Annotated in this window: 55 protein-coding genes and 3 pseudogenes (2 of these 58 running past the window's edge); 30 read left to right on the forward strand and 28 right to left on the reverse strand. The window is 46.0% G+C overall.

What is annotated here, in order from left to right; genetic code table 11:
* Positions 1-408 carry the 3' end of a ribonuclease E gene (gene rne / locus XZ46_RS20680; RefSeq protein WP_006623914.1) on the forward strand. The gene continues 1,839 nt to the left of window position 1, outside the view, so only the last 408 of its 2,247 coding nucleotides appear in the window; its start codon lies off the left edge, out of view; the stop codon is at positions 406-408.
* Positions 405-1,076 carry a ribonuclease HII gene (locus XZ46_RS20685; RefSeq protein ID WP_006623913.1) on the forward strand — a complete coding sequence of 224 codons (672 nt, stop codon included), beginning with the start codon at positions 405-407 and terminating at the stop codon, positions 1,074-1,076. Before rne ends, XZ46_RS20685 begins: the two co-directional genes overlap by 4 nt.
* A gap of 115 nt (positions 1,077-1,191) precedes the next feature.
* On the opposite strand, the gene XZ46_RS20690 is transcribed toward XZ46_RS20685, so the two are convergent.
* Positions 1,192-1,809 (reverse strand): DUF1997 domain-containing protein, encoded by a 618-nt coding sequence (locus XZ46_RS20690; RefSeq protein ID WP_008053494.1) that lies wholly within the window; start codon positions 1,807-1,809, stop codon positions 1,192-1,194.
* Positions 1,810-2,134: 325 nt separating this feature from the next.
* Here XZ46_RS20690 and pheA point away from each other — a divergent pair, with 325 nt between their 5' ends.
* Positions 2,135-2,989, forward strand: coding sequence for a prephenate dehydratase (gene pheA / locus XZ46_RS20695; protein ID WP_006623911.1), 855 nt, complete (start codon positions 2,135-2,137; stop codon positions 2,987-2,989).
* Between the two features lie 967 nt (positions 2,990-3,956).
* Here pheA and XZ46_RS20705 read toward each other — a convergent pair.
* The 9 genes from XZ46_RS20705 to XZ46_RS20740 form a co-directional block, all read right to left on the reverse strand.
* Complete coding sequence (locus tag XZ46_RS20705) at positions 3,957-4,598, reverse strand: LON peptidase substrate-binding domain-containing protein (RefSeq protein WP_006623907.1); 642 nt, start codon at positions 4,596-4,598, stop codon at positions 3,957-3,959.
* A gap of 105 nt (positions 4,599-4,703) precedes the next feature.
* Positions 4,704-5,021: a 30S ribosomal protein S10 gene (rpsJ, locus tag XZ46_RS20710; RefSeq protein ID WP_006619096.1), complete on the reverse strand. Its 318-nt coding sequence runs from the start codon at positions 5,019-5,021 to the stop codon at positions 4,704-4,706.
* A 137-nt stretch (positions 5,022-5,158) separates the two neighbouring features.
* Positions 5,159-6,388 (reverse strand): elongation factor Tu, encoded by a 1,230-nt coding sequence (gene tuf / locus XZ46_RS20715; RefSeq protein WP_006623906.1) that lies wholly within the window; start codon positions 6,386-6,388, stop codon positions 5,159-5,161.
* Between the two features lie 111 nt (positions 6,389-6,499).
* Positions 6,500-8,593: an elongation factor G gene (gene fusA, locus XZ46_RS20720; RefSeq protein ID WP_035759237.1), complete on the reverse strand. Its 2,094-nt coding sequence runs from the start codon at positions 8,591-8,593 to the stop codon at positions 6,500-6,502.
* Between the two features lie 69 nt (positions 8,594-8,662).
* Positions 8,663-9,133 (reverse strand): 30S ribosomal protein S7, encoded by a 471-nt coding sequence (gene rpsG, locus XZ46_RS20725; protein WP_006623904.1) that lies wholly within the window; start codon positions 9,131-9,133, stop codon positions 8,663-8,665.
* A 125-nt stretch (positions 9,134-9,258) separates the two neighbouring features.
* Positions 9,259-9,633 (reverse strand): 30S ribosomal protein S12, encoded by a 375-nt coding sequence (gene rpsL, locus XZ46_RS30575; RefSeq protein ID WP_006619092.1) that lies wholly within the window; start codon positions 9,631-9,633, stop codon positions 9,259-9,261.
* 204 nt (positions 9,634-9,837) lie between these two features.
* On the reverse strand, positions 9,838-10,167 hold the full coding sequence (locus XZ46_RS20730) for a HesB/IscA family protein (RefSeq protein WP_006623903.1): 330 nt from the start codon (positions 10,165-10,167) through the stop codon (positions 9,838-9,840).
* A 149-nt stretch (positions 10,168-10,316) separates the two neighbouring features.
* Positions 10,317-10,727 (reverse strand): phosphomannose isomerase type II C-terminal cupin domain, encoded by a 411-nt coding sequence (locus XZ46_RS20735; RefSeq protein WP_006623902.1) that lies wholly within the window; start codon positions 10,725-10,727, stop codon positions 10,317-10,319.
* Between the two features lie 222 nt (positions 10,728-10,949).
* Positions 10,950-13,388, reverse strand: coding sequence for a phosphodiester glycosidase family protein (locus XZ46_RS20740; protein WP_006623901.1), 2,439 nt, complete (start codon positions 13,386-13,388; stop codon positions 10,950-10,952).
* 339 nt (positions 13,389-13,727) lie between these two features.
* On the opposite strand from XZ46_RS20740, the gene gltB reads away from it, so the two are divergent.
* The 7 genes from gltB to XZ46_RS20770 all read left to right on the forward strand — a co-directional run bounded on the left by gltB (position 13,728) and on the right by XZ46_RS20770 (position 20,538).
* Positions 13,728-18,431: a glutamate synthase large subunit gene (gltB, locus tag XZ46_RS20745; RefSeq protein WP_008053551.1), complete on the forward strand. Its 4,704-nt coding sequence runs from the start codon at positions 13,728-13,730 to the stop codon at positions 18,429-18,431.
* 368 nt (positions 18,432-18,799) lie between these two features.
* Positions 18,800-18,979: a hypothetical protein gene (locus XZ46_RS30580; RefSeq protein WP_162198546.1), complete on the forward strand. Its 180-nt coding sequence runs from the start codon at positions 18,800-18,802 to the stop codon at positions 18,977-18,979.
* A gap of 12 nt (positions 18,980-18,991) precedes the next feature.
* The gene (locus XZ46_RS20750) at positions 18,992-19,267 is read left to right on the forward strand and encodes a DUF6972 family protein (RefSeq protein ID WP_008053553.1); all 276 of its coding nucleotides are present in this window, start codon (positions 18,992-18,994) and stop codon (positions 19,265-19,267) included.
* The gene (locus XZ46_RS38425) at positions 19,215-19,331 is read left to right on the forward strand and encodes a DUF6972 family protein (protein WP_396442592.1); all 117 of its coding nucleotides are present in this window, start codon (positions 19,215-19,217) and stop codon (positions 19,329-19,331) included. The genes XZ46_RS20750 and XZ46_RS38425 overlap by 53 nt, the downstream gene beginning before the upstream one ends.
* A complete protein-coding gene (locus tag XZ46_RS20755) occupies positions 19,279-19,557 on the forward strand; it encodes a hypothetical protein (RefSeq protein ID WP_006669791.1) in 279 nt (92 codons plus the stop codon). Before XZ46_RS38425 ends, XZ46_RS20755 begins: the two co-directional genes overlap by 53 nt.
* Before the next feature lie 76 nt (positions 19,558-19,633).
* Complete coding sequence (locus tag XZ46_RS20760; protein WP_162198547.1) at positions 19,634-19,915, forward strand: hypothetical protein; 282 nt, start codon at positions 19,634-19,636, stop codon at positions 19,913-19,915.
* 461 nt (positions 19,916-20,376) lie between these two features.
* Entirely contained in the window at positions 20,377-20,538 is a 162-nt protein-coding gene (locus XZ46_RS20770; RefSeq protein ID WP_228116389.1) for a hypothetical protein, read from the forward strand.
* Here the strand turns inward: XZ46_RS20770 and XZ46_RS20775 are convergent.
* Positions 20,531-21,073 carry a J domain-containing protein gene (locus XZ46_RS20775; protein WP_008053559.1) on the reverse strand — a complete coding sequence of 181 codons (543 nt, stop codon included), beginning with the start codon at positions 21,071-21,073 and terminating at the stop codon, positions 20,531-20,533. The genes XZ46_RS20770 and XZ46_RS20775 overlap by 8 nt on opposite strands.
* A 110-nt stretch (positions 21,074-21,183) precedes the next feature.
* Between XZ46_RS20775 and XZ46_RS30585 the strand changes: the two genes are divergently transcribed.
* Positions 21,184-21,405, forward strand: coding sequence for a hypothetical protein (locus tag XZ46_RS30585; RefSeq protein WP_162198548.1), 222 nt, complete (start codon positions 21,184-21,186; stop codon positions 21,403-21,405).
* Positions 21,406-21,688: 283 nt separating this feature from the next.
* On the opposite strand, the gene XZ46_RS20780 is transcribed toward XZ46_RS30585, so the two are convergent.
* Complete coding sequence (locus XZ46_RS20780) at positions 21,689-21,955, reverse strand: TM2 domain-containing protein (protein WP_008053560.1); 267 nt, start codon at positions 21,953-21,955, stop codon at positions 21,689-21,691.
* Between the two features lie 130 nt (positions 21,956-22,085).
* Positions 22,086-22,550, reverse strand: a complete 465-nt coding sequence (locus tag XZ46_RS20785) for a DUF2752 domain-containing protein (RefSeq protein ID WP_008053561.1) — start codon at positions 22,548-22,550, stop codon at positions 22,086-22,088.
* A gap of 536 nt (positions 22,551-23,086) precedes the next feature.
* On the opposite strand from XZ46_RS20785, the gene XZ46_RS20795 reads away from it, so the two are divergent.
* Entirely contained in the window at positions 23,087-23,389 is a 303-nt protein-coding gene (locus XZ46_RS20795) for a hypothetical protein (protein ID WP_035759228.1), read from the forward strand.
* Between the two features lie 18 nt (positions 23,390-23,407).
* Here the strand turns inward: XZ46_RS20795 and XZ46_RS20800 are convergent, their stop codons facing one another.
* Complete coding sequence (locus XZ46_RS20800) at positions 23,408-24,184, reverse strand: hypothetical protein (protein WP_006623891.1); 777 nt, start codon at positions 24,182-24,184, stop codon at positions 23,408-23,410.
* Here XZ46_RS20800 and XZ46_RS35525 point away from each other — a divergent pair.
* The 4 genes from XZ46_RS35525 (at position 24,172) to XZ46_RS20815 (ending at position 29,162) form a co-directional block, all read left to right on the forward strand.
* Complete coding sequence (locus XZ46_RS35525) at positions 24,172-24,321, forward strand: hypothetical protein (protein WP_006623890.1); 150 nt, start codon at positions 24,172-24,174, stop codon at positions 24,319-24,321. The genes XZ46_RS20800 and XZ46_RS35525 overlap by 13 nt on opposite strands.
* A gap of 90 nt (positions 24,322-24,411) precedes the next feature.
* Positions 24,412-25,947: a uroporphyrinogen-III C-methyltransferase gene (cobA, locus tag XZ46_RS20805; protein WP_006669794.1), complete on the forward strand. Its 1,536-nt coding sequence runs from the start codon at positions 24,412-24,414 to the stop codon at positions 25,945-25,947.
* Between the two features lie 138 nt (positions 25,948-26,085).
* On the forward strand, positions 26,086-27,282 hold the full coding sequence (locus tag XZ46_RS20810) for a S1 family peptidase (RefSeq protein ID WP_006623888.1): 1,197 nt from the start codon (positions 26,086-26,088) through the stop codon (positions 27,280-27,282).
* A 137-nt stretch (positions 27,283-27,419) separates the two neighbouring features.
* On the forward strand, positions 27,420-29,162 hold the full coding sequence (locus tag XZ46_RS20815) for a PAS domain S-box protein (RefSeq protein WP_008053565.1): 1,743 nt from the start codon (positions 27,420-27,422) through the stop codon (positions 29,160-29,162).
* Positions 29,163-29,220: 58 nt separating this feature from the next.
* Here XZ46_RS20815 and psbV2 read toward each other — a convergent pair whose 3' ends face one another.
* The 7 genes from psbV2 to XZ46_RS20850 form a co-directional block, all read right to left on the reverse strand.
* Positions 29,221-29,709 (reverse strand): photosystem II cytochrome PsbV2, encoded by a 489-nt coding sequence (psbV2, locus tag XZ46_RS20820; RefSeq protein WP_006623885.1) that lies wholly within the window; start codon positions 29,707-29,709, stop codon positions 29,221-29,223.
* A 190-nt stretch (positions 29,710-29,899) separates the two neighbouring features.
* Positions 29,900-30,391, reverse strand: coding sequence for a photosystem II cytochrome c-550 (psbV, locus tag XZ46_RS20825; RefSeq protein ID WP_006623884.1), 492 nt, complete (start codon positions 30,389-30,391; stop codon positions 29,900-29,902).
* Positions 30,392-30,544: 153 nt separating this feature from the next.
* A complete protein-coding gene (locus XZ46_RS35530; protein ID WP_006669797.1) occupies positions 30,545-30,694 on the reverse strand; it encodes a hypothetical protein in 150 nt (49 codons plus the stop codon).
* Positions 30,695-30,799: 105 nt separating this feature from the next.
* Positions 30,800-31,747 carry an acetyl-CoA carboxylase, carboxyltransferase subunit beta gene (gene accD / locus XZ46_RS20835; protein ID WP_006623881.1) on the reverse strand — a complete coding sequence of 316 codons (948 nt, stop codon included), beginning with the start codon at positions 31,745-31,747 and terminating at the stop codon, positions 30,800-30,802.
* A 39-nt stretch (positions 31,748-31,786) separates the two neighbouring features.
* The gene (locus XZ46_RS20840) at positions 31,787-32,014 is read right to left on the reverse strand and encodes a hypothetical protein (RefSeq protein ID WP_006669798.1); all 228 of its coding nucleotides are present in this window, start codon (positions 32,012-32,014) and stop codon (positions 31,787-31,789) included.
* A gap of 42 nt (positions 32,015-32,056) precedes the next feature.
* Positions 32,057-32,872 carry a prepilin peptidase gene (locus XZ46_RS20845; RefSeq protein WP_006623879.1) on the reverse strand — a complete coding sequence of 272 codons (816 nt, stop codon included), beginning with the start codon at positions 32,870-32,872 and terminating at the stop codon, positions 32,057-32,059.
* A 50-nt stretch (positions 32,873-32,922) separates the two neighbouring features.
* On the reverse strand, positions 32,923-33,210 hold the full coding sequence (locus XZ46_RS20850) for a hypothetical protein (protein ID WP_235677597.1): 288 nt from the start codon (positions 33,208-33,210) through the stop codon (positions 32,923-32,925).
* Positions 33,211-33,318: 108 nt separating this feature from the next.
* On the opposite strand from XZ46_RS20850, the gene XZ46_RS20855 reads away from it, so the two are divergent.
* The 3 genes from XZ46_RS20855 (at position 33,319) to XZ46_RS20865 (ending at position 38,439) form a co-directional block, all read left to right on the forward strand.
* Entirely contained in the window at positions 33,319-34,101 is a 783-nt protein-coding gene (locus XZ46_RS20855) for an HAD family hydrolase (RefSeq protein ID WP_008053570.1), read from the forward strand.
* Between the two features lie 237 nt (positions 34,102-34,338).
* Positions 34,339-36,528, forward strand: coding sequence for an FkbM family methyltransferase (locus XZ46_RS20860; RefSeq protein WP_008053571.1), 2,190 nt, complete (start codon positions 34,339-34,341; stop codon positions 36,526-36,528).
* Positions 36,529-36,657: 129 nt separating this feature from the next.
* Positions 36,658-38,439 (forward strand): glycosyltransferase, encoded by a 1,782-nt coding sequence (locus XZ46_RS20865; RefSeq protein ID WP_008053572.1) that lies wholly within the window; start codon positions 36,658-36,660, stop codon positions 38,437-38,439.
* A gap of 973 nt (positions 38,440-39,412) precedes the next feature.
* On the opposite strand, the gene acs is transcribed toward XZ46_RS20865, so the two are convergent.
* Complete coding sequence (gene acs / locus XZ46_RS20870) at positions 39,413-41,380, reverse strand: acetate--CoA ligase (RefSeq protein ID WP_006669802.1); 1,968 nt, start codon at positions 41,378-41,380, stop codon at positions 39,413-39,415.
* Positions 41,381-41,538: 158 nt separating this feature from the next.
* On the opposite strand from acs, the gene XZ46_RS20875 reads away from it, so the two are divergent.
* The gene (locus XZ46_RS20875; protein WP_006623871.1) at positions 41,539-42,018 is read left to right on the forward strand and encodes a GNAT family N-acetyltransferase; all 480 of its coding nucleotides are present in this window, start codon (positions 41,539-41,541) and stop codon (positions 42,016-42,018) included.
* 222 nt (positions 42,019-42,240) lie between these two features.
* On the opposite strand, the gene XZ46_RS36965 is transcribed toward XZ46_RS20875, so the two are convergent.
* Both XZ46_RS36965 and XZ46_RS36970 read right to left on the reverse strand, forming a co-directional pair.
* Positions 42,241-43,248, reverse strand: a complete 1,008-nt coding sequence (locus tag XZ46_RS36965) for a GAF domain-containing sensor histidine kinase (protein ID WP_006623870.1) — start codon at positions 43,246-43,248, stop codon at positions 42,241-42,243.
* Entirely contained in the window at positions 43,233-44,009 is a 777-nt protein-coding gene (locus tag XZ46_RS36970) for a hypothetical protein (RefSeq protein ID WP_006623869.1), read from the reverse strand. Before XZ46_RS36970 ends, XZ46_RS36965 begins: the two co-directional genes overlap by 16 nt.
* A gap of 174 nt (positions 44,010-44,183) precedes the next feature.
* On the opposite strand from XZ46_RS36970, the pseudogene XZ46_RS20885 reads away from it, so the two are divergent.
* The 3 genes and pseudogenes from XZ46_RS20885 to XZ46_RS20890 all read left to right on the forward strand — a co-directional run bounded on the left by XZ46_RS20885 (position 44,184) and on the right by XZ46_RS20890 (position 45,862).
* Positions 44,184-44,789, forward strand: a pseudogene (locus XZ46_RS20885) (IS607 family transposase).
* Positions 44,752-44,895, forward strand: a complete 144-nt coding sequence (locus XZ46_RS36975; RefSeq protein ID WP_230428119.1) for a hypothetical protein — start codon at positions 44,752-44,754, stop codon at positions 44,893-44,895. Before XZ46_RS20885 ends, XZ46_RS36975 begins: the two are co-directional and overlap by 38 nt.
* Complete coding sequence (locus XZ46_RS20890) at positions 44,885-45,862, forward strand: RNA-guided endonuclease InsQ/TnpB family protein (RefSeq protein WP_048895221.1); 978 nt, start codon at positions 44,885-44,887, stop codon at positions 45,860-45,862. Before XZ46_RS36975 ends, XZ46_RS20890 begins: the two co-directional genes overlap by 11 nt.
* A 688-nt stretch (positions 45,863-46,550) precedes the next feature.
* On the opposite strand, the gene XZ46_RS20895 is transcribed toward XZ46_RS20890, so the two are convergent.
* From XZ46_RS20895 to ltrA, 3 genes are all read right to left on the reverse strand, one after another.
* The gene (locus XZ46_RS20895; protein ID WP_006617421.1) at positions 46,551-46,778 is read right to left on the reverse strand and encodes a type II toxin-antitoxin system CcdA family antitoxin; all 228 of its coding nucleotides are present in this window, start codon (positions 46,776-46,778) and stop codon (positions 46,551-46,553) included.
* Positions 46,779-46,907: 129 nt separating this feature from the next.
* A complete protein-coding gene (locus XZ46_RS20900; RefSeq protein WP_048895222.1) occupies positions 46,908-48,842 on the reverse strand; it encodes a transglycosylase domain-containing protein in 1,935 nt (644 codons plus the stop codon).
* Positions 48,843-49,002: 160 nt separating this feature from the next.
* Positions 49,003-50,784, reverse strand: a complete 1,782-nt coding sequence (gene ltrA, locus XZ46_RS20905; RefSeq protein WP_008052606.1) for a group II intron reverse transcriptase/maturase — start codon at positions 50,782-50,784, stop codon at positions 49,003-49,005.
* Positions 50,785-51,512: 728 nt separating this feature from the next.
* Here ltrA and XZ46_RS20910 point away from each other — a divergent pair.
* From XZ46_RS20910 to XZ46_RS20935, 5 genes and pseudogenes are all read left to right on the forward strand, one after another.
* Positions 51,513-51,731 (forward strand): hypothetical protein, encoded by a 219-nt coding sequence (locus XZ46_RS20910; RefSeq protein ID WP_006623865.1) that lies wholly within the window; start codon positions 51,513-51,515, stop codon positions 51,729-51,731.
* On the forward strand, positions 51,698-52,879 hold the full coding sequence (locus tag XZ46_RS20915; protein WP_006623864.1) for a DUF58 domain-containing protein: 1,182 nt from the start codon (positions 51,698-51,700) through the stop codon (positions 52,877-52,879). The genes XZ46_RS20910 and XZ46_RS20915 overlap by 34 nt, the downstream gene beginning before the upstream one ends.
* Positions 52,880-53,201: 322 nt before the next feature.
* The gene (locus XZ46_RS20920) at positions 53,202-53,807 is read left to right on the forward strand and encodes a superoxide dismutase (RefSeq protein ID WP_006615995.1); all 606 of its coding nucleotides are present in this window, start codon (positions 53,202-53,204) and stop codon (positions 53,805-53,807) included.
* 183 nt (positions 53,808-53,990) lie between these two features.
* Positions 53,991-54,868 (forward strand): annotated as a pseudogene (locus XZ46_RS33140) (IS630-like element ISAtsp1 family transposase).
* 153 nt (positions 54,869-55,021) lie between these two features.
* Positions 55,022-55,228: a hypothetical protein gene (locus tag XZ46_RS20935; protein ID WP_006669809.1), complete on the forward strand. Its 207-nt coding sequence runs from the start codon at positions 55,022-55,024 to the stop codon at positions 55,226-55,228.
* Positions 55,229-56,384: 1,156 nt separating this feature from the next.
* On the opposite strand, the gene XZ46_RS20940 is transcribed toward XZ46_RS20935, so the two are convergent.
* A complete protein-coding gene (locus XZ46_RS20940) occupies positions 56,385-57,260 on the reverse strand; it encodes an IS630 family transposase (RefSeq protein ID WP_006669810.1) in 876 nt (291 codons plus the stop codon).
* Between the two features lie 113 nt (positions 57,261-57,373).
* On the opposite strand from XZ46_RS20940, the gene XZ46_RS36980 reads away from it, so the two are divergent.
* Positions 57,374-57,658: a hypothetical protein gene (locus XZ46_RS36980; RefSeq protein ID WP_006669811.1), complete on the forward strand. Its 285-nt coding sequence runs from the start codon at positions 57,374-57,376 to the stop codon at positions 57,656-57,658.
* Positions 57,565-57,671: pseudogene (locus XZ46_RS20945) on the forward strand (site-specific integrase) (its annotated part continues 388 nt past the right edge of the window); the annotation flags it as partial. The gene XZ46_RS36980 and the pseudogene XZ46_RS20945, both read left to right, overlap by 94 nt.

Below are 57,671 nucleotides of genomic sequence, written 5' to 3' on the forward strand. Positions count from 1 at the left end.
GTTCGTTTACCAGGTGATACGCCTTTACCTCTGTCTACTATTTTGGAGGAGGAAACTGACACTACCCTCTCCTCCTCCTCTGCGCCGACTATCTCAATTCCTCAAAGCGTACAAGTCCCTCCGACTGCAAATCTGATCTCTCAAGATGACCAAAACCTGGTTTCTGATGATGTAGAAGATACCACTGACGATTCTCAAGAGTCCCCGGAAATCCCAGAGCCTGGGGAACTACTAGATGTTAGTGATTTAACAGATAACAGCCAACTACCAGATCCTAATGATGAACTCGAAGATTCTGATTATATTTATGTCTCGGAAGATTCCGAAAACTTGGACCTAGAGACATCGCCTGAAGACACACCCGTTATTCGCCGCCGCCGTCGCCGTTCTTCGGCGGTTCCTGAGTGAGTATCCCTTATCCCTACCTATCCGCTTCCCTACCCCTGTTTATTCAGGGGGAAAATAACCCCATTGAACAACTTTCCTGGACTGCTGTGGCTGGTATAGATGAGGTGGGAAGAGGAGCTTGGTTTGGCCCGGTGGTAGCGGCGGCTGTACAACTGTCAGAAACAACTATCTTAGAACTTGCTGCGGCTGGGGTTAAAGATAGTAAAAAATTGACCCACAACGATCGCCTCAGTTTATCTACTTTAATTAGATCTAAGGCGATCGCTTGTCAAATTGGTTGGGCTTCGGCACGGGAAATAGACCGCCTAAATATTTTACAAGCTACCCAACTCGCTATGCGGCGATCGATTCTTAAATTGCAACCGCCACCACAATTTTGTTTGGTTGATGGGAACAGACTTATCCCCAATCTGTCTATCCCACAACAGGCGATCGTCAAAGGGGATAGCCATTGTGTTGTCATCGCCGCCTCTAGTATTGTCGCTAAGGTATGGCGTGATGAACTTATGACCCGCTTAGATCGCACTTACCCACAATATGGTTTCGCTCAACACAAGGGATACGGCACTAAACAACATAAACAAGCCTTACAATCTTATGGTCCTTGTTTTCACCATCGCTTCTCCTTTGCTCCCGTCCGTCAATATTTCGAGTCGGGGGCGGGTTAACTCAGTGACGCACCCACCCGCCTGCCCCGCAGTCCCTAGTGTCCGGGTTTTCCATGCCATCATACAAATCTCACGCACCCTACAACCCCCTACCGTTAAGGCGGGGGCGGGTTAACTAAGTGGGCTGGTGAGAATCATGACTGACTGCGGAACTCCCCCCGACAACCACTTGACTATTGGGTTGGGTGGCAATTTCTTGCTCCTGTACCTCACAAGTCCATCGCTCATAGTCCGATAATAAATTGTGCATTAATCGCTGTTTTATCGTTAATAAAACGCTTTTAAGCAAACCGTTTCCAGTGGCTTCAATTATCGCTTTAGGAGTTAGCGACAACGGGTAGGGGACCTCCACCTGTACCTCAAGATCCGCTTGACCCCTCAGATAGGTGATACCATTGATTTTGTACGGCGCTAATCTGCCATATAGGTTCAGCGAAAACCTCTGGTTAATGTATTCAATACCCCGAATTTCACAACCCCGCGATCGCAACCTTACCGTTCCATTCGCCAAAGCTGATACTTTCATATCTACTGTCGGTTGAATGGTCAGCATCATAAATGACAGGGGACGCATTTTTAAGCGAAAGCAGTCCGCCTCCAACCTCTGTAGCCTATTTGGATCAACTAAGGCGTTCACCAAACGTTGGGGCTGACGTAAATAGTGCTGGATCGGAATACTTTGCTCACCTACCGCAATTTCCACCGATTGGGAAGCTGTAAATCTATTAAGCATGGGAGACGGTATAAATCAACAGTTGTTAACCTACATTAACAAAAATTAACTTTTTTGAACGTGACTGCCATCACCCCAAGTCCTCAAGTAGTCTTAGATTATTCTTAGATTGGGGTTTTGGCGTTTAGTCTTTCCATCATAACCATCATATTGATGAGAACCTTGTAAAGAATTACAACAACCTCAATTGGGGAGAGTCCATTTATCCCTACCCTACTGGTCCTAAATAAGCCAAGTTCAACTCAATAGACCGCCTTCGACCCCTGTTCACACTCCCCCAAACCTCACACCATACCAACCTAAATTTAATTGATTAGTGGTTACAATGACTGTCTCTATTGCTCATTTAGGCCCCCCAGGTACTTATGCTGAGGCGGCGACTCTGGTTTATGCCGACTATCTAACCCAAACTACAGGACATAGGCCTTTACTATGTCCTTATCCTAGTATCACCCAAACTCTACAAGCCGTCGCTAACGGTGATGTCGCTCTCGGAGTCGTTCCCGTCGAAAATTCTATTGAGGGTAGTGTTACTATTACCCTTGATGCTATCTGGAAGCTAGATCTAATTCGCATTCAAAAGGGCCTGGTTTTACCTATTTCCCACGCTTTACTATCTAACGCTCAGGGATTAGCAGACATTAAAACTGTCTACTCCCACCCGCAAGCCTTGGCTCAGTGTCAGGGATGGCTCGAAAAATTTCTCCCTAATGTTCAGGCTATCCCTACTAATTCCACTACAGAAGCACTACAATATTTGCAGGAAACTACTACCGCTGCGATCGCATCTGGACGCGCTGCTGAACTTTATCAGTTACCTATTTTGGCTCATCCAATTAATGATTATCCTGACAATTGTACCCGATTCTGGGTCGTCAGTTTACAGCCTTGGCCTGGGGGTAATTATACTTCCTTAGCTTTTAGTGTTCCCGCTAATGTTCCTGGTGCTTTGGTTAAACCATTACAGATTTTTGCCCAACGCAATATTAATCTAAGTCGCATTGAGTCCCGTCCTACTAAGCGATCGCTTGGCGATTATTTGTTCTTTATTGATATTGAGGCTAACACTGATCATCAATCCGTGCGATCGGCTTTGCAAGAACTCAAAACTCACACCGAAACTCTCAAAATTTTTGGCAGTTATAGCATTCTTAACCATCAACCACAATCCCCATGTTGATTTTTTTTTCAACAAAAATTAATGTCGCCACCCGTGGAGGGGTTGACAGGTGGCGGGAAATTATGGTAGGCTGGGAGGTAATTCCTTATAATGGGAGGTTTGACCAAAATATTTTTTAAGCACAGATTTCCATTATATAAATATACTACCCCAACTCGCTCACTAAGTCAAGCCCCTTTTTCTGGTGAGGCTGGGCGCGAGGGGTGTTGATTTTTTTTTCAACAAAAATTAATGTCGCCACCCGTGGAGGGGTTGACAGGTGGCGGGAAATTATGGTAGGCTGGGAGGTAATTCCTTATAATGGGAGGTTTGACCAAAATATTTTTTAAGCACAGATTTCCATTATATAAATATACTACCCCAACTCGCTCACTAAGTCAAGCCCCTTTTCCGGGTGAGGCTGGGCGCGAGGGGGTGTTGATTTTTTTTTCAACAAAAATTAATGTCGCCACCCGTGGAGGGGTTGACAGGTGGCGGGAAATTATGGTAGGCTGGGAGGTAATTCCTTATAATGGGAGGCTTGACCAAAATATTTTTTAAGCACAGATTTCCATTGTATAAACATACTACCCCAACTCGCTCACTAAGTCAAGCCCCTTTTCCGGGTGAGGCTGGGCGCGAGGGGTGTTGATTTTTTTTTCAACAAAAATTAATTGCGCCGCCCGTGGAGGGGTTGACAGGTGGCGGGAAATTATGGTAAGCTGGGAGGTAATTCCTTATAATGGGAGGCTTGACCAAAATATTTTTTAAGCACAGATTTCCATTATATAAATATACTACCCCAACTCGCTCACTAAGTCAAGCCCCTTTTCCGGGTGAGGCTGGGCGCGAGGGGTGTTGATTTTTTTTTCAACATTTAATCTGGATAAATAAGCCCAGGCGCAGAATATTAACGAAAAAATCCCGCCGCCGTAGAGACAAGGGCTGCCTTGTCTCATGAGGCAGGCTTGGTCTGTCAACTACTGCCCTAATTTAGGGCATCCTTTAACACAGTTCTAGCAGCTAAATGATTGCGAGTTGAAGTCAGAATTTCAGCTTCCCTTTCCAAACGAGCTACAGTATCCTGCATTTCTAAAAGCATCTGTTGTTCCGCTGCCACCCCATAGAGGTTACTAGCAACCCAGTAGGATAACTCTGTGGGTAAATCAGGAATATCATCGGGTAATTCGATGGGCTGATCCATTAACTTACTGGAAAGATGAACCACATCTCGCAGTAAATTAGCCACATCCTTAGCCAAAGGTCTAAGATCGGTAGTTGGTGGCTCATCTTCGATCCATTCCACCAAACCAACCAGATAAGGCTTTTCCCGGACAGCTTCGAGGACGCGAAATCGTTGTTGTCCCAAGGTCACAATTTTCATGCGATCATCAGGTAAACGCTGATACTGAATGACCTCAGCACAGCAGCCTACCGAAGCCACTTGTCCTTGAGTAGGATCGAACATCAAAACCCCAAAGCGACGATCGCCGTCTAGGATAGTGTTCATCATAATTCGATAACGGAACTCGAAAATATGTAAAGGTAGGGGTCGATGTGGAAACAGAACCACTTCCGGTAGAGGAAACAGGGGAAGTTCTCGAACAGCAAGAGAGGAAGATGATGCCATTGTCCCTTAGTACAGTGTGCGCTTCTTTCTTTATACTTTAGCCGATTTCGGACGACCCCTGTTTCGATCACCAAATATATTGAAGAGCGATCGCCCCTAGTGATCCTACAATTTCACCTCAATATCCACCCCAGCGGGTAAATCGAGTTTCATGAGAGCATCAATTGTTTTTGAGGAAGGTTGATAAATATCAATAATGCGGCGGTGAGTCCGGGTTTCAAAATGTTCTCGTGAATCCTTATCAACGTGGGGAGAACGTAGGACACAGTAAATGCGTCTTTTAGTTGGTAAAGGAATCGGACCGAGGGCCGTAGCTCCGGTGCGGTTAGCCGTATCGACGATCTTCTCGCAGGAGGTATCAAGTAAGCGGCGATCGAAGGCTTTAAGACGGATGCGAATTTTTTGCTGCTGAATGGTAGCCATGGTCTAAATTGTTTAGTTTTCGAGGTTCAGTTGAATTGAATAAGCAAGGGTAGAGAGAGCAGAAAAGTGTCCTCAACTCGGATCACTTTCCTGCCACTTAATTGATCAGTTCAGAATCTAGCGATCGGATTCTAGTTCTAAGCCAGAATCTTAGCAACTACACCCGCACCAACAGTACGACCACCCTCACGGATAGCGAAACGCATCCCTTGCTCAATAGCGATCGGGCAGATGAGTTGTACAGTCATATTAATCCGGTCACCAGGGATAACCATTTCCGGAGTGCTGCCATCATCAGCAGTAAACTCATCAATAGTCCCGGTTACATCAGTAGTCCGTACATAGAACTGAGGACGATAACCTTTAAAGAAAGGAGTGTGCCGTCCGCCTTCTTCTTTCTTGAGGATATAAACTTCCGCCTCAAACTTAGTGTGGGGAGTAATTGATTTGGGTTTAGCAATTACCATACCCCGTTGAACATCATTTTTCTGAATACCCCGCAGCAGTAGACCGACGTTATCTCCCGCCATCCCCTCCTCAAGAGTTTTCTGGAACATTTCCGCCCCAGTTACAGTAGTGGTGCGGGTATCCTTAATTCCAATCAGTTCAACAGTGTCACCCACCTTGACTTTACCCCGTTCGATCCGGCCTGTAGACACCGTACCCCGACCAGTAATCGAGAAAACATCTTCCACAGCCATCAAGAAAGGCTTATCGATATCGCGCTCAGGAGTGGGGATATAAGCATCTACTTCATCCATCAGAGCATGAATCTTGTCAACCCAATCATTCTCACCGCGAGTAGTTTTGGGGTTTTCTGTCAGAAAGTCCAATGCTTTCAAAGCAGAACCAGAAACAATGGGAATATCATCACCGGGGAAATCGTATGAACTTAGCAGTTCGCGAACTTCCAATTCCACCAGTTCCAGTAGTTCCTCATCATCTACCATATCGGCTTTGTTCAGGAAAACCACGATACTAGGAACCCCTACCTGTTTCGCCAGCAGGATATGTTCACGGGTTTGAGGCATAGGACCATCAGCCGCTGAAACCACCAGAATTGCACCATCCATTTGGGCAGCACCAGTGATCATATTTTTCACATAGTCAGCGTGTCCCGGACAGTCAACGTGAGCATAGTGGCGTTGTTCAGTTTCATACTCTACGTGAGCGGTATTGATGGTAATACCCCGCTGCTTTTCTTCAGGAGCCGCATCAATATCATCATACTTACGAGCTTTAGCACCACCAGAGGCAGCCAATGTCATGGTGATAGCAGCAGTCAGCGTGGTTTTACCGTGGTCAACGTGACCGATCGTACCAATGTTAACGTGAGGTTTGTTCCGTTCAAATTTTGCGCGTGCCATATTATTGTTTCGTTTGTTCTTCTAGTAATGAATGATCAAGTTCGAGACCGCATAGTTGGTGCGATCGCAGCAGTTTACACCACCACCGCGCTCGCGCCACCATCCTAATCTCTAGTTACCTTTGCTCTTCGCAATGATAGTTTCTGCCACACTCCGAGGCACCTCTTCATAATGGCTAAACTCCATCGAGAAGACCCCCCGGCCTTGAGTTTTCGAGCGGATATCCGTCGCATAGCCAAACATTGTAGCCAGAGGAACTTTAGCCACTACCTTGGCAATGGATTGACTCTGATCAGTTTCCTGACCCTCAATCTGACCACGGCGGGAGTTTAGATCCCCGATGACATTCCCAATGAAATCTTCGGGAACTTCCACTTCAACTTTCATCATCGGCTCCAACAGCACAGGTGAAGCCTTGGTGACACCATTTTTAATCGCCATGGAACCGGCAATCTTAAAGGCCATTTCCGAGGAGTCAACCTCATGGTAGGAACCATCCACCAGAGTAGCTTTGACATCGATGAGTGGATAACCAGCAATCACACCGGACTCGCAGGCTTCCTTCATCCCCTGTTCCGCCGGATTAATATATTCCTTGGGAACAGAACCCCCAACAATCTTGGAGACAAATTCAAATCCACTTCCCGGCTCACCCGGTTCCAATTCAATCACAACGTGGCCATACTGACCCTTACCACCACTCTGACGGATGAACTTTCCTTCGGTGCGAATTGACTTACGGATAGTCTCACGGTAAGCCACCTGGGGAGCGCCAATGTTAGCTTCCACCTTGAACTCTCGTAACATCCGGTCTACCAGAATTTCCAGGTGTAGTTCACCCATTCCAGCAATTACCGTTTGGTTAGTCTCCGAGTCAATTGATACCCGGAAAGTCGGATCTTCCTCAGATAAGGACTGCAAAGCCTTGGAGAGTTTCTCCATATCCTGTTTGGTTTTGGGTTCTACCGCCACCGAAATCACCGGCTCTGGGATATATAAGGACTCCAGGATAATCGAGTTGGCTTCATCACAGATTGTATCCCCAGTCAGGGTATCCTTGAGACCTAAAGCCGCTCCCAAGTCCCCGGCTCGGAGTTCTTCTACCTCAATGCGTTCATCAGACTTGAGAACGATCAAGCGAGAAATCCGCTCTTTCTTGTTCTTAGTGGCATTGTAGATGTAACTTCCTTTCTGGAGAACACCGGAATAGACCCGCACAAAAGTTAAACGTCCATAAGGATCAGCCATCACTTTGAACGCCAAGGCTGATAGCGGTGCATCATCATCCGCATAGCGAACCCCCTCTTCTCCGTCCGGTAGTACCCCTTTAATGGGAGGCACTTCTGTGGGAGCCGGAAGATAGTCTACCACAGCATCCAGAAGCCTTTGAACCCCTCGGTTTTTGAAAGAAGAACCGCAAATTACCGGAACAATCAAGCCTTTAATTGTCCCTTGACGTAAGCTATGACGAATTTCTTCTTCTGTGAGAGCTTCCCCACCTTCGAGCTGTTCGAGATATTTCTCCATCAAAGCCTCATCCGTTTCGGCTACAGCTTCTAGGAGTTTTTCCCGATACTCTGCTACCAAATCTTGGACTTCCTCTGGAATCTCATCACTGACTTGGATATCAGTTCCCAGGTCATTGGTGTACAGATAAGTCTTCATCGCGACTAGATCTACCAAGCCGTGAAAGTCACTCTCACGACCTACGGGAACCTGGATCGGTACTGCATTAGCTCGCAAGCGATCGCGGATTTGACCATAGACCTTAAAAAAGTCCGCCCCGGTGCGATCCATTTTATTAATGAATGCAATTCGGGGAACCTGATAGCGTTCAGCCTGCCGCCAAACCGTTTCTGACTGAGGCTGTACGCCACCGACAGAACAGAAAACTGCAATCACCCCATCAAGAACCCGCATAGACCGTTCTACTTCAATGGTGAAGTCAACGTGACCAGGAGTATCAATGATGTTAATGCGATGATCTAGCCAACTGGTACTAATGGCGGCAGCCGTGATGGTAATACCACGCTCCCGCTCTTGAGCCATCCAGTCCGTTACAGCAGTTCCTTCATGAACCTCGCCCATTTTGTGAACCACACCCGAATAGAATAGAATCCTCTCCGTAGTGGTTGTCTTGCCCGCATCGATATGGGCTGCGATGCCGATATTACGTACTCTCTCAAGCGGGATGGTACGTGCCACAGCTACCTCCTTTTTTAAACCTTTATTAAGATTTTATACGTTTCTGGAACTGACTGCTAATCCAATATTTTAATACCGATAATGGGCGAAGGCTTTGTTGGCTTCTGCCATCCGGTGCGTTTCTTCCCGCTTCCGAACTGCACTCCCGGTTTCATTGGCTGCATCCATCAGTTCTGATGCTAGTCTACTAGCCATCGATCGCCCTGAACGAGTCCTCGAAAAGTGAATCAACCACCGCAAAGCTAAGGTGGTTCCCCTTTCGGAACGCACTTCCATGGGAACTTGATAAGTCGCTCCTCCCACCCGGCGAGCCTTAACTTCTACCAAAGGAGTCGCATTTCTCACGGCTTTTTCAAACAATTCCAGAGGATCAGATCCCGTCCGTTCCTCAATAGTAGCCAAAGCATCATAAACGATGTTGTGAGCTACAGATTTTTTGCCGTGCCTCATGATGCGACGCACCATCATGCTCACCAGGCGACTGTTATACCTAGAATCAGGAGGAACCGGACGTTTTTGAACAACTCTACGACGAGACATACTAAATTTTCCCTCAACACAATCTTAAATTCCTGCCGAGCCAGCAAGACCTACAATAACCCATGTCAACCAGACCCGCCCATAAAATTAGGCTGCCAAAATTTGGGTTAATTCATACTCCGGTCCTAAGCCTTCGGGCGTTTGGCTCCGTATTTAGAACGGCCGTTGCGACGATCTTTGACTCCCGCTGTGTCCAATGTCCCACGAATTATGTGATATCGAACGCCTGGTAAGTCTTTCACCCGACCGCCTCTAATCATTACCACAGAGTGTTCTTGTAAGTTATGACCAATACCCGGTATATATGCTGTCACTTCAAATCCTGAAGTCAGGCGCACCCTTGCTACTTTGCGAAGTGCTGAATTCGGTTTTTTAGGTGTTGTAGTATAAACACGAGTACAAACCCCACGACGTTGCGGACAACTTTTCAGGGCTGGAGACTTGGTTTTTTTATCAGTCTTTTCTCGTGCAGAACGAATTAGTTGCTGTATAGTGGGCATGAGTTACGACATAATCTATGAATTCGTCAATTTTAGGGGTTGCGGTATCTCCACCGAAATAGCCCTCCCCGATTTGGGGATGGGATTTTCCTTTCTATCTATAAGTTAGATTCTGATACCCAAAACTTTATTTTAAACGATCTAACTGCTTTTGGCAAACTTTTTTTGGAAATACGGAAGCGAATCGGACGCAACTCCCTAATATCAGGACTTACGGACAAAAGAGTGACCACAACTACAGGTCTTGGCTGCATTAGGATTATCGAACCGGAAGCCTCCCCCCATGAGATCCTCTGAATAGTCTAGGGTCAATCCCTCCAGGTAGGGAGCGCTGTGGCTATCAATCACTATCTTAATCGAACCACACTGATAAACGCCATCGTTGGCTGTGGCTGATGGTTCCAAACTGAAGGTATAAACCCAATCACAACACCCCCCAGACTTAACTCCTAGTCGAAACAATAGGTTGGAGTCATTCTTCCTAGACTGTTGGCGTAAAACTTCATTAGTGGCAGATTGGGTTAGATGAATCATAGTTCAGAGATAACCGATAACTGAGGATCGACCATAAGCACCCTGGATTTTGGGTCAAGCCGTAATTATACAGCTACAGGAGACAACTACACAAATACATTAAGGCAATTCAGGCAATCAACACTGATAGAATGCGGAATTCCTGGAGATTAGCGGCTGCGGGAGTAGTCATCCTGAAAACGAACAATGTCATCTTCCCCTAAATACTCTCCATTCTGAACCTCAATCAAAACCAGAGGTATCACGCCGGGATTTTCCAGGCGGTGGGTTGTACATTGAGGCACATAAGTCGATTGATTAGAAAATAGTACCTCTTCACGATCGCCACAGGTAACTCTAGCAGTACCAGAAACTACAATCCAGTGTTCACTGCGATGATGGTGCATTTGTAAGCTAAGGCGATGGCCTGGGTTTACCTCAATGCGTTTAATTTTGTAGCCAGGTCCTTCTTCTAATACGGTAAAAGAACCCCAAGGCCGCAACTCAGTGGCTGAAGGCAATTGGGGAATGGTGGCGACGAGTGTGGCTGCAACTTGAGGATTTTCTTTGATGGCTACCATAGCAATCTGTCCTTGAAAAAATTAGGATAAATTTGGCACTAGCTCAGGGCTTTAGATGCTCGAGGTTCGAGCCTTTACATTGAGCCTTGATTCCTACAAACCACCATAGCAAACAGATTAGGGAAGATGTCACCCGGTTTGCCTCAGAATGCGGTGATAGCTACCAGATTTTATCAAAACTTTACGGTAGCCACCCATAGCTTTACATAGAAGTCATAGTTTTTAAGGGGATAAGAACACACCCAGGGCATTGTGAATAGGGGCGGCGGTTTGAGGAGGGCGATCGAGTAGATACCCACCTAAATAGAGACCAGTGGAACTACCACCGTCCAAATTGAGAGCATCAGTAGCCCCCAACTGTTTCATTAACTCTGCTAATTCAGCCAGAGAAGGTCCAGGACCACCAAGACGTGGATGGACTACGACTAATAAAAGCGATACTGCTGGGGAGTCGCTGCCCGATCGCCCTGGGGTGTTAGTTTTCAGACCGACGGCACTGCGGATAGCCCTTTGAGTATTAAAAGCATCACTAAAGTTTTCGGCCCTAGCATCTAGGACTACTTGGTTGCCCCGCAGTAACAGAGGACCAGCCCCCAGAATATGGGGATATTCAGCAAAATCGGGCGGATTAGTTTCATCAACAAGTTGCACGGGTAGGGGTTGGTGTTCTGTCTGGGTGCTAGGGGGACAAACCAACCCGATACACTGGGTTTCATCTATGCCGAGGGCTAAAGCTATTTCGGGTTCATTTCGCAGAATTAGTAAATAGCCATCGTCGGGAATAGGGACGGCGGAAAAGTTAATGGAGTCGAGGACTTGGTGACTAATAATGGTTTCGCCTTGAACAGTGATAGCAATTTCTCTGGGAGTAAAAGGGCTATAGGTGCTTCCCCAGTCAGAAGTATAGCGAGATAGTCCCCGTTGAATAAAGGCACTATTGAGGCGATCAAGGGGGATAGGTTCACGACGGTCGGGGAACAAGGTTTGTGAAAGTTCGAGGCGATCGATAAAAAATTGGTTTTGGTCTGTCCAAGCGATCGCCCCCCGGTTGAGAATCGGGCCAGAGAGCCAGCGATTTTGATGTCTGATGGCTCCCAGGGGATATTGATTATTGCGATTGAAAAATCCGCCATTGATGGCAGCGGCGGCTCTGGTGCTACTAGCGACATGAACCAAGGGGCTGACACCGGAGCGAGATCCTGGTCGGCTGAGAATCGGTTGTAGGGAAATTCCCTGGTTATTTAAGTCTATCTCTAACCAAACGACTGGGAACCTAGCCGACTCGCGGCCAGTAGAGTTTGAGGGTGGGGGTGTAAATAGCCTCTGGTGGCTATTAAGATCGATATATTTTTGTTGCCAGCGCAGTCCCTCAGCCCAAACGATATTGCGATCGCGCCAAAAATCGGGGCGAATTTCGATGTTAATTTCCGGTAGCACGGCACTAGAGGTGATCACAGGCTGCCACCCGGTGGGAGTGCTGAAAATCAGGCGAGTTTGCTGGTTCTGGGAATCTACCCATAACCCCATTAAATTTGTCCAGAGATCTGATGAACTCTCGGAGGGGGTGAGAGATTGGATATTATTACCAGGCAAAATTACGGAACCGAGTAGCTGGTGCGAGCCGCTACTATTGGAGAGGTGAGGCGATGTAGCCTCCAAGGGAATTGACCACCATACCAAAGGCGGTAATTCCTGGGGTGGTGGGGGTGAAGGTTGCCTATCCCCTTCATCTTCTAAGTTGGTTTCCTCTGTTGGCTCAGGTTCTGGTTCTGGTTGTGGGGACGGTGGTTTAAGTAACTCTTGCAGAGGGGGGGGAAGATCAGATATATCGAGGTTTTGGGGAGATATGCTGCGCCCGATGATACTAGGAGTTTGCCAATTGGCTGGGTTGGTGAGTCTAACGACAAAACGGCGACAGAAATTTTCCGAGTTGCGTCCTGGCGGGTTGACGAGTGTTGTGGTGGGGAGGTCAGATAATTCTTGAACCCGTCCGGCGGTTCTGTCACCAGTCGTTTCCCCCAAAGAAGCTAGGGCGACTGTGTAAGGGGGGATGCCGAAATCAGCCCCGCTCAACACCGGATCCGAGGGGCGGGTGTGGGGAGTTGGCTGATTTTTCCCGTGGGATATGTTGCACCCGCCCCTACAAGCACCCGCCACGGGAACACAGATATTATCTTCAATGAAATCAGCCTGCACTGATTCAATAGTGCTAGGGGGGGTGACAATTTCGAGACGGTTTCCCTGGATCTGAATTTGCCAATTTTCCCTGGCTGCCAGTTCGCTAATCTCTAGGTATCGGTAGCCAGATTGATAGTGTGTAGGCACGTTATGGGAAAATGCAAACCAACTAATGGGCTGTTGTTGGTGGTTATCGGTATCAAGGAGTTCGACTCCCATGGAGTGCATTAAGCCCAAATCGCTAATACCAATAGCAAGGCGGTCTGGTATGCGAGAATCTTGCCACTCTAGCCAATTAACTGGCAAATTTTGTCCGTTGATGGCAATGTCGGTTCCTGATTGAATAGGTTTTGATACAATGGTATACCCCGCCGCTAATGCCACACCCCCGCCGAACCCCTCAGTGGGAGTGCTAAGGGCGGGAGAGGACAACAACCAGAAAAAAGCAGCCAAATTTACAGAAAATCGGGATGAGTTAAACATGAAATCAAAATGTAATCAGATTTAAACTTTTGTGAGTCAAGACCAAAAATCGCGTGTATCCTAGGTAATTATGAGCTATGGCTTGGAATAGGGTACAGGCGGGTTCACAAACAATGGGCGTGGAAATAGAGTCGCGCGTCAGAACCCGCCCCTCGATGCGAAAATTTCGGAGTAAATCAACACGGAGTGCGTCACAATAACGCTTTTGGTTGGTGTTTCTCGTAGCCGGTCGGATGTGACGCACCCTACGAATCTTGGCTACATAATAATACCTAAGGGCATTTCACGGACAACGGACACCAGACAGCAATTTCCCTAGCAAAACCCATTGATCGAGACATGGATAGAAAAGAAACCAATTTCAACCCCCATCAACCCCCTACCCTGAAAGTTCGCCGGTTATCTAACCAGGGAAATAGCCTGGGTACACCCTACGCGGGTCCTCGGTGGCTGGTGGAAGAAAGAGATGCTTGTGGCGTTGGGTTCATTGCAGACCTAAACGGAAAAGCCAACCATAGCATAATTGAGAAAGCCTTAAAAGCCCTAGGCTGTCTGGAACACAGGGGAGGATGTAGTGCCGATTACGACTCTGGGGACGGAGCCGGAGTGATGACTACTATTCCCTGGAAAATACTGCAAGCGGAAGGATATGGGGTCAGTCCAGAGGGTGACTATGGAGTAGGAATGGTATTTCTACCCCAGGCGGGTTCTTCAGAAAATTCGGACCCCAATCATCAGGTTTCGGACGGCGAAGGTAAACAACAGTTAGCCCGCGATACGATCGCCAAAGTTCTGGAGTCGGAAAACCTGAACCTGATAGGTTGGCGAGTGGTTCCGGTGCGCCCGGAAGTCCTCGGACCAATGGCGGCAGCTAACCAACCCTGCATTGAACAGCTTATTGTTAGCTCAAAAAAAGGTCTGGTGGGAGATGACCTAGAACGTCAATTATATCTAGCACGCCGCCAGTGTGGGGTAGCCCTAGAAAAAGAGGGCTTAGTCTGGGGACAGGATATCTACATTTGCTCCTGGTCCTGTCGGACTATTGTTTACAAGGGTATGGTGCGATCGGCGGTGTTGGGTGAGTTTTACCGTGATTTACAAAATCCCGACTATGAAAGTCAATTTGCGGTGTATCATAGGCGCTTCAGCACTAATACTATGCCACGCTGGCCTCTCGCTCAACCGATGCGGTTACTGGGGCATAACGGGGAAATTAACACGCTTCTGGGTAACATTAACTGGATGCGTGCGCGGGAAGGTATCCTCTCTCATCCGGTTTGGGGCGATCGCCTTTGGGACCTGAAACCCTTTGTGGATGCCAATAACAGCGATTCGGCTAACCTCGACAACGTGATGGAACTCCTGGTGCGGACAGGACGGGAACCTTCGGAGTCTTTGATGATTATGGTTCCAGAAGCCTACCAAAATCAGCCGCTGCTGAAAGACTATCCAGAAATTACGGACTTCTACGAATTCCACAGCGGAGTACAAGAACCCTGGGATGGTCCGGCTTTGCTAGTATTTAGCGATGGTAAACAGGTGGGAGCCTGCTTAGACCGCAATGGACTCAGACCCGCTCGCTACTGCATCACCAAAGGGGGTTTGATTATTGTCGGCTCGGAAGCGGGAGTAGTACAAGTTGACGAGTCGGAAATTCTGGAAAAAGGTCGCCTGGGACCCGGACAAACTATCGCGGTGAACTTGGAGGAGTCGGAAATCCTCAAAAACTGGGATATTAAACGGAAAGTGGCGGCGAAATGCAACTATGGGGAATGGCTGCGAAAATACCGCTACGATTTGGAGCCTCAACCTTTTGTGGGGACAGAAAATCCTCTTCTTCCTGACCTGGCTATCCAAAAAGCCTTTGGTTACGGTTCGGAAGATGTGGAAATGGTGATTGCGGATATGGCGAGTTTGGGGAAAGAACCGACTTTCTGTATGGGAGATGATATCCCCCTGGCGGTGATTTCGGAACAACCTCACCTGCTATATGACTATTTTAAACAGCGCTTTGCTCAGGTGACTAACCCGGCTATTGACCCCCTACGGGAGCGCATTGTCATGTCCCTACAAATGCGCTTGGGAGAACGCGGAAACCTCCTAGACCCTAAACCGGAAGATGCGCGGATGCTAAAAATATCATCCCCAGTCCTCAATGAGGCGGAACTGCAAAAACTGGCGGACTCTGGTTTAAAGGCGGTCACTCTGTCTACTCTGTATCCGGTGGCAACGGGACCGGACGGGTTGCGGTTGGCGGTGGAGGCTCTGTGCGAAAAAGCGATCGCCGCAGTGGCTCAGGGGGCGAAAATCTTGATTCTCAGCGATCGCAACTCGGAGAGCCAATCGCCTTTGAATGGGGAAAATACCTATATCCCTCCTCTGTTGGCTGTGGGGGCTGTCCATCACCATCTGATTGAGTCGGGAGACCGCTTGAAATGCTCGTTGGTGGTGAACACTGCCCAATGCTGGAGTACCCATCATTTTGCCTGTTTAATCGGCTATGGTGCGTCTGCTGTCTGCCCCTATTTGGCTTTGGCGACGGTGCGACAGTGGTGGTCGGAACCCAAAACTCAGATGGCGATGGAAAAAGGGAAAATGCCACCTTTGAGCATGGTTCAGGCTCAGGAAAACTATCGCGCGGCGGTGGAAGGGGGACTGTTAAAGATTCTCTCGAAAATGGGGATTTCTCTACTGTCTTCTTACCAAGGAGCCCAAATTTTTGAGGCGATCGGTATCGGGGAAGACCTGTTGAATTTGGGCTTCAAGGGGACGACTTCTCGGATTGGAGGGTTGACTGTGGCGGAGTTGGCTATGGAGGTCAGCCAGTTTCACGCTAAGGCTTTCCCGGAAATGCAAGGCAAAAAGCTGGAAAACTACGGCTTTGTGAATTATTTTAAACGGGGAGAATATCACGGCAATAGCCCGGAATTGGCGAAGTTACTGCATCAGGCGGTACGCGGTGAGGGTGCAGACCATTACACGACTTACCAGGCTTACCTGAAAGACAGCCCAGTGGCGGCGCTGCGAGATTTACTGGATTTCCAAAGCGATCGCTCTCCCATCTCTATTGATGAGGTAGAACCCATTACGGATATTGTCAAGCGCTTCTGTACTGGGGGAATGTCTTTGGGGGCGCTGTCGCCAGAGGCTCACGAAACTTTGGCGATCGCCATGAACCGTCTAGGCGGAAAGTCAAATTCTGGGGAAGGTGGCGAAGACCCCGCCCGGTTTAAGCCTTTATCTGATGTCGGGGATGATGGCATTTCTCCCAGTCGCCCATATCTACGAGGCTTAAAAAATGGGGATAGTTGCTCCTCTGCCATTAAACAGGTTGCTTCTGGTCGCTTTGGGGTAACACCAGAGTATCTGATGAATGCCCAGTCCATCGAGATTAAAGTCGCTCAAGGGGCGAAACCCGGTGAGGGGGGACAACTGCCCGGCAAGAAAGTTAGCCCCTATATCGCCATGTTGCGACGGTCTAAACCTGGTGTCACGCTTATCTCTCCGCCGCCTCATCATGATATCTACTCCATCGAGGATTTGGCACAGTTGATTTTTGACTTGCATCAGATTAATCCTAATGCTCAGGTGTCGGTGAAACTGGTAGCGGAAATTGGTATTGGTACTATTGCGGCTGGGGTAGCTAAGGCTAATGCGGACTATATCCAGATTTCGGGTCATGATGGCGGCACGGGAGCCTCGCCTTTGTCTTCCATTAAACACGCCGGAACACCCTGGGAGTTGGGTTTAACGGAGGTGCATCGGGTACTGATGGAAAACCAATTGCGCGATCGTGTTCGCCTACGGGTTGATGGTGGTCTCAAGTCCGGCTGGGATGTGGTCATGGGCGCTCTCATGGGAGCCGAAGAGTTTGGCTTTGGTACGATCGCCATGATTTCCGAAGGCTGTATCATGGCTCGGATTTGTCACACCAATGGTTGTCCGGTGGGGGTCACTACTCAGCGGGAGGAGTTGCGTAAACGCTTCCCAGGAACTCCTGACCATGTGGTTAATTTCTTCCATTTTGTCGCATCAGAGGTGCGGGAGTTGTTGGCTATGCTGGGTTACCGTTCCCTGACTGATTTGATGGGGCGATCGGACCTCCTAAAAATGCGCGATTTACCTCTGGCGAAAACCAAAGGATTGGATTTAGGGGTGTTGATGCAGCCTCCGGTCGCTCCGGGTAATGATTGGTTGAATCATGAACCTGTACACAGCAATGGTCCGGTGTTAGACGACAGCATTTTGGCTGATCAAGAAATCTCTGATGCCATTTCCCATCAGTACAAGGTTGCCAAAACTTTGGATATTGTCAATACCGATCGCACTGTGGGCGCTCGCATTGCTGGGAAAATTGCCTCTATGTACGGCAATAGTGGTTTCTCTGGGGAAATTGCCCTCACCTTTAACGGGTCAGCAGGTCAGAGTTTTGGCGCGTTTAACCTACCCGGCATGATTTTAACCCTCAATGGCGAGGCTAATGATTATGTGGGTAAGGGTATGCACGGCGGCGAGTTGATTGTTAAGCCCAGTGATGACTCGACTCTGGACTCTGGGGAAAATGTGATTATTGGCAATACTTGTCTATATGGAGCCACCGGAGGCACTCTGTTCGCACGGGGACAAGCGGGTGAGCGTTTCGCTGTTCGTAATTCTATGGGACAAGCAGTTATTGAAGGCGCAGGCGACCATTGCTGCGAGTATATGACTGGTGGTGTGGTTGTGGTCCTCGGTAAGGTCGGCCGTAACGTCGGGGCTGGAATGACTGGCGGTATTGCTTATTTCCTTGACCTGGATGGATCTTTCCCCGATTGTGTGAATGGGGAAATTGTCCGCATTCAACGGGTAGCGACCAGTCAAGGTGAGGCTCAGTTGCGGGGATTGATTCAAGACCATAGCGATCGCACTGGTAGCAAGGTGGCAGCTTCGATTTTGGCTAATTGGTCTGAGTTCCTACCTAAATTCTGGCAAGTGGTTCCCCCTTCTGAGGAAAATACGCCGGAGGTTTCCTCGGCAGCTAGTAATCAAAAGGTTGCGGTGTAGGGCAGGTGCGACACGGTTCGGCTGTGCCTTAAAAAGCGATCGTCTGGGGGCGGGTTCCGGTAGTTGACGGGTTTTTCCGGTAGCTGATCTAGCACCCGCCCCTACCAGCTTTGTCGCTTGGGTTTCACCCAACAGCAGCTTTTGTCGCTTGGGTTTCACCCAACAGAAGGTGAGAGATGGTGTTTTTGGGTTGAGACCTGCAACGGAACCTCCCGCGTGGGTCGCACCCTACGACTACGGGAAAGAGGCGGGTAGCTTTGTAGGTTGGGTGAAACCCAACAGAAGGCTTTGTAGGTTAGGTGAAACCCAACAGAAGGCTTTGTAGGTTAGGTGAAACCCAACAGCAGGTGAGAGATGGTGTTTTTGGGTTGAGACCTGCAACGGAACCTCCCGCGTGGGTCGCACCCTACGACTACGGGAAAGAGGCGGGTAGGGGGGAAAGATTTAATACTACTGCGGAAAAGGCGATCGCCCAACGACTCCCTAGGGCGATCGCCCGAAAATGCTGCCTATCCTTGTCGAATTTAATTGATGTCTGCAACTCATAAGGCTCGATAATTATGAGCGGAATTCATCGGGATATTTTTCTTGACCCGAAACATATTCCTAAACACCTACCTAACACTCCTCAGTCACAGAGATGGCTGCGGCGAGGGCGCTCAATCCACATCTTTAATGATGAAGAGACAATGCTACGAGTGGCTGAAGCTATCATAGACAGAGGTGAGTACACGGGGAATATTCGCAACTATGATCGCGCTTGGGTTATTTTTTACCGAGGCGATCGGCTATCGAATCAGTCCCGATGGTTCAAGGACTCCTTTGTTTTATGGTGAGGTAAAAATCGATGCACAAAACCGATACCACACAATCCCTCGCACCCGACCAGGTGAAGGATAACTGGAATTTTTTAGAAGTTTGGGTCGATCCCATGCAATCTCCTCCTTATATCCTGCTTCTCTTGAGCGATAAAATGAACAGTTGGTCTGTTTTAGATCCGGCTGAAGGTTATGGTCTGGTCAAAGTTTTTCCCAACTATGAAGAAGCCGAGAACTGGCTTTTGGAAGATGAATATGAACCACTGGAGGGACGGCTATCTAGTTCCGAAATTCATGCAAATATCTGAAACCTCTTAGGCTTAGAGATGGTAGCTTTGTCGCTTGGGTTTCACCCAACAGCAGGTGAGAGATGGTGTTTTTGGGTTGAGACCTGCAACGGAACCTCCCGCGTGGGTCGCACCCTACGACTACGGGAAAGAGGCGGGTAGCTTTGTCGCTTGGGTGAAACCCAACAGAAGGCTTTGTAGGTTAGGTGAAACCCAACAGCAGGTGAGAGATGGTGTTTTTGGGTTGAGACCTGCAACGGAACCTCCCGCGTGGGTCGCACCCTACGACTACGGGAAAGAGGCGGGTAGCTTTGTAGGTTGGGTGAAACCCAACAGAAGGCTTTGTAGGTTGGGTGAAACCCAACAGAAGGCTTTGTAGGTTGGGTGAAACCCAACAGAAGGCTTTGTAGGTTAGGTGAAACCCAACAGCAGGTGAGAGATGGTGTTTTTGGGTTGAGACCTGCAACGGAACCTCCCGCGTGGGTCGCACCCTACGACTACGGGAAAGAGGCGGGTAGCTTTGTAGGTTGGGTGAAACCCAACAGAAGGCTTTGTAGGTTGGGTGAAACCCAACAGAAGGCTTTGTCGCTTGGGTTTCACCCAACAGAAGGCTTTGTAGGTTAGGTGAAACCCAACAGCAGGTGAGAGATGGTGTTTTTGGGTTGAGACCTGCAACGGAACCTCCCGCGTGGGTCGCACCCTACGACTACGGGAAAGAGGCGGGTAGCTTTGTAGGTTGGGTGAAACCCAACAGAAGGCTTTGTAGGTTGGGTTTCACCCAACAGAAGGCTTTGTAGGTTAGGTGAAACCCAACAGCAGGTGAGAGATGGTGTTTTTGGGTTGAGACCTGCAACGGAACCTCCCGCGTGGGTCGCACCCTACGACTACGGGAAAGAGGCGGGTAGGGGGGAAAGATTTAATACTACTGCGGAAAAGGCGATCGCCCTGGGGAGTCGTTGGGCGATCGCGCAGCCTGGGGGAAGCCAGGATCGCATTAAGTGAAGTCTTTATGAATTTCGTCAATGGCTTCCTGAAGAGCATTTGAATGAATCCAACCGACAAAACCACCAAAAATCATATTGCCACTTTTGTCTGCAATGAATACATGATCGACACCTACAGGATTTTTCCAGGTTTTCACCACTGAACCATCACCAAGTTTAAATCTTGGTATGGCACGATTGAAATCTCGATGGTGTGCTGGAGTCATTCCTGGCACTTCGTTCAAAATGTTTATAACTCGCTTCAAGATATTGGATGTTGATCTTTGACTCTCAGTTTTCTGTCTAGCATTCTGTGAACTATCTTCAGGAGTTCGATACTCATTGTGTTCGCAATAATCTTTGAGAATTTCATATGACTCATTAATCCGCTGTAACTGTAGATGAGCACGTTGCTGTAAATTGGAATTGCTATCAAACCGATCTGGATGCCAAATCTGAACAAGTTCCTTATAAGAGGCTTTAATTTCTTCTAAGGAAGCGCCTGGCTCCAGCTCAAGAACCGCTAAGTGTTTATGAAGATCTTGGTTATTCATATTTCCTGATAAGTCTCTCGCGAATTGACTTCCCATGCCATTCCTCACTGATAAGCAGGCTTTGTCGCTTGGGTTTCACCCAAAAGAAGGTGAGAGATGGTGTTTTTGGGTTGAGACCTGCAACGGAACCTCCCGCATGGGTCGCACCCTACGACTACGGGAAAGAGGCGGGTAGGGGGGAAAGATTTAATACTACTGCGGAAAAGGCGATCGCCCTCGGAAGCAGCCAGTATCGCCTCTTTTCCCAAACCTTTAGCCATCATCCCTTATGTTACTTTGTAGGTATCCTTCATAGGACTTTCACCAATCCTATAAACGGGAATCGACGCTAACTTTATTTTACCCGTCCCCAATTTTAGTGTCGATTATTCCAGTATATAACGTATAAAATAGCCAACACCTGTAAGGGAATTAAGGCAAGATTACCGCGTATCCATACCGGAAACGAAAAACTGGAAAAAGCTATAAAGTACAGGAGGCTGATTCCTGTCAATCCAGTTAATAAAATCGCCTTTCTCTTAATCAACATTTTTGATAAAGTGCCGGAAATATAATCAGAAAAAATCAGTAATATTCAGATTATACTGATTTTTGAATTTTACCAGTCTATAGACGTTAAAACCATCCTTTTTTATTGAGCATATAAGTCTGCAAAAACTCTTCATCACTTTTAGTCAAATAAATAATTCCTTCTATCAAACCAATTACCCCTACAACTACTGCTGCTACTCCACAAGTAAACAGGGTTGACAACAGCATAATTAACCCCTCTGTATTATACCCTAAAACGAACTTGTGAATCCCCAATCCACCCAAAAGAATTCCCAAAACTCCAGCAGCAACTTTCTTACTATTGGCTTCCTGTAATGTAGGTTCTGACATCTATGTTAACCCCTAACTCATTTTCTTTTAGACTAGCCCCAATTGGGATCATCTCAGGAAAATTATAGAATTAATTTATATTTGTTTAATTTTTGTTTACATTAAGCAATTATTTGTGACATTACCCAGGTTAGATGAAAGCCTGGTTTAGGGTGAGTTCCCCGGTTGTGAAGAAAACAGCCAAGCGAATCCCATGATAACCAAATAAGACGATCATAAACCATCCTAGCAACCCGATCTTATGCTTGAATAACCAATCATGCAAGGAACTAGACAAATAACGACGGGTTAAAATTTCAATACATAAATGAATAGTGAGCAATAAAAAACCCACAAAAATGCCGATTCCCAATCCATGATAGGAGAGAGATTCTCTGAGGTTTCCCCTAGCAATTTCTACAAAAGCACGAGTCATCCCACAGCTAGGACAAGGAATACCCGTCGCTGATAAAATCAGGCATTTCCACCCAAAACTAGCAGAAGTATGTCCTAATAAATAAGCACCGACAAGGGGAGAAGAGACACAAGACAAGCTAAAATAGCGCCATTGTAAGGCTTGAGTAGATAATTTTTGGGAAGATAACTGGAATCGCATTATACTTCAGACCTGAGCAAACCCAAAACTGCCGATCAGAGAATGTCCTGACATACTGATCAAAGTATATCATAGTGCTAGTCTTTTGATGAGGTTGGCGATTGTACAGATGTGAAGGTGGCAAAAGATGAGAATAATTACATCAACCAATCATCGCTACGACTAAACTTTGTCGCTTGGGTTTCACCCAAAAGCAGGCTTTGTAGGCTTTGTCGCTTGGGTTTCACCCAACAGCAGGCTTTGTAGGTTAGGTGAAACCCAACAGCAGGCTTTGTAGGTTGGGTGAAACCCAACAGCAGCTTTGTAGGTTGGGTGAAACCCAACAGAAGGTGAGAGATGGTGTTTTTGGGTTGGGACACCCAACAGAATTTTCCGCGTGGGTCGCAACCCCTAGTTAGTTGGTTTTCCCGATAGTTGTTGGCGCACCCTACAGCGCCCACACCGACAGAGGTAAGCTCCGACCAAACCGACCACCCCGAACAGAGCCCACAAACACGGGGACTGAGACAACCCACCAGCCCCCACAGGGACGAACAGTGATAACCCCGCCGCCAAACGCCTCGGAAGACACGGCACGCCCGAAGGACACAGCGGCGCGACGAGAGGAGAACCAGACCACACCAACCCAGCGAGAGAAGGACCGGGCAGAAGGACGCACGCCCACGAAGGACGCACCAGCCCCGGAAGCCCATAAAACAACAGACCCAGGAGAAGGAGCCAAACCAGAAACAGAAGCGGGAGAAGTCCCCCAATACCAAGACACGGACACAGAAGCGAGAAGCTCCATAAACAATAACCAAACGCAATCAATAATTAATGAGGTGGGTATGAGTGAGTGAAAGATTTTCAAGGGATGATTAGGCTTCTTTGAAAAATCGGATAATTTCTCTCACGTTATTGAGAATTTTACCATCTTCTGTAATTTGCGCGATCGCCTTTTCGGCTGTACGCGAAAGGCGCTCATGTTCGGATTGGTTGGTGGCTTTGAGAGTTTGCATATCGGCGGCTAAACGGGTGATTTCACTTTGACAAAAAGCTAGTTTTTGGTTTTGTTGGGATGCCCAAGAATTGGATTTATTCGGGTCGAGACTTTTCTTGGTAACCTCTAATAAAGCCTCCACAACTTCTACTCTATTTCTCAATTCTACTACATCCTCGCGGGGATAAGAAAACTCCCGACGTACCATAGATAAACGGGTTACTAAGTATTGATAACCTCGGAGAGAGGGACGTAAAATGGTTAGTAATAACGCGGCTACAGAGCCGATATATCCCACTACACTAATTCCCGCCCATGATAACGATAAAAGCACGATCGCACTAGCTATATGTAAGGCGATCGCCACCCCTAAAGAACGACTGACTAATTTATGCACATAAGAACGCTGACTGGGTTCAATCCGAATCCCTTTTTTGTCGGACTCCGCCGCCTCGGCGAGAACTTCCTTAGCATCAAAGTGTATATTCCAAGGAACAGTTACTATTAACAATAGCCACCAAAAGGTAATGCCACCGATAATCCAATCCACAAAACTACCACTGGGAATATTTAGCCACTGAAGTATGGAAAAAGTCAGCAATAAAAGCAAAACAAATCCAGCGGTAAAAAAACCGAAATTAAATGGTAACTTCATACTTAAAAGCCCTCAAGTCCAAAATTTTCACACTGCGGGACATTCCCCAAGACCAGGTAGAGTATAATCTCTCAGGGGTGGTAATCATTATTATGCAGAAGGTGTTAACCTATATGGCGATCGCTGTGACAGTCTGAAAACCGGCTAATGGTACTATTGAATCAGAGAATCAGAAAATCAGAGATTTTGGGCAGTATATGTGACTAGGTGTGCAGTATAGAGAAACCATGACCAAATTCAGCGGAAAAGTTTATTTAGTAGGGGCGGGATTAGGAAATGTAGCTTATTTGACTGTCAAAGCCTATCAGTTAGTGAAGCAGGCTGAAGTCCTAGTTTATGATGCCCTAGTTGACCAGTCAATTATACCCCTAATTTCGCCCCATTGTCTGAAAGTATATGTGGGAAAGCGGGGTAGCCAAGTCACTACCCCCCAAAGCGAAATTAATCGTTTATTAGTCAAATATTGTCAACAGGGAAAACTGGTGGTGCGACTCAAGGGCGGCGATCCATTTATCTTTGGTCGCGCTAGTACGGAAATTCAAGCCTTAATTGCTGCTAAGTGTGAATTTGAGGTGGTTCCAGGTATTTCCTCAGCATTGGCCGCCCCCCTACTGGCTGGTATTCCTGTCACCGATACAGTCATGAGTCGGTGTTTTGCAGTCATGACAGCCCATGAACCGGAAGCCCTAAATTGGGCGAGTTTATCGGAACTGGAAACTTTAGTTATTCTCATGGCGGCGCGAAATTTACCTGTGATTGTACACCAACTTAGACAACATGGGCGATCGCCTGAAACTCCCATAGCTATTATTAAAAATGGGGGTCGCTTTAATCAAAAGGTAATCGTTGGCACGTTAAATGATATTGTAGATAAAACATCACGAGAATCTTTATCTCCCAGTGTCATAGTTGTGGGGAATGTGGTGCAACTGCAAACCTATCTACAGCCTCGCCAAAACCACTCAAGAATTATGCTGAGTCCATTACTTAATCACACCATTTTAGTCACCCGTTCCTCGGAACAATCCAACGAGTTTCGCAGTTTGCTGGAACAAAAAGGGGCTGAAGTCCTAGAAATGCCTACCCTAATTATCACGCCTCCTTCTACTTGGGAACCCCTGGATAAAGCGATCGCATTTTATGATACATCAAAGCCTTTTGACTGGCTATTACTCACTTCTGCTAACGCTGTCTCATTCTTTTGTGAAAGACTCATGGCTAGTGGGAAAGATACCCGCATTTTAGCCAATACAAAAATTGCTGTTGTCGGCAAAAAAACCGCCATGGTATTGCGAAAATGGGGACTAAATCCTGATTTTATCCCCCCGGATTTTATCGCTGATTCCCTAGTGGAAAACTTCCCCGAATCAGTCAGCGGAAAACGTCTATTATTCCCCAGAGTGGAAACAGGAGGGCGGGAGATATTAGTGAAAGAATTAACCCAAGCAGGGGCGGAAGTAGTAGAAGTTCCCGCCTATGAGTCCGCTTGTCCAGATACCATCGATCCTAATATTCAATTAGCTTTAGAAAATGGTACAATTGATATTGCCACCTTTACCAGTTCCAAGACTGTCAAAAATTTCTGTAAACTCCTAGAAGGCTTTGCGGGTGATTCCTGGCGAGATTTACTCACCGGAGTAGCGATCGCCTCTATAGGTCCCCAGACCTCCCAGACCTGCCAAACTCTCCTAGGAAAGGTCGATATTGAAGCCCAAGAATATACCCTAGAAGGACTCACTCAGGCTATCATAGATAAAACCTAGCCAGGAAGTCCGAGGCTGTAGCGGAACCCGGTCACACTATAATTTAACCCTTTGTTTCCCGTAACTACCCCGAACAAACTTGATGGAGTTTACGTCAGATTACCATAGACTAAGTAATTAAATTTTAGGGATATAACCATGTTCAACTTGGGTCTTTCTCGCTTTGATTCCCTGACAACCATTTTAACCGGAATGGCAACAACTGCCGCCCTGGTCATAACTTGTCAAGTCGCCCTAGCTGCTAAAAGCGCCCAGCAAGTCGCAGAAATCGCCGCACCCATTACAGTTCAAATTAATAGCGCCCTCGGAGACGGTTCTGGGGTCATTATTGCTAGACAAGATAATATCTATACAGTCCTGACCGTTAATCATGTAGTACAAGCAACTGATGTCGCCTACAGTATCCGCACCCATGATGGTCAAAGTCACCCGGTAACCAGTGTTACTAGGCTACAGACTACTAAGGATGAACCCGATTTAGCAGTAGTAAGATTTGAAAGTACCCAAGAATACCCGATCGCCACTTTAGCCGATTCCGAACAGGTAGTGATTGGGGTTCAGATTTATGTCTATGCTTATCCCGCTACTGGGGGGTTAACCGGCGCGGCACGGGAACCAGAACTCTCCCCTGGATTGGTCACCAGTCGCCCCAAAAATCGCCCAGAAGGCTATAATTTGCGGTATCAGGCTGTTACTTGGAGTGGTATGAGTGGGGGTCCAGTATTTGATTCTCAAGGCCGTGTGGTGGGTTTACACGGTCAAGGTGAGTTTGGATTTGCTCAAACTCGTTCTGGAGATGTTACCCCCATTAAAACAGGGTTTAATGCTGCCGTTCCCATTAATTTGTTTCTGGAACAGCTATCACAAGCTCAGTTAAGTCCTAATGATTTACAAATCGATTCGGACACGCTAGAAGCCTCTCCTGTGTCGTTGGATACTCCCCAAAATGCGGAAACCTACTACTTTCGCGGATTGAGTTGGTTGGATCGCGGTTATGCGTGGGAGGCGATCGCTGATTTTAACCGAGCCTTAGAATTGAATCCTAATTCCCCAGAAACCTATTTTAATTTGGGATTAGCGCGGACACTATTGGTGCTTAATGAACCTACCCGTGGCCCCAATCCCGTTCTTGATTATACTAGGGCGATCGAGCTTAATCCCGGTTTTGCTGATGCCTATTATAATCGTGCCCTCAGTCATATCCGTCGTCAAGAATTTGAGGAAGCCTTAGCTGACTTTCGCCAAGCCGCAGAACTTTATCAACAACTGGGACGTTCAGATTCTCATCAGGATGCCTTACAGCGTATCCGCGAACTTGAGGAAATGGCACAATAACAGTTGAGGCATTAGGGTGTAAAGTGTGTTTGGGGTGTACAAAAAGCAGCTATCCTGACTTCAAACAAGGAAAACAGAGATGGTCGCTCCTAATCATCAGCACACTTTTTAATTTTCCCCCGTTTCCTTATTGACTAATGACCAAACCAGTTATTCTCTGTGTCGATGATGAACCTATGATTTTGGACACTCTGAGGCGACTGCTTCGGAGAACATTGGGTGGCAAATATCGGTTTGAATGTGCTGGGAGTGGCAGTGAAGGCATTAAATTAGCCCAAGAATTGATTGAAGCTGGGGAAGAATTGGCGGTAGTCATTTCTGATTATATGATGCCGGGTTTGCGGGGAGATGAGGTGTTAAAAGCCATTCATCATTTATCCCCCAATACTATGAATATTATGCTGACAGGTCATGCTGATATTGATGGGGTATTTAATGCTATTCAATATGCTAAACTTTATCGCTATATTTCTAAGCCTTGGGAAAATGAAGATTTGACTTTAACCATTACTGAAGCGATTAACAGTTTCCAGCAACAAAAACAACTCACTGACCAAAATTTTCAGCTTCAGGAAATGAACCGCGCCTTAGAATTACTCACCCAAGACCAAGCCAATTTGATTGAGTCTTTGGGTAAGACTGAACGCAAATATCGCAGTATCTTTGAAAATGCTCTGGAAGGGATTTTTCAAATTTCCCCTGATGGAAAGTTTATTAATGCTAATCCCACTTTGGCTAAGATTTATGGCTATGAGTCCCCCAAGGAACTCATGTCCTCTATAACTGATGTCCAAAAACAGTTATATGTTCAACCAAATCGTTGGGATGAATTATTAGAAACTTTGCATCAGCGCCACGAAATCTCTAAGTTTGAATCTCAGGTTTATAATCGTGATGGTGAGATTATTTGGATTTCTGAAAGTGCCAGAATTGTTAATGATGAAAATGGTGATATTCTCTATTATCAAGGGTTTGTTGAAGATATCACGGAACGCAAACGCGCTGAAGCAGAATTAGAACGTTTTACCTCGGAATTATTTGAACTCAACCAGTCCTTTTTCCGCTTTGTTCCTCACCAATTTCTACAATATCTCGGTAAAGATAGTATTGTTGATGTTCAACTGGGGGATAATGTTCAACGGGAAATGTCGGTTTTATTTGCTGATATTCGCGATTTTACTAGCCTCTCGGAACAAATGACCCCAGAGGATAATTTTAAGTTTATTAATGCTTATTTATCCCATGTAGAACCGGCGATCGCCGAATATCGAGGCTTTGTTGATAAGTACATTGGTGATGAAATTATGGCCCTCTTTAGCCAGAGCGCCGATGATGCTCTGCGAGCCGGAATTAGAATGCTTGACCTACTCGCAGAATACAACAAAACTCGACGGCGTACCGACCCCACCAAACCTACCTATCGTCCTCCTATTGAAATTGGTATTGGTATTAATACCGGAAAATTGATGTTGGGAACTGTGGGGGGAAAATCTCGCATGGATGGTACTGTAATTGGTGATGCGGTTAATCTGGCTTCCCGTTTGGAAGGATTAACTAAAAATTATGGGGTGTCTCTGTTAATCTCTCACTATACCTTTGTCCGACTTAACCATATTAATGAATATGGTATCCGCCTTATTGATCATGTTCAGGTTAAGGGTAAATTAGAAATGGTTTCTGTGTTTGAGGTCTTTGATGCTGACCCCCCCGACTTGCGCGCCGGAAAACAAGCCACAAAAACTATGTTTGAGCGAGGATTATTACACTATTATTTAGGCGAGATTTCTGAGGCGATCGCACTTTTTGAATCCTGTTTAGAACGGAACCCCGAAGATAAGGTCGCTCAGATTTATTTAACCCGCTGTAAGGGTGATATTTAGCTGGCGAAACTAATTAACTCACCCCTTGACTCGGGTTAGGTAATCTGCTACAATTACCTCACTTTTTAGCCCAACCGGGTGCTTTTATGGCTGATTGTAAGATAAAAGCGGCTAGGTTATCAATTTCTGCATCGTCAAGCCAATTTTCGGGAATTTCCCGACACCAGTAGTTAGTATCACTACCATCATAGCTGACAGGATGCCTCATATAAGCCACTAAATCTTTGATGGTATCCCTCGGAGGGGTGGCTCCCTTCAGGTCTTCCAGAGACAGGGAAACCGTCGGATAGGGAATAGTTACACCACCAGCGTGACAGTTCAAACAACTATCCGTAAACAAGACTTTTCCCGCTGATAGATCCTCCACCGAAAAGGTCTGGGTTCCACCTTGGCGATCGCTCTGTATTTCCACAGGTTGATCAGTCAGATATCTTAACACATAGGGGTCAACATTTTGAGCTTGAACCGGGAAACTAAAAATCAGCCATCCTACTATATTGGTGATAAATAAGAGCAGTAGAGAGCGCAAAAAACTGTTACGAAACATGGAAATTTGACGTATTTAATATCAGCAGTTAAATCGGAGACTTTAGATTTTAGCTCCGCTGATTATCCTAGATAATTCGCGGACTTTAGTGGTTACAATTTCAGAGTAGTTAGTAACCCTTCTTAGTAGCCACCAAAAACCAAAACCTAAAGTCAGAAACTTAGTTAGGTGAATCTTTCAGGCGGAAAGATTAACGGAGGTATTTACCACCACCCCACTGTTCACCGCGAACCTTGGGTTGTAAGAGAATGTAAGCGGCTACATTATAGAGATCATCTTCTGATAGGTTTCTCATCTTGGGAAAAATGTCTGCACTTTTCAGGCTAGGATGCAGTTCGTATATCTCGATGAAGCCATCATAGGTGGTGGGATTTTTGACATAATCAACCAGAGCCGCAATGTTATCGCGGGGGGGAGTAGCCAAAGCCAGGGCTTCAGGACTCAAGTTAACATCAGGGTTGGTTTTAGTCACACCCAGCGCATGACACTGAGCGCAGGCGGCGTTAAATACCTGTTGGCCTTTTTTGATTTCTTTGAGACTCAAGACAGCAGTATCGCCTTGAGCATTGATGGGAAGGGTTCTCAATTCTTCAGTCAATTCCAAAGCGTTTGCATTACCCACCCACATTTGAAAGGTGAAGAATACAGTGGCAACAGCCAACCAAATGTACCTTTTTAGCATGGTTCTCCTTAACTTTTAGATGATTATAGAACGTACCAAAGCCACAACTCAATCGGCAATATTGAGCAGTTGTGATCCTGGTTTTTAGCGATTCTGTCTCAGAAGTCTTATCTCAATAGTCCTGTGTTAAATGATCTTTGTCAATCGTTGGATCTACGATTCTGAATCACTTGTGGCCTCAATGGCGGAGAGAATTGCTTTGACATCCTCAACTATACGGGTTTGGGGATGTTGGTAGGCAATTACTAGGCGATCGCCAAGTTTAAGCACCTGTGCGATCGCCAAATGGTAGTCGCAGGCCATTTCAGCCCTAGACCAATCCGCAAAAACCGATGACAATTAGTCAAAACCGGCATCACCCACCAATTATATGCAGTAGTGGGTACTATCCAATCACTGATTTAGAGATTATCGATGCTGTTGGGTTTCCTCAGAATGATGGACATGGCTGCGGGAGTTAGAGTCGGACAATTTTACAAAGGGTCTTCCGGTAGGCTGTGGTGGTCGGTGCAGTTTAATCAATTGGGTGAGGGTTTTTTTGAGCTGAGTGCGAGGGACGATCGCATCAATAAACCCATGAGCCATCAGATATTCAGAAGTTTGAAAATCATCAGGTAGTTTTTCTCGCAAGGTTTGCTCAATTACCCGACGACCCGCAAAACCAATAGTTGCCTGGGGTTCAGCTAGAATTAGATCACCGAGCATGGCAAAACTAGCCGTCACCCCTCCAGTAGTAGGATTGGTTAGTACAGGGATATACAAAAGTTTATTCTCTCGATGTCGTTCCAAAGCCGCCGAGATTTTCGCCATTTGCATGAGGCTTAACATTCCTTCCTGCATTCTAGCCCCTCCGGAAGCACAGATAATCACTACCGGGTATTGATGCTCAGTCCCATATTCAATCATCCGGGTGAGTTTTTCTCCCACCACCGACCCCATACTACCCCCCATAAATCGAAAATCCATCACCCCAAGGGCGATCGATTCCCCATTTAATAAACCCGTCCCCGTTTGTACAGCATCAATTTGACCTGTTTTCTCCCGGTATTCTCGCAGACGATCGCTGTAGGGTTTGCGATCGCGGAAATTCAGCGGATCTACTGAACACAGATTAGCAGCAATGGGCTGCCAGGTATTTTCATCAATCAGTTGTTTAATGCGATCGTCACTGTAAACCCTCATGTGATGGTCACATTGCAGACACACCATAAGATTCGCCTGTAAGTCTTTGGTGTAGGTTAATGCACCGCATTTTTCACATTTTACCCACAAACCATCGGCAATTTCTCGCTCTTGGCGATCGGGACTAATGGGAACTGATTTTTGTCGATTTGCAAACCAGTCAAATAGAGACATTAATTAAAATACGTTCTGATGTTTGATTGAGGAAATGATTTATTGAGCTTCCTCTGGCTCCTCGTCCACCGGACTAAGCAGCAGTAGTGCTGTCCACAAATGTTCCGATGGTACTTGCAATTTAGCCGGACCCCCCACCCCCATATATGACCCAACTCCTAGGCTAATTACCCGTGCTGGGATATCATGGGAGGCGAGGACTTGTTGCATTAACTCGGCTTCCCAGCGCATAGCAGTGGTTTTTAGTGTAATCCAAGACACGATCATTATATATCTCTAGGATAGGCACAAAGCCCGATGCACTTTACCTCAGATAACTGGGAAAAATAACTCCATATACATAGATACTATTATCTCACCCCACAGGGCAGTTATACCAGCGGCGATCGCTAAAAAAGGACCAAATGGCATGGGTTGGCGGCGGTCTAATATGCCCACAGCCATGGCTCCTGCGCCGATAAAGGCTCCTAAACCACAGGCGATGAAACTTGCGACCAATAGCATCTTCCACCCCAACCAAGCCCCCATAAGAGCCGCTAATTTAGCATCTCCCGCCCCCATAGCGGTCTGTCCAAAAGCCATGGACCCCAAAAAGGCGATCGCTTCAAATAACCATAATCCTAGCACCGCCCCCAAAACACCCACCATTAACTGGTCTATCACCCCAGCCGTTTTTAATCCCAGTAACCCTTGAAAGCACAACCCCACCACTAAACCTGACTGGGTGAGAGGGTTAGGAAGGGTTAAGGTATCTATATCAATTAGAGATAACGCCACCAACCAAGCTAATAGCGCCCACAAGCCAAACAGTTGTACTATAGTCCCTGGCATGATGGTTACATATACCAGCAAGAACAATACACCCATTAACCCTTCTACTAGAGGGTAGCGCATAGATATCGGTGCATGGCAATGGCGACATTTCCCCCGCAACCACAACCACCCGAAAACTGGGATATTTTCACTTAAACCCAAACGGGTATGACAATGGGGACATCGTGAGGGAGGATACCACACGGACAGACCAGCGGGGACTCGATACACAATGACATTTAAAAAGCTACCTATGGAAGCGCCTAGGGCAAATATAATCAAGTAAGCTGGTAGATCAACTAAAATCTCCATATTGGACTCTCACCTTTCACGGGGGTTTCACACGCGGTTCCTACCCTGGGCTAAAATAACTCTAATTCTATCTGGTCAAAGGGGATAAAACATTCTCCCGGAAGCAAAACAGGTTTGGGGGAGAAAAGCAGTAAACTTCGATAGCTGCGGAGATGAATGGCTACACCGGACGGACGGCGCATTCGTTTGGCGTGTACTTCTGAATAAGCATGATACACCCGTCGGGCTATCCTCAGTAGTTGGGGATCTTGTATCCGCGACTCTTGGTTAAGGGGTAAGTCCGGGTTTTTCGGCGGGGTTAACGGGTTTTTTAACTCTGAGTTTGAGGTATAAACCACAAAGACAATTCCCCAAGGGTTAATTAACACACCTGTTTAGATGCTACACTAAAAGCTACCACAACAACTCAAGAATTTCGGTAAATTGCCCTACAACATACTAAAACTATGTCAGATAGACCCAATCTTCTCGCCTTGGACTTTGATGGTGTTCTCTGTGATGGCTTGCTGGAGTATTTTCAGACGGCTTGGCGTACATATCTCGAAGTTTGGTCGCCTCCTGAGTCTACCCCACCGGATGATTTACCCCCTAGATTCTACTGCACTAGACCTGTGATTGAAACGGGTTGGGAAATGCCTCTTTTGATCAGGGCTTTGGTTTTGGGGTGGACTGAATCTGAGATTCTCAGCGATTGGCATAGTATATCACGTCAACTGCTGGAACAAGAACATTTGTCACCGGAAGTTCTTGGCCCTCGACTTGATCAAATTCGCGATGAGTGGATCGCCACAGACCTACCAGGGTGGTTGGCTTTACATGGCTTTTATCCGGGGGTATGCGATCGCCTTCGGGTTATTCTTGAGCAGGACATGATAGAATTACGCATAATTACTACTAAGGAAGAACGATTTGTGCGATCGCTTCTCGGACAACAGGGAATTATTCTCGGTCCGGGTATGATTTTTGGGAAAGGACACAAACAGCCTAAGCACCAAACTCTACGGGATCTCATGACTCTTTCTGATCCTAGTCCGGTGATCTGGTTCGTTGAAGACAGAATGAAAACTTTGTTGTCTGTACAAGCTCAAACAGACCTACAACAGGTTAAACTGTTTTTGGCTGACTGGGGCTACAATACCCCCATAGAGCGACGTTTGGTGGCTGAATATCCCCCTATCTGTTTATTGTCTTTGTCTCAATTTTCTCGGGATTTTGAGGCGTGGAGTTGATCAACGGGAAACCATCACTAAAATTTTCCGGTTATGGCTGACTTATTGATGGTTATATAAAAGTCTATAATAAGGCGATCGCTCAGATATTTAGCAGTTTGCAAATCCGGGAATATGTCTCATGATGATTAACACCTACTTCCTAATTATACCCTATATGGCAGCCTACAGTAACTAGATGTTGGTCGCGTTATCGGGAAAGTGTGAAATCAACTTACTTAGTATATTTTGGTATCTATGAAACTTAACTTACACCAAATTTTTCAAGATCATAAAGTTACGCCTCGTGGTATTATATATGTGGGAGCAGGAGAAGGGCGATCGCTCAAACGTTTTGCCAAGTTTCCCAATGCTCAAATATTGCTAATAGAAGCGAATCCCGTCACCTGTGAACGGTTGAAAATGGCTGTAGGCGATCGACCCAATATTCAGACAGTTCATGTGGCGATCGCTGACCAAAATAGTACCGCCACTCTCCACGTTACCAACATCGAGTCTAACAGTTCTATTTTGTCACTAACAGAATACAAAAAACTGTATCCCAACCTCACCGAAACTCAGCAAATACCCGTTGAAACTCGCACAATTGACAGCATTGTAACGGAACTTAACCTGCTTCCAGAAGACTATAATATACTATGTTTAGACATCCAAGGAGCCGAACTTCTCGCCTTAACAGGAGCCTCAGAAATTCTGCAACATCTTGATGCTATTTACAGCACAACCAGCCAAAATAAACTCTTTGAAGGTGGCGCAACTTTTGAGCAACTTAACGCCTTTCTCAATGAACATTATTTCACCCCCGTAGCACAAGCGACTCCCTATCATCCCTCTCGGTATGAAGTGGTTTATATTCACAACAACCTAATCAATACCTCAGTAATTCCTTCCGAAATCGCCCAAAATCTTCGCCTCCTACCTCCCACAGTACCCAAACCAACCGAACTTAAAATAACTCAATCTCGCCTCCAAGAATTAGAATCAGAACAGGAACTTTTAAAATATCAACTACAACAACATCAAAAAGACCTGGAGAAGTCTCAATCTGATTTTCAGCAGAAGCAGAAGGAGTTGGAAAACTCTCAGTCTCAACTACAGCAGACTCGGAAAGACCTCGAAAAGTCTCAATCTGATTTTCAGGAAAAGCAGAAGGAGTTGGAAAACTCTCAGTCTCAACTACAGCAGACTCAGCTTGAATTAAAAAATCTGCACTCACAACTCGAACAAAGTCAGGAAGAGTTAGAAGAGTCCAAGGGGGTAAGAGACCAAATCTTAGCTGATTTAGAGAAATCCTATTCTCAATTCAAACAGAGTCAGAAAGACTTAGAAAACTCCCAGTCTCAATTAGAACAAACTCAGACTGAGTTACAACAGTCTCAATATCAACGAGACCAAATCCTATCAGAATTAGAACAATACCATACGCGACTACAGCAGACTCAGAAAGACCTGGAGAAGTCTCAATCTGATTTTCAGCAGAAGCAGAAGGAGTTGGAAAACTCTCAGTCTCAACTACAGCAGACTCAGAAAGACCTGGAAAAGTCTCAATCTGATTTTCAGCAGAAGCAGAAGGAGTTGGAAAACTCTCAGTCTCAACTACAGCAGACTCAGAAAGACCTGGAAAAGTCTCAATCTGATTTTCAGCAGAAGCAGAAGGAGTTGGAAAACTCTCAGTCTCAACTACAGCAGACTCAGAAAGACCTGGAAAAGTCTCAATCTGATTTTCAGCAGAAGCAGAAGGAGTTGGAAAACTCTCAGTCTCAACTACAGCAGACTCAGAAAGACCTGGAAAAGTCTCAATCTGATTTTCAGCAGAAGCAGAAGGAGTTGGAAAACTCTCAGTCTCAACTACAGCAGACTCAGAAAGACCTGGAAAAGTCTCAATCTGATTTTCAGCAGAAGCAGAAGGAGTTGGAAAACTCTCAGTCTGAAAGGAAGAAACTGGAAACCAAAGTTAAGGAAGTTCAAGACCAGCTTAAAAATGCACAGAATAAACAGACGGAAACTCAACAGGAACTCGATAAGTCTCGCTCGGAGTTACATGATACCAGGGAAGAACTGGAAATGGCTAACTTCCAATTAGATGAAGTACAGGTGGAACTTGAACAGGCTACATTTGAGTTACATAAAATTAAGGAAGAGTTAGAGGGTTCGCAGTCTCAACTACAGCAACAGCAGAAAGAATTGGAAGAGTCGCAGTCTCAACTACAGCAACAGCAGAAAGAATTGGAAGAGTCGAGGTCGGAAATTCAAAAACTGCGGGAACAGATACAACAGATACAGCATATACAACAGTATCAAAATATGTCGCCACCAGGACAGCCAGTACAACAGTATCAACCTGCTGTAGCACAGTCTGGGAATACATATAATGCTGCTCTTGTCAAGATGTTTGCTAAAATTATTGCTGAAACTATGCCAGACTAACATCTAAATTACCATATAAAAGGTGGGGTGGATGTGTGTTACCTAACCCACCTACTATCTCACCCAACTCTCCCAGGTGTTGACCGCTAAATTAGACGAACAGAGGATTTGTAGTATCAGTTAATTTCTATGGGAACTAAAAAAGGTCGTGTCTGGATTTTTGATAATATTCAACCTACTGTTAAGGTGACTATTTTTGCGGTTCCTAAAGCGTTTGTGGGAAGTGTGGGAATGATTCAAGATAATGCGATTACCAGTTGGACTAAACTGGTTCCGAGACCGGAAATTATCTTATTTGGTGATGAGACAGGAACCGCAGAAGTGGCTAGTAAATTGAAGGTGATACATATTCCGAATGTCCAAGTTAACGAATATGGAACCCCTCTGCTAAATGATATTTTTAGCCAAGTACATCATCACGCTTCCCACGATATTTTAACATATATTAACTCGGATATTATCCTAACTAGCGATTTTCTCGGGAATGTTCAACAGGTGATTGCTAATTACTCTAGGTTTCTGATGGTGGGACGACGTTGGAATTTGGATATTGAAGAACCTGTGAATTTTGATAACCCTAACTGGGAACAACAGCTACATCATCAAATTCATACAGCGGGAATATTTAGCGGTATCGGTGCGTTAGATTACTTTGTATTTCCTAAACCTCTGTTTAATCAACTTCCGGCTTTTGCTATTGGTCGTCCGGGTTGGGATAATTGGATGGTGGGAGAAGGATTAAAACAAGGATATCGGGTAATTAACGGGAGTCAAACTATTACGATTGTTCACCAAAATCATGACTACGGACATCTTCGGGGAAACCGCATCGAAGCGTTTCACGGACGGGAAGCAAAGCAAAATCAAGCTCTTTTACAAGGACATTTCGCGGGTAATACTGCTGATGCTACTGATTATTTAATCCCCGCGACGGTGGCTAATTCTCCCCAAATTAGTATTATTGTTTGTAGCGATAATCAGGGTATCAGTTTACCCAAAACTCTTGATAGTATCCTTAATCAAAATATCGATGGTTGCGAGATTATTGTGATTGATAACGGTTCGACGGACAACACCCCGGAAGTCCTAGAAGGTTATGGAAAATCTTTGCAATATGTTGGTCAATGTGGCGAGGGAATTGTGGCTGCTAGAAACCGAGGCTTAGATATTGCTAGGGGAGAATTTATCCTGTTTTTAGATGGGGGTTCTACTTTACTACCTCATAGTTTATCAGACCTGATAGATGCTTTTGATAATCGTGCGGGTTCACTGGAAATGGTATTCTCTGGTTGGGAAATTTGGGAGGAAAATCAGCTAATTTCGGAAGTTCAGCCTTACAATAATCTCGCGCCAATTTTGCAGGGTCGCGACGGTTTACATGGTGTCCATATCTGGATGTTAACAGACTTGTGGCGATTGGTGGAAACTGGTGCGATTTTATTCCGCAATTCCTGGGTTAAACGCTGGGGAGGGTTTGACTCGAGTCTATCTCCCCATGCTGCTACTATAGATTTATTGCTAAATTTAGCATCCCATGGCGCTGCGGGAATTTGTCTACAAAGAAGGACTATAACAGTCGAGGCTGATTATAACTTGAAACGATATGCGATCGCTATCCTTTCCTCTGACTGTAATCAACTTATTCAAAATTACTTTTCTCGTCCTACCCTACGAAATTGGATGCGTCCCCTAGAAACCCTCTGTCGCTATCAAGTCCTGGTTTGGTTAGCTGCTTTAAGCTATCACACCCAAGACAAACACCAGATGATTCAATTTCTCAGACAGTCCCGCAATTATAGTCCCTATCCTGCTCAACAAACTATCAATAATTGGTATCAAAGTTTGACCCAAATTTCCCGCGCATATAATTATCCCCCCTTTCAACTCTCCCCAGATGACCTGAAATGTTGACGAAAAAATCAAATGTTAAGAAATGTTAAAAATTTCGCTTTTTGGGGGTAGGGGCTTGACTTTTGGGGTGCTTGACAGTATACTTATGTCATAATGGAAATATGTGCATTTTTTAAAAATTAGATTATATTTCCATTATTTAACTTGATACTAATATCGTAGCAAAATTTCGGCTCCCTGTCAACCCCTGCGGCGGGGCGGATTTGGATATTGACGAAAAAATCAAAAAAGGGTGCGTCAGAGCAATTAATTAATGATTTCCCGATGGGGAAATGGGGGAAACTGACGCACCAAAGTTGTGGCTAAGAAAATCCGGGTTCAATTAATGTTAAGAAATGTTAAAAATTTCGCTTTTTGGGGGTAGGGGCTTGACTTTTGGGGTGCTTGACAGTATACTCGTATTATAATGGGAATATTTGCAATTTTTAAAAATTAGATTATGTTTCCATTATTCAACTTGATACTAATATCGTAGCAAAATTTCGGCTCCCTGTCAACCCCTGCGGCGGGGCGGATTTGGATATTGACGAAAAAATCAAAAATGCGATCGGGTGCGTCAGCAATTAATTAATGATTTCCTGATGGGGAAATGGGGAAACTGACCCACCAAAGTTGTGGCTAAGAAAATCCCGCCTCAATTAATGTTAAGAAATGTTAAAAATTTCGCTTTTTGGGGGTAGGGGCTTGACTTTTGGGGTGCTTGACAGTATACTTATGTTATAATAGAAATATGTGCATTTTTTAAAAATTAGATTATATTTCCATTATTTAACTTGATACTAATATCGTAGCAAAATTTCGGCTCCCTGTCAACCCCTGCGGCGGGGCGGATTTGGATATTGACGAAAAAATCAAAAATGCGATCGGGTGCGTCAGAGCAATTAATTAATGATTTCCCGATGGGGGAAACTGACGCACCAAAGTTGTGGCTAAGAAAATCCCGCCTCAATTAAGGAGGGAGGGAATTGCTCAACTAAGCGCCACCGCGCAACTTTTCGAGAACGGTGCGATCTTGGAGAGTGGAAGTATCCCCAGAAATCTCCTGACCGGAAGCAAGCGATCGCAATAAACGTCGCATAATTTTACCGGAACGAGTCTTAGGCAAATCATCAGAAAAGCGAATTTCTCCGGGACGAGCCAAAGCGCCAATTTCATTAACAACGTGCTGCTTCAACTCTTTTTCCAAGGCTTCATCAGGTTGGCGATCGCCTTCGAGAGTAACAAAAGCCACAATTTCCTCACCCTTAACCTCATCAGGACGGCCAACCACAGCCGCCTCAGCGACAGCGGGATGAGAAACCAAAGCGGACTCAACCTCCATAGTCCCCAAGCGATGACCGGAAACATTAATCACATCATCAACGCGGCCCATCACCCAGAAATAGCCATCCTCATCTTTATGAGCGCCATCACCAGCGAAGTAGACATAATCGCCATTTTTAGGTCGTAAATACTCCCAATAAGTACGACGGAAGCGATCGGGGTCGCCATAAACAGTCCGCATCATACCCGGCCAGGGGTGACGCACCACCAAATACCCCCCAGAATTATTAGTAACAGGTTCGCCTTCGGTATCAACCACATCAGCAATAATTCCAGGGAAAGGCAAAGTAGCGGAACCCGGCTTAGTAGGAGTCGCACCGGGAAGAGGAGTAATCATAAAACCCCCGGTTTCGGTTTGCCACCAAGTATCAACAATGGGACATTTTCCGTGACCAATGACGCGGTTATACCAAATCCAGGCTTCTGGGTTAATGGGTTCTCCGACGGTCCCCAAAATCCGCAAGGAAGACAAATCACGAGCATTAGGGTGTCTTTCACCCATTTTCATCAAAGCTCGAATAGCAGTAGGAGCAGTATAGAAAATAGTGACCCCATACTTTTCTACCACATCCCACAGACAACCGGGATTAGAAGCACGGGGAGCCCCTTCATACATCAAAGTTGTGGCCCCATTGGACAAAGGCCCATAGACAATATAACTATGGCCAGTAATCCAACCCACATCAGCGGTACACCAGTAAACATCAGTATCCTGTAAATCAAAAGCCCACTGATTAGTAATGTGACTGTAAAGATTATAGCCACCAGTAGTGTGTACAACTCCCTTGGGTTTACCAGTAGTCCCGCTAGTGTAAAGGATAAACAGCATATCCTCACTATCCATTTCTTCGGCGGGACATTGCCCGGAAGCATTTTGTTGCAAGTCATGCCACCAGTGGTCCCGTCCGGGTTCCATCTGGATTTTTTGCTGAGTGCGCTGTACGACCAAAACGTTATCAACACTAGGCGCACCAGCTTGTAAAGCCTTATCTACCTGTTCTTTTAGGGGTACGATCGCATCTTTGCGCCAACCACCATCAGCAGTAATCACCAATTTAGCTTGGGCATCTTCCAGGCGGTCTTTTAAAGCCTCGGCACTAAAACCGCCAAAAATGACGGTATGGGGTGCGCCAATTCTGGCACAAGCCAACATAGCGATCGCCGCCTCTGGTATCATGGGCATATAAATCCCAACGCGATCGCCTTTTTTGACTCCCAACTGTTTAATCACGTTAGCCATTTGGCAAACTTCCCGATGTAGTTGGGAATAAGTCAGGGTGCGAGAGTCTCCCGGTTCGCCTTCCCAAATTAAAGCGGCTTTATTTTTGCGCCAGGTAGTCAAATGGCGATCGAGGCAATTATAGGAAATATTAATTTTGCCCCCCACAAACCACTTAGCAAAAGGTGGCTGCCAGTCCAGCACCTGATCCCATTTTTTAAACCAGTGCAACTCATTTTCGGCTAATTCTGCCCAAAAGGCTTCCGGGTTAGCTTTGGCTTTCTCGTAGAGTTCCCGGTACTCTTCCATGCTCTTAATCCGGGCCTGTTTGGAGAAGTCCTCGGACGGATGAAATAACCGTTTCTCGTGTAAAATTGATTCGATTGTCGGTTGTGACATGGTGTTATGGTAACTTTAATTACAAAGTGAAGCCATTATAACCATTTTAGGCCTAGATTAAACTCTAAGAATCTTTACTTTTTTTGAGCAGACTGCTAACTAGCTAACTCCTCCCCATGTCGAACCGATTAAAATCAGTTGTCAACTTCTAAGTAACTATGCCTGCTCAACTAATTATCCGTCCTGCTACTGTTGATGATGTTCCGGTCATTTGGGCTTTAATTAAGGCTTTGGCTGAATATGAAAAACTCTCCCACCAAGTCACTGGAGATCTGGAAACCTTGAAACAGCATCTATTTGGCGATCGGCCAATGGCTGAGGTCATTATCGCTGAATGGGAGCAAAAAACCGTAGGCTTTGCTCTGTTTTTTCATAACTTTTCCACGTTCTTGACTCAACCCGGCATTCATTTAGAAGACCTATTTGTTATGCCTGAATATCGAGGTTTAGGCATTGGGAAAGCCTTGATCCAACAGGTCGCTCAAGTAGCCCTAGAACGTCGGTATGGGCGCTTAGAGTGGACTGTCCTCGACTGGAATCAATCGGCGATCGCATTTTACCAACATATAGGAGCCACAATACTACCTGAATGGCGCATTTGTCGAGTAGTGGACTATCAACGCTTACTGCAACAATAACAATGAGATTTGTAAATTTATTGTTAAGTTTTGTAACAAAAAAAATTTGCCGATGGGAAGCTGTGGGGGTTGCTTTTCCGGTCGGCTTGTGGTATCATTTTAGATAATGGGAATAGTCGCAATTTTATTTAACAAGGCAAGATTTTCATTATAAAATCATATATCAAAATAGTACCATGATATTTCGGAGGTTGTCAACCCCCTATCTTTTGGTAATTAATATCATGGTTCTTGATAGAGAGGAATAGTAAAAGTCACAGTTGATCCTAAGCCTTCCCCCAAACTGTAAAACTTAACCTTACCTCCCATAGCTTGAACCAGCTTTTGAGAAATAACTAAACCGAGTCCCGTCCCCCCATATTGCTTAGTGTAACCACTATCAACCTGAGAAAAAGCGTGGAATAATCTATCTTGCTTTTCAATGGGAACACCAATACCAGTATCCACAACTCTAAACTCCACAAATCCCGGAAATTTTTGATTTTGAATCATCACATTTTTCCGAATAATTCCTATGCTAATATTAATGCCGCCTTTGTGAGTAAATTTAATCGCATTTTCCAGGAAATTTAGAATCACTTGTAAGATGCGCTGATAGTTGCCATAAACAATAATTTGACTATTGACAGCTTCTGGTTGAATAGTAAATTTCAAATTTTTTTGTTCAACTTGAGGTCGAATAAAATGTTCGATTTCTCCGATAACTTCATCAACTTTGACCAAGGCGAGTTCAATATCCATTTTACCCGCTTCAATTTTGGCAATATCTAAAACATCATTAATTAAATTCAGGAGATGAATAGCTGCTTGATGTGCTTGTTCGATAAATTCCCGTTCTTCCTCTGGGTCATCAGCCATACCATCTAAGACTAACTGAAGGAAGCCGATCATACCGTTAAGGGGAGTTCGGAGTTCGTGGGAAGTATTGGCGAGGAACTCACTTTTGAGACGAGAAAGAGCGATCGCTTCTAGTCTAGCTTCTTCTAACTCCTGATAAAGGGTAGCATGGGCGATCGCGGTTCCCACATGAGTAGCCAACTCCCGGACAAAATCTATTTCCGCCGCCGTCCACTGGCGAGTGCGATCGCATTGATGAAGGAAAATCAAAGAATTAGGCTGATCTTGATAAGCAGTAGCAACAACCATCAACGAATAGCGTTGATAGGGGTCATTTTCAGGGGAACTGCGCTCAATGATAATCGGTTCTAAAGTGGCTAAGGCTTGAGCCAACCCAATTCCGACTCACTCGATAGATTTAAACCCAACATCATGGGGACATCTTGTTGGCGGTACTCAGCCACCACTTGGGTAGACTTATCAGAGGTGCTGCGATAGGGACAGATAATACAGCGACTGACACCAAGAACCTGACCCAAGCCGTTAACAGTTTGTTGCCAAATCTCTTTTAAATCCAGAGTGCGGCGAATTTTTTGAGTAATTTGGCTGATAATAGTTTGATAAATTTGAGAAGTGGGGGGAACGCTGCGGCAAAGGGTTCCGGCAATTTGAACCAGCATTTTTTGCTGGATATCAAAATTAGATGGTAAGGCGCGGTAGGCAATCAGTTCTTGATTAGGGTTAAGATTCAGTTGAGAATTTTCCAGTAGTCGCCCCATCACCAGAACATGGGTAGCAGTGCCGTTAGATTTTAATATGGGACTGACAATCAGTTCTAGGGGAAAATAGTATTCTTCATAACAAAATGGATAACTGAAGCGCTCTGGTATTAAGCTGGTGATCATCCGGTGGATTCTTTCTTGATAGGGTCCGAGTACCAGAGGCTTAAATGTATCTGCCATATTAGTTCCCGTGATTTTGTCCACAGGAAGGGGATGGCGATCGCATTGTCGCCAAGAAAATAGTAGATACTCCCCCGATTGATTCTGAATAAAAACTAGATCGGCATCCAAACCGGGTAAAAGGTTCCCAAAGCCTGATAATGGTAGCTGAGAACTGTTATCAGATACATTTAACCCGGAAAAATCTTGCATTAGCCGGAAGTTTCTGAGTATTGCAAAATCTGGAATAATTTAATTATCCCAGATGTGGATCTATCTTTCTATCTGCTAGAAACAGAATCTTGAAAGAGCATGATTTAATCACAAATTCGGTTAATATTTTAGGGCAATACGGTATAATAAGCGAGAAGGGTTGAGGATAAACCTATTGCCAGATATGTCAAACCCAAGGAAGCCGCCCAAATCCTTGGAGTCCATGAAAGAACACTCCGCAGATGGGACTCCAATGGCTCAATCGAGACCATCAGAACCCCCGCTGGGCAACGACGATACAACGTTGAGTGATATACTGCCAAATCAGGCAGTGACAAACGCAAAGTCGTTATCTATGCCAGAGTTAGTAACCGCGCCCAGCAGTCCGACCTCAACCGACAAGTGGCCGCACTGTCCAACCTCTACCCCGAAGCAGAAGTCGTCTCAGAAATCCGAGGCGGGCTCAACTTCAAGGGAAAGAAAATGCTGGCCTTACTGGGACATCATTTGTCAGGAGATGTCCGCATGGTTGTCGTTGCCCACCCAGACCGATTGGCCAGATTTGGATTTGACTTGTTTCGATGGCTCTGTGAGCAAAACAGTTGCTCACTCATGGTTCTCAACCAGACAAGTCTCAGTCCAGAACCAGAAATGGTTGAGGACATCCTCGCCATCCTCCACTGCTTCAGTTCCCGATTATACGGACGGAGTAAATACAAAACTCAGGTCAAAGAAGATCCGGATTTACCCCAGCCTAGAGCTAAATCAAGTCTGGCGTAAATGGCTGGCTGCTTGTCGGTATTGCTACAACCAAGCAATTGCATTATCCCGGAGTGGTAAACGACTAAGCAAGTTAAAGTTACGCTGCGGAAGTGATGCAGAGTGACTTACCCGAATGGGTCAAAGAAACACCCTGCCACATTCGGCAAAATGCCATCTTTGATGCCTATCAGGCTTTGACCGCCAGTCCTGATGCCAGGTTTAGAAGTTGTCGTGACAGCTCTCAAGGGATTAAGTTCAATAATACTAATTTCTCTTCAGGGAGTTGGTATCCAAGACTAACGAAAGGATTAACTTTCATGGTTTCCGAACCCATCCCTAAAACTTGCGGGCAAGGGACTCAGTTGGTGTTTACCAAAGGTCGATGGTTTGCGGTGTTTCCTGAACCTGTTGCCGTTACCCCAACTGAAGCGAATGGCGTAATTGCATTAGACCCGGGTGTGCGAACTTTCATAACCGGGTTTGATGGTTCACGATTTCTGGAATTGGGCTCCGGGGATATTGGACGCATTACTAGGCTATGTCAACATTTGGATGATTTGATCAGCCGAATCGCCAAGGAACCCTGTCGTTCAAGAAGGCGACGGATGAGGCAAGCGGCTCAACGAATGAGAACCAAAATCCGCAATCTAGTTGATGAAGCCCACAAACAAATTGCTCACTACTTGACTCACAACTACAGCCTAATTTTTTTGCCCACCTTCGAGACTTCCGATATGGTTGCCAAGGTGAAGCGGAAAATCAGGTCTAAGACTGCCCGCGCCATGCTGACATGGGCGCATTATCGATTCAAACTAACCCTGAGACATCAAGCCGAGATAACTGGAACCACAGTTGTAGATGTGACGGAAGAATACACCAGCAAAACCTGTACTCACTGTGGTCATGTGCATTCCCAGCTAGGTGGCTCAAAAGTGTTCCGATGTCCTGAGTGTGGGTTCACTCTACCCAGGGACTGGAACGGTGCTTTTGGAATCTTTCTAAAAGCTTTGCGGGATACCGCCTCTGTTACCTTAACGGGTAATAGTGCTATCGTCGCATTGTCAGGCAATAGCCGGATAAATGTCGCGTAAATGTATCAGCTATTTATATCACGCACAAATCACGTAAAACTCCTGGGAGGGTTGGAAGCTCCGTGATAAATCACGGAGAGGAAAACCGACTCAAGCGGCTTTAGCCGCCAGCACCCCCTTGCGGGGTGGAGGGGTATGGTTGCCCCTCCATGGAGCTATGGTTGGCTCCGACTCCCTTGCGGGGTAATGTTTGCGCTTGCGCTAACGCGCACGCTGCGCTAACGCCAATGTTCAGAGTCGGTACTATCCAAATCGCACGTCCTTAACCCCTTAGAGATGTTTAACGATTCGGTTCATGAGCCTGGAACTAGCACACATTCCAGGGTAGGAACTTTAACTCTTGCTCTGAACGGAGCCAGTTAAGGCTATAGCTGGTCAGCTACCTGAAAGGGGGGCACGAAGCCCCCGTGCTTCAGCCGGGGGTGCTGACCCGCTTCGGTCAAGGCTTAAACACCACCTTGCCCATCCATTGTACCCGTTTTAGGGTACAATGTCAACTGACACATTGAACCCGGATCAGTCTGGCGATCGCACCGTGGTTTACAAGGCTTTCCGCCCCCAACTCAATGACCATCAAGGTGGCTTGATGGTCAAACACGCCGGCTATGCTAGATTTTTGATGAGGCTCTCCCCACCTGCCTGCGGACCTGCCGGCGGTGAGGTAGACCGAGTGCGTCGCTGTTTTTGTTCAATCATTCCACTCGCCCCGGGGTGGCACGGGAGGGTTACGTTGTAGACTCAAAGCCAAATCATCTTCTGGGCGTTCTCCCCGCAACCATTGTCGGAGAGCGGTTTCAATGACTTTACTGGGATCATTAGTCAAGTGCTTGACCTGATCCAATAATTCCGAATCAATATGGATAGAAACCTCTACTTTGCTTGGTACACTAGAGGTCGAAGAAGTATTTAGATTCATGGCGCAAACATCCTAATTCAGAAAACCCAATACCTCCGGGGTTGATCCCGGAGGCTCAACTCAAGACTGAGTATGATTTAGGGACTTTATTCTATTGTACGATCTCAATCTCACCTGTTGCCCATCCGGTTAAGGTCGGGGAAAATTGGAAGCGGGAGTAAAACCAGTTTGAGGTTTCCCTACAGAGGCACGACTCATAAAGTCCCGCCATACCGGAGCAGCGACAGTTCCTCCTGTGACTCCCCTAGCCAGTCGAGTGAAGTCATCATTACCAACCCAAACCGCTGTCGATAAATGGGGAGTATAACCCACAAACCAGACATCGCGTTCGGAGGATGTAGTCCCAGTTTTCCCGGCTGCTGGTCGTCCTAGTCGGGCGCTGGTGGCAGTACCACTGGTAATTACCCCTTGCAACACATCATTTAGGGAGGCAACAGCCCACTGATTCAGAACTAAGCGAGGTGATGGGGTATTGTCAAGCAAGACATTTCCCTGGCTATCAGTGACTTGTACAATAAAAGTGGGGTCAGAATGCCAACCGTCATTAGCAAAAGTAGCAAAAGATGCAGCCATTTCCATAGGGGTGAGATCCACAGATCCTAGTGGTAAGGAAATGACGGGCTCCATAGGGCTAGTAATTCCCAGGAGGCGACAAACCTCGATTACCTGATTGAGTCCTACAGATTGACCCAGCTTGACGGCCGGAATATTCAGGGAGGTCTCTAAAGCTGATCTAATGGTAACAGCGCCGGAGAAGCCACCGCCATAGTTGCGGGGTGAATAATACCCAGACCCGTCGCGATAGCTAACAGGGGTATCTTGAACAATGGTACTAGGAGCGTATCTACCGGTAGCGAAGGCGGCATAGTAAACAAATGGCTTAAAGGCTGATCCAGGTTGCCGTTGAGCCTGAATAGCTCGGTTGAACTGGCTTTTATTATAATCAGACCCTCCCACCATGGCTTTGACAAAATGGGTAGTGGGGTCTACGGCGGCTAATGCGATTTGACCGTTATTGCGATCGCGATATACTCCTCGATAATAAAGGCGATCGTGCCATTCCCTCACCGTTCTTTCTGCCATGCGCTGGAAGTTCAAATCAATGGTCGTTTGAACCCGCATTCCCCCTTTCAGGACGGCATCACGACCAAACTCCCTAGTTAACTCCTGAACCACCGCTTCCGTCACGTATGGCAATTCACTGGTTCTAAATGAGGTGATCCTACCCACTAATAGGGGTTCTTTTCTAGCTTCCGCCGCCTCTTCTGGAGTAATCCAATTTAGCTCTACCATGCGGTTAAGCACTTGAGCCTGTCGTTGTTTAGCTAGTTGATAATTAGCAAAGGGGCTATAGTCTTCTGGTGCGGAAATTAAACCAGCAATCATGGCGGCTTCAGATAATTTCAGCTCTGATGCCGGTTTGTTAAAATAGCTTTGGGAGGCTGTTTCAATCCCATAAAGGTTATGACCCCAGTAAACCTGATTTAGGTATAATTCTAGGATTTCATCTTTGTCTAAAATTTGTTCGAGGCGAATTGCCATGACCGCCTCAGCGGCTTTTCGGCTAATGGTTCTACTGGGGGATAAAAACAGGTTTTTCACCAACTGCATGGTTATGGTTGAACCACCCTCTACGGTTTTCCCCCTTTCCAGGTTAGCAAGCATAGCTCGCACTATCGCGGTGGGATATATACCCCGATGATAATAAAAATGGCTATCTTCAATAGCTAATACTGCCCGTTTGGCGTGGGGGGATATTTCATCAAGAGAAACTACTTCTCGGTTGGCTTCGTCGTGAAGGCTGGCTAAGTGTCTACCCTGAATATCGTAGATGTGGGTGGTTTCGGTGGGAATATAGTTTTGTAATACCCTTACGTCTGGTAAGTTACGGAAACTAACGGCTAGACCCACCAGCCCTCCTGCCACCACGGAACTGGCTAACATGGTTGTACCCAATATGGTTCCGGCGGTAACTTTGCTTACTGACTGGATGAAGTCAAATAAGCCTGACGGTGGCGACTCAAGCCTTTGTCTACCTCGGACTGTTACGTTTGTTAATGACACGCTGATTCCACTCCTTCCAGAAAACAAAGCTACAGGGTTTTAAACTTGATAATTAGCTTAGACCAGTTTTTCTCCTGTTAGCTATTAGGGGTCGAGAATGGAGTCGCCTCCATCCCCTCCCATTCAAAACCGGACTTGAGACTTTCGCCTCATCCGGCTCCTAGTTTGACTGTTCCATTGTTAAGGATACAGCATTAGCGTTATCTAACGCCGTCTTATCATCGTGGCAGTGGCGGTGTAATAGCTGAAGATTCTTGTATTCATCCTTTCCGCCTTGGCTTCGGGGTACAATGTGGTCTACTTCAACTAAGTCTGATGGGGTAAAGTATTGCCCGCACCAAGTACACTTGCCTTTTTGCTTCTTGAGTAGTTTGGCTACCCTGTTTGGCGTGTCGATTGCTTGTCCTTTTCTGGTTGCCCAGTAAGTCCAATTTCCGTCGTATGGTGTTGCGTCCGGGCGTATTAAGGTATGTCTGACAATCGGAGTCCAGTTATGTTGCCATAATGTGAATCCATCCTTGGTCCTGAATAACCAGGATTCATGTCTTTCTTTCCCATTGCTAAGTTTAACCGTTCCTTTGCAGAAGTAGTTTTTTAGCTTTTCGTAGCTTGCCTCTCCGCATCTTGATGCTGTCCATGCCCGTAACATTAACCAGATTGTGTAATCTAGTTTATTGAAGGTCTCTGATGAGACGACCCCTGAGTAGTAGTTTGACCACCCTCTTATGATTGGGTTTAGTTTACTAATTAGGGCTGATTGAGGTGCTGTTTTATGTTGTTTAATTACACCTTTTATTACTTCAATATGGGCTTTAACTGCCTTTTTACTGGGTTTAATGTGGGTTTTGTGACCGATTAATCGTCTTGCTATTCCACCTGTTTTCCCAGATTTATATTTCCCTACAGGATATTGCCTAATGTTGAATCCTAGAAAATCAAACCCAGGCTCCTCTATCTTACCATTGTACTCAATAGGATTGAGTGTGTGGCAGATTCTAGTTTTTTCAGGTTTAATCTCTAAACCAACCGGTTCTAACCATTTGGAAATAGCAGTTTTGCACTGTTCAATGATTTCTAAATTTTTGGATATAACCACGAAATCATCAGCGTATCTTATTAGGTTAACCTGGGTGGTTGTTCCTTTATTAGGATACATCTCTTTAACTAACCTTTCCAATCCATCCAGTGCGATGTTGGCGAGTATTGGACTTATTACCCCTCCTTGAGGTGTCCCTGTTTCTGTATCCTCAAATACGCCGTTATCCAACACACCCGCTTTTAACCATTGTTTCAGGTCTCTTTTTAGGCTACTTGGACAATGAATTTTGGACAGAAGGTAGTCATGGTTTATTCGGTCAAAACATTTTGCTATATCTGCATCCAGAACGTAATAACCTCCTTTGTGGATACTCTGAAAGATTCTGGATATTGCATCATGGGCAGACCTTCCAGGTCGAAACCCATAGCTTGTGCTTTCAATTCTCGATTCCCATTCAGGTTCGAGAGCCGACTTAACCAAGGCTTGCCTCGCTCTATCTTGGATTGTGGGTATTCCCAGAGGGCGTTTTTCATCCTTTCCAGGTTTTGGAATCCACACCCGTCGCAGTGGTTTTGCTTTGAGGTTTCTTTTAATATTCTCAACAAGTTCAAACCTTTGCCTTGGTGAGATTGCTCTCATTCCATCGACACCGGCTGTTTTCTTGCCTTGATTATCTTGGGTCACTCGCCGCACTGCTAAGAGTCGGGCATAATATGATTTCACCAATAGACGTTGCAACCTTCGTGCCTTTGCATCCTGTCCCGATTTAGCTGCTTGAAATATCCTCTTTTGGAGCTTGAAAACTTTTCTCTGAACTTTCGCCCAGGGAATTTGTTTCCATACGTTCGTAGTCTTGATTGGTTTTGATTTCTCAAACCCTTTCTTTAAACTCGCTTTCGTCATAGTAACTCCTACTAGACTCTATTCTTTACAATCAAACCGTGACCCGTTAGCATATCCCTACCATTACAGTCGGGCGTTGGCTTTTGGTCACATCTCACACCCTAATAGGCTTACGCTTACACTTTCACTACTAACTATCTCGACCGGATTAATTAGAGCCTATAAGGGATTAAAACGTTCCATTTATATGGGCATTCCATCTTTAGATTTGTCCTATCCACCGGGGTACTTATTAAAGGTCTGTGTAGGTGTTGATTAGAGAACCCTACTTTTCCCCTTGCTCTTTTTGAACGCAGCGTATCAACCTATTTCGCTACTTATTCTTTACGATGGTTCAAGCCAGACATTCGGTTTCCCTAATCATGGATGGTTGGCAGTGGTCGCTTTTGGTAGTAGGTTCTACTTCACGCCTTCCGTTCCCCGCTTCAGTCCCAAGGTTGTGAATCCTAAAACTGGGGGTGGCTATCGCCGTTACTCTCAACGCAATTGTTAAGGAATCATTAAGATTTCTGATTTTGCGTTTTGACCTTGAGTTCCCTGCCTTGATTTGGTATCACAGAGATACAAATCGTCGGGACATATAAATAGTTATGGGATGGTCAGGGTACGAGTCCCTTGTATTTCACCGAGGGGTGAAAGTCCCACTAGGAGGTTATTTCAGGCATTGCATCCTTATTTAACTCCTAAACGTCTCGCACCAAATCATAGAATATAGCATTGAGGATCTCATGTTAGCCCAATTGCTCAAAATTGACATTCAGCTAACCAGTAGGCGCGAGGCTTCTTGGTTTTTTTGCCAGTTGGGCGATCGCCAAAATTATAGACTGTTTCCAGTTTTTCTGATGAAACCGGAAACTTCTGGAGTTTTTGTTGAACTTTGGTTATCCTGGTGTGAGCGGCGCGATATTATGTTATGGGGTCAAAACGCAAAATTACTAATTGGTTAGAACGTAACTGGGTAACTCCGGCTTATGCTGGTTGGCTGTTAGGGTTTCTGACGGTTTTTTTCTTTGGGGCTGCTACTAATACTATGGCAGGGTGGCTGTATGTGATTAGTGGTATGGGGTTGGCTTTGTTATTGGCCGCGGCAATTCTGCCAGGGCGGAGTCTTCGTCCCCTTCAGGTTCGCCGCTACCCTATTACTCCGGTCAGTGTGGGCTCGCGCCTCACTTTTGAACTGGAAATCGAAAACCAGTCGAAAAAATCTTGTCCCCTATTTCAAATTTACGATCGCCTCCCCACAGAGTTGGGAGATGCTTCGGAGTCTATTGATGTCATTGGACCCGGACAAGTTTATCACTGGAAATATTCCCGTATTACTAAACGCCGGGGGATTTACCATTGGTCTGGGGTGAGACTGCGATCGGCTTCTCCCCTGGGGTTATTTTGGTGTAGTCGCGATCGCCAAGTTCCTGCTACAGCTATTGTTTATCCCACCGTATTGCCTTTAACTGCTTGTCCTATTGTTGATAGCATTGAAGTAGACCAAGGTCCAGAGATTTACTCTTGCTTTCGCCTTGATCAAGCCACAGAAGGCATTACTCGCACTTTACGCCCTTATCGTATCGGCGACCCTACTAGACTGATTCATTGGCGTTCTAGTGCTCGCTATGGGGATCTACGAGTCCGAGAATTGGAGGTCGCTATTGGGGGTCAGGAAGTAGTTATTTGTCTTGATAGTGCATTTTCTTGGGACCATACCGATTTTGAAACCGCCGTTTCTGTGGCTGCTTCTCTTTATTTCTACGCTCGTCGCGCTCAACTTAATGTACGGCTATGGACTGCCTCCGACGGACTGGTGGAAGGCAATTGGGGCGTTCTCTCCGTTTTGGCTGGGGTTATTGCGGGTCAATCTAATAGCACCATTGACCGCCCTGATGTTCCACTGATTTGGATTACTCAAAATTCTGACAGTATCATGAGCCTTTCCCCTCAGAGTCGTTGGCTACTTTGGCCACTGCCTGCCCCACAAAATCATGGCGCGCGCTCCGGGTTGGGGATGCAATATGGCTCCGATGCGATCGCTCCCTGTCCCGGTGTAAGGATTAATCCCGCTGAACCTCTGGTTCCACAATTGCAGGCCCAAAATAATTGACTTTGACAAGCCGCCCGGCGGGTTTAGTAAGTTAGCCGATGGGAATCATCCCTGAATGCAGAACCATCCCCTAAATGGGCATTAAAGCGCGGTATTCTCAAAACTAATTGCACCAAGATACTGGGGTTTACCTGCCACCGGGTAGGAGATAAGCCGAGGGGGCAGACCTTCACAAACCAAAGTTAGCCCGACTAGATTTGTTTTAGTGACCGTTGATGGTATATGATCAGGATATTGTAAAGTTTTATGTAGGCTCGCTCATAAATTTGTCCCGTTCAAGACAAATCGAGAAGCCTAGATATTTGAGAGAGGAGAAAACACAATGGCTTTTGAACTTCCCAGTTTACCTTTTGATCAGGATGCACTAGAGTCTAGCAAAATGTCCGCTAATACTCTATCCTACCATCATGGTAAGCACCATGCAGCTTATGTCAAAAACCTTAATGCTGCTATTGAAGGTACAGACATGGCTAATATGTCCCTGGAAGAGATCATCAAAGCCACTTACAATGATCCTTCTAAGTCTGGTATATTTAATAACGCTGCCCAAGTCTGGAATCACAGTTTCTTCTGGAAGTGCCTCAAGCCCAATGGTGGTGGTCAACCTACAGGAGCTTTGGCTGACAAGATTCAAGCAGATTTCGGTAGCTTTGACGCATTCATTCAAGAATTTAAGAACGCAGCGGCTACCCAGTTCGGTAGTGGTTGGGCTTGGCTAGTCCTGGATAATGGCACACTGAAAGTTACCAAGACTGCTAATGCTGTTAACCCCATGGTTGAGGGTAAAACTCCCCTGCTAACTCTCGATGTTTGGGAACACGCCTACTATCTGGACTTCCAAAATGCGCGGCCAGGTTTCATCGATAACTTTATCGAAAATCTGGTTAACTGGGACTTTGTAGCTGAAAATCTCGCGTCTGCCAGCTAATATCTTTGATATTCCTTTCAGCCAACCTAGCTAACCTGCTCTAGCTTAATCTGTACCCCCCCTCAAAGGCAATATTGGGGGGCGGTCAGTTGAGAGGGGCGGGTAATTTTTGATTATTTATAGCACAAGACAGAACACTTAGGACGTATAATGGAGAGGACGAGATGACTAAGAAGACCAAAAATGCCAGCCCCCTATAGTTACGACCTCAGACAAAAAGTTATTGATGCCATTGAACTAGACGGTATGCCCAAAACAGAAGCCAGTCAAGTTTTCCATGTCAGCAGGAACACCATTAATCTCTGGCTGCAAAGAAAAGCACAGACCGGAGACTTCCTCCCTAAACCTCATCACCGACCTGGCAATAACCACAAAATTACCGACTGGCAAAAATTCAAGGCTTTTGCCCAAGAGCATGGCCACAAAACAGCAGCTCAAATGGCTGAACTTTGGGATGACGACATCTCTCCTCGCACCATATCCAGAGCCTTGAAGAAAATTGGCTTCACCAGAAAAAAAAACTTACGGCTACCAAGAACGTGATGAGCAACAGCGAGAGGAGTTTATGGCTCAGATTGAACAGATGGAGCCGGAAGAAGTGGTCTACCTCGATGAAGCCGGCATGAATAGTCAGGACTCGGATTACCCTTATGGTTACTGCGAGGAAGGAAAACGCTTCCATGCACTCAAATCAGGGAAGAGGCAGGGCAGGGTAAGTATGATAGCCGCATGGTGTCATCAACAACTCTTAGCTCCCTTTAGCTTTGAGGGTTGTTGTAATCGGACAGTGTTTGAGTTGTGGTTGGAGTTCATCTTAATTCCAACATTGAAGCCAGGTCAGACTCTAGTATTGGACAATGCAACGTTTCATAAAGGGGGACGGATTGCTGAACTGGTGGAGGCAGCTCAATGCCGTTTACTCTATCTTCCGCCTTATTCGCCAGACCTCAACAAGATAGAGAAATGTTGGTCGTGGCTGAAAGCCCGTATTCGCCACTGCACGTGAGCAGTTTGATTCTCTCCATGATGCCATGGATTCCGTTCTCAAAGCTGCGTCCTAACCACCTTGACTAATGCTATATCAGTGACTCAGGCGCACTGACAGCAAAAAAAGCCAGTAATCGGACTTGAACCTAATACATAGCCTATAACCCCTATTCTACCGCTGCTTAGGTGTTACTCAAAACCGTAGTAGAGTAACAAGTGAGTAAAAAATGAGTAACGCCGCTAAACTCCCTACAGTGGGGGGAAAGGGTAACTATGATGAGAGTTGCGCTAGATTCCTGAAAGCCTATCAAGACTTTAAGGGGGAATGTCCCAAAGGAGTGACTCTCAAACTACAAAAGTCCGGGACTAGGTACAACCTACTATTGCGTGCGAGACGTTTAGGAGACAAAATAAGGCTGCGATGCCTGAAATAACCTTCTCGTGGGACTTATACCCCTTGGTAGAATATAAGGGACTTAATGTGATAGCTAAGTAACCCTGACCATCCCATAACTATCTATGTGTCCCAACCTCTGGCTTCGACAACCAGACAACGCAGGAAGACTCAAGGTCAAGACAGAATGCTGGAAAGATGGACGTTATGTTATGGTCGAAAGGGAAGTTGCCTTCCCCAACTCCAATTCCAAACCGTGCTTGCGAGTTTCCCAGCACACGGCTCCTGATGTGGATACCCTATTGTCAGTAGGAACAGGGCTACAACCCCCCGCTTGATGACTTCAACTTTCAAAGCTATATGTCTGCGTTAGTCTTTCAACTCGCTTTCGCCATTAAACCCTTACTTATTGCAGTCTCTATATCCACACCGTGACTAGTGGGCATATCCTAACCATTACAGTTAGGCATTAGCTTTCAGTCACATCCTTTCCCCTTAAAGGTATACGCTTACACTTTTCACTACTCCACAGGTACATCCTGCCGAGAGCCTAAAAGGGGTTTAAACGTTCCGTTTATACGGGCATTCCATCTTTAGACTTGTCCTATCCACCGGGATAATTTTAAAGGTCTGTGTAGGTAGTGAGTTGAAACTCCTACTTTTCCCCTTACTCTTTTGAGGGCAGCGTGTCAACCTATTTCGCTACTTACTGATGACGATGGTTCAAGTCGGAACATTCAGATTTCCTTAGTCATGGATGGTTGGCAGTGGTCGCATCTGGTAGTGGGTTCTACTTCACGCCTTCCGTTCCCCGCTTCAATCCTGGGGTTGTGATTCCCAAAACTGGGGGTGGCTACCGCCGTTACTCTCTACTCCCTGATTTCTCAGTTTGTCTATGACCTTGAGTTCCCTGCCTTGCTTAGATTTCTCCAAGCGTCGGGACATATAAACAGTTATGGGATGGTCAGGGTGGCGAATCCCTTATATTCCACCAAGGGGTGGAAGTCCCACTGGGATGTTATTTCAGGCATTGCAGCCCTATTTCACTCCTCAACGTCTCGCACGAACCCATTTAGTATAGCAGGAAGTTGAGAGTAACGGCGGTAGCCACCCCCAGTTTCAGGAATCACAACCCGTCAGATTGAAGCGGGGAACGGAAGGCTCCGAGATACAACCTATAGCACTAGTCAATACGGTTAGGACGCAGCCTTGAGAACAGAATCCATGGCATCATGGAGAGAATCAAACTGCTCAATACAATGGCGAATGCGGGCTTTCAACCACGACCAACATTTCTCTATCTTGTTGAGGTCTGGCGAATAAGGCGGAAGATAGAGTAAACGGCATTGAGCTGCCTCCACCAGTTCAGCAATCCGCCCCCCTTTATGAAACGTTGCATTGTCTAGCACTAGAGTCTGACCTGGCTTCAGTGTTGGAATTAAGATGAACTCCAACCACAACTCAAACACTGTCCGATTACAACAACCCTCAAAGGTAAAGGGGGCTAAGAGTTGTTGATGACACCATGCGGCTATATAGCTCACCCTGCCCTGCCTCTTCCCTGATTTGAGGGCATGGAAGCGTTTTCCTTCCTCGCAGTAACCATAAGGGTAATCCGAGTCCTGACTATTCATGCCGGCTTCATCGAGGTAGACCACTTCTTGTGGCTCCATCTGTTCAATCTGAGCAATAAACTCCTCTCGCTGTTGCTCATCACGTTCTTGGTAGCCGTAAGTTTTTTTTCTGGTGAAGCCAATTTTCTTCAAGGCTCTGGATATGGTGCGAGGAGAGATGTCGTCATCCCAAAGTTCAGCCATTTGAGCTGCTGTTTTGTCGCCATGCTCTTGGGCAAAAGCCTTGAATTTATGCCAGTCGGTAATTTTGTGGTTATTGCCAGGTGGGTGATTAGGTTTAGGGAGGAAGTCTCCGGTCTGTGCTTTTCTTTGCAGCCAGAGATTAATGGTGTTCCGGCTGACATGGAAAACTTGACTGGCTTCTGTTTTGGGCATACCGTCTAGTTCAATTGCATCAATAACTTTTTGTCTGAGGTCGTAACTATAGGGGGCTGGCATTTTGGGTCTTCTTAGTCATCTCGTCCTCTCCATTATACGTCCTAACTTTCCTGTCTGGTGCTATATTTGATTGGGCTATTCAGAACCTGACAATTGACACCACATCCCGGTTGATGACGCAACTTAATGCTTGTTTTAAGTGGGCGATCGAAAAAAGGCTAGTGAGCGAACCCTCACCATTTAAAGATTTAAGCGCTAAAGCTGATCGGTTAAAAAAGCAAGTGATTCTGACGAGATTAACCCTTTTACGGCTAACGAACGCGATCGCATTATCCAGGGTTTTGATTCGGATCCACTTCACAGCCATTTTAGTTTGTATGTCCGTTTCTGTTTCTTCACTGGGTGTCGCCCATCGGAGGCGATCGCTCTACGATGGTCAGACGTTGCTGCCGATCTAAGTCAAATCACTTT

This window comes from Limnospira indica PCC 8005 (assembly GCF_000973065.1).
Classification (GTDB): Bacteria; Cyanobacteriota; Cyanobacteriia; order Cyanobacteriales; family Microcoleaceae; genus Limnospira; species Limnospira fusiformis.

Bases quoted from the DNA above. Each gene is read 5' to 3' on its own strand.
- XZ46_RS20690 (WP_008053494.1), bottom strand. From the start codon at position 1,809: ATGCTTAATAGATTTACAGCTTCCCAATCGGTGGAAATTGCGGTAGGT.
- pheA (WP_006623911.1), top strand. From the start codon at position 2,135: ATGACTGTCTCTATTGCTCATTTAGGCCCCCCAGGTACTTATGCTGAG.
- XZ46_RS20705 (WP_006623907.1), bottom strand. From the start codon at position 4,598: ATGGCATCATCTTCCTCTCTTGCTGTTCGAGAACTTCCCCTGTTTCCT.
- rpsJ (WP_006619096.1), bottom strand. From the start codon at position 5,021: ATGGCTACCATTCAGCAGCAAAAAATTCGCATCCGTCTTAAAGCCTTC.
- tuf (WP_006623906.1), bottom strand. From the start codon at position 6,388: ATGGCACGCGCAAAATTTGAACGGAACAAACCTCACGTTAACATTGGT.
- rpsG (WP_006623904.1), bottom strand. From the start codon at position 9,133: ATGTCTCGTCGTAGAGTTGTTCAAAAACGTCCGGTTCCTCCTGATTCT.
- rpsL (WP_006619092.1), bottom strand. From the start codon at position 9,633: ATGCCCACTATACAGCAACTAATTCGTTCTGCACGAGAAAAGACTGAT.
- XZ46_RS20730 (WP_006623903.1), bottom strand. From the start codon at position 10,167: ATGATTCATCTAACCCAATCTGCCACTAATGAAGTTTTACGCCAACAG.
- XZ46_RS20735 (WP_006623902.1), bottom strand. From the start codon at position 10,727: ATGGTAGCCATCAAAGAAAATCCTCAAGTTGCAGCCACACTCGTCGCC.
- XZ46_RS20740 (WP_006623901.1), bottom strand. From the start codon at position 13,388: ATGTTTAACTCATCCCGATTTTCTGTAAATTTGGCTGCTTTTTTCTGG.
- gltB (WP_008053551.1), top strand. From the start codon at position 13,728: ATGGATAGAAAAGAAACCAATTTCAACCCCCATCAACCCCCTACCCTG.
- XZ46_RS20750 (WP_008053553.1), top strand. From the start codon at position 18,992: ATGAGCGGAATTCATCGGGATATTTTTCTTGACCCGAAACATATTCCT.
- XZ46_RS20755 (WP_006669791.1), top strand. From the start codon at position 19,279: ATGCACAAAACCGATACCACACAATCCCTCGCACCCGACCAGGTGAAG.
- XZ46_RS20775 (WP_008053559.1), bottom strand. From the start codon at position 21,073: ATGAATAACCAAGATCTTCATAAACACTTAGCGGTTCTTGAGCTGGAG.
- XZ46_RS20780 (WP_008053560.1), bottom strand. From the start codon at position 21,955: ATGTCAGAACCTACATTACAGGAAGCCAATAGTAAGAAAGTTGCTGCT.
- XZ46_RS20785 (WP_008053561.1), bottom strand. From the start codon at position 22,550: ATGCGATTCCAGTTATCTTCCCAAAAATTATCTACTCAAGCCTTACAA.
- XZ46_RS35525 (WP_006623890.1), top strand. From the start codon at position 24,172: ATGGTAACTTCATACTTAAAAGCCCTCAAGTCCAAAATTTTCACACTG.
- XZ46_RS20800 (WP_006623891.1), bottom strand. From the start codon at position 24,184: ATGAAGTTACCATTTAATTTCGGTTTTTTTACCGCTGGATTTGTTTTG.
- cobA (WP_006669794.1), top strand. From the start codon at position 24,412: ATGACCAAATTCAGCGGAAAAGTTTATTTAGTAGGGGCGGGATTAGGA.
- XZ46_RS20810 (WP_006623888.1), top strand. From the start codon at position 26,086: ATGTTCAACTTGGGTCTTTCTCGCTTTGATTCCCTGACAACCATTTTA.
- XZ46_RS20815 (WP_008053565.1), top strand. From the start codon at position 27,420: ATGACCAAACCAGTTATTCTCTGTGTCGATGATGAACCTATGATTTTG.
- psbV2 (WP_006623885.1), bottom strand. From the start codon at position 29,709: ATGTTTCGTAACAGTTTTTTGCGCTCTCTACTGCTCTTATTTATCACC.
- psbV (WP_006623884.1), bottom strand. From the start codon at position 30,391: ATGCTAAAAAGGTACATTTGGTTGGCTGTTGCCACTGTATTCTTCACC.
- XZ46_RS35530 (WP_006669797.1), bottom strand. From the start codon at position 30,694: ATGGCCTGCGACTACCATTTGGCGATCGCACAGGTGCTTAAACTTGGC.
- accD (WP_006623881.1), bottom strand. From the start codon at position 31,747: ATGTCTCTATTTGACTGGTTTGCAAATCGACAAAAATCAGTTCCCATT.
- XZ46_RS20840 (WP_006669798.1), bottom strand. From the start codon at position 32,014: ATGATCGTGTCTTGGATTACACTAAAAACCACTGCTATGCGCTGGGAA.
- XZ46_RS20845 (WP_006623879.1), bottom strand. From the start codon at position 32,872: ATGGAGATTTTAGTTGATCTACCAGCTTACTTGATTATATTTGCCCTA.
- XZ46_RS20855 (WP_008053570.1), top strand. From the start codon at position 33,319: ATGTCAGATAGACCCAATCTTCTCGCCTTGGACTTTGATGGTGTTCTC.
- XZ46_RS20860 (WP_008053571.1), top strand. From the start codon at position 34,339: ATGAAACTTAACTTACACCAAATTTTTCAAGATCATAAAGTTACGCCT.
- XZ46_RS20865 (WP_008053572.1), top strand. From the start codon at position 36,658: ATGGGAACTAAAAAAGGTCGTGTCTGGATTTTTGATAATATTCAACCT.
- acs (WP_006669802.1), bottom strand. From the start codon at position 41,380: ATGTCACAACCGACAATCGAATCAATTTTACACGAGAAACGGTTATTT.
- XZ46_RS20875 (WP_006623871.1), top strand. From the start codon at position 41,539: ATGCCTGCTCAACTAATTATCCGTCCTGCTACTGTTGATGATGTTCCG.
- XZ46_RS36970 (WP_006623869.1), bottom strand. From the start codon at position 44,009: ATGCAAGATTTTTCCGGGTTAAATGTATCTGATAACAGTTCTCAGCTA.
- XZ46_RS20890 (WP_048895221.1), top strand. From the start codon at position 44,885: ATGCAGAGTGACTTACCCGAATGGGTCAAAGAAACACCCTGCCACATT.
- XZ46_RS20895 (WP_006617421.1), bottom strand. From the start codon at position 46,778: ATGAATCTAAATACTTCTTCGACCTCTAGTGTACCAAGCAAAGTAGAG.
- ltrA (WP_008052606.1), bottom strand. From the start codon at position 50,784: ATGACGAAAGCGAGTTTAAAGAAAGGGTTTGAGAAATCAAAACCAATC.
- XZ46_RS20910 (WP_006623865.1), top strand. From the start codon at position 51,513: ATGTTAGCCCAATTGCTCAAAATTGACATTCAGCTAACCAGTAGGCGC.
- XZ46_RS20915 (WP_006623864.1), top strand. From the start codon at position 51,698: ATGGGGTCAAAACGCAAAATTACTAATTGGTTAGAACGTAACTGGGTA.
- XZ46_RS20920 (WP_006615995.1), top strand. From the start codon at position 53,202: ATGGCTTTTGAACTTCCCAGTTTACCTTTTGATCAGGATGCACTAGAG.
- XZ46_RS20935 (WP_006669809.1), top strand. From the start codon at position 55,022: ATGAGTAACGCCGCTAAACTCCCTACAGTGGGGGGAAAGGGTAACTAT.
- XZ46_RS20940 (WP_006669810.1), bottom strand. From the start codon at position 57,260: ATGCCAGCCCCCTATAGTTACGACCTCAGACAAAAAGTTATTGATGCA.
- XZ46_RS36980 (WP_006669811.1), top strand. From the start codon at position 57,374: ATGACGCAACTTAATGCTTGTTTTAAGTGGGCGATCGAAAAAAGGCTA.